Source organism: Streptomyces sp. NPDC050732 (genome assembly GCF_040654255.1).
Taxonomy (GTDB): domain Bacteria; phylum Actinomycetota; class Actinomycetes; order Streptomycetales; family Streptomycetaceae; genus Streptomyces.
The window spans coordinates 56136-113301 of record NZ_JBFAHP010000023.1; the positions used below are offsets into that span (position 1 = coordinate 56136).

The 57166-nt window shown below is 71.3% G+C and carries 49 protein-coding genes, 2 tRNA genes and 1 pseudogene (2 of these 52 only partly in view); 32 read left to right on the plus strand and 20 right to left on the minus strand.

The window, feature by feature from the left end; translation table 11 throughout:
• Positions 1–62, minus strand: partial view of a glycoside hydrolase family 64 protein gene (locus AB0H82_RS21675; RefSeq protein WP_362995049.1) — the start only. The gene continues 1177 nt to the left of window position 1, outside the view; 62 of the gene's 1239 nt are visible here — the first part of the coding sequence; it begins with the start codon at positions 60–62; its stop codon lies off the left edge, out of view.
• Between the two features lie 261 nt (positions 63–323).
• Here AB0H82_RS21675 and AB0H82_RS21680 point away from each other — a divergent pair, with 261 nt between their 5' ends.
• Together AB0H82_RS21680 and AB0H82_RS21685 are read left to right on the plus strand one after the other, a co-directional pair.
• Entirely contained in the window at positions 324–1121 is a 798-nt protein-coding gene (locus AB0H82_RS21680) for a VOC family protein (protein WP_362995051.1), read from the plus strand.
• A gap of 375 nt (positions 1122–1496) precedes the next feature.
• The gene (locus tag AB0H82_RS21685) at positions 1497–1745 is read left to right on the plus strand and encodes a WhiB family transcriptional regulator (RefSeq protein WP_362995053.1); all 249 of its coding nucleotides are present in this window, start codon (positions 1497–1499) and stop codon (positions 1743–1745) included.
• A gap of 11 nt (positions 1746–1756) precedes the next feature.
• On the opposite strand, the gene AB0H82_RS21690 is transcribed toward AB0H82_RS21685, so the two are convergent.
• Together AB0H82_RS21690 and AB0H82_RS21695 are read right to left on the minus strand one after the other, a co-directional pair.
• A complete protein-coding gene (locus tag AB0H82_RS21690; protein WP_362995055.1) occupies positions 1757–4228 on the minus strand; it encodes a hypothetical protein in 2472 nt (823 codons plus the stop codon).
• Positions 4229–4291: 63 nt separating this feature from the next.
• Positions 4292–4750: an Lrp/AsnC family transcriptional regulator gene (locus tag AB0H82_RS21695; protein ID WP_362995057.1), complete on the minus strand. Its 459-nt coding sequence runs from the start codon at positions 4748–4750 to the stop codon at positions 4292–4294.
• A 62-nt stretch (positions 4751–4812) separates the two neighbouring features.
• Here AB0H82_RS21695 and AB0H82_RS21700 point away from each other — a divergent pair, with 62 nt between their 5' ends.
• The 5 genes from AB0H82_RS21700 to AB0H82_RS21720 all read left to right on the plus strand — a co-directional run bounded on the left by AB0H82_RS21700 (position 4813) and on the right by AB0H82_RS21720 (position 7513).
• Complete coding sequence (locus AB0H82_RS21700; protein WP_362995059.1) at positions 4813–5562, plus strand: AzlC family ABC transporter permease; 750 nt, start codon at positions 4813–4815, stop codon at positions 5560–5562.
• Entirely contained in the window at positions 5555–5884 is a 330-nt protein-coding gene (locus tag AB0H82_RS21705; RefSeq protein ID WP_362995060.1) for an AzlD domain-containing protein, read from the plus strand. Before AB0H82_RS21700 ends, AB0H82_RS21705 begins: the two co-directional genes overlap by 8 nt.
• 37 nt (positions 5885–5921) lie before the next feature.
• Positions 5922–5988: transfer RNA gene (locus AB0H82_RS21710), tRNA-Ala, on the plus strand.
• A gap of 26 nt (positions 5989–6014) precedes the next feature.
• On the plus strand, positions 6015–7364 hold the full coding sequence (locus AB0H82_RS21715; protein WP_362995062.1) for an SDR family oxidoreductase: 1350 nt from the start codon (positions 6015–6017) through the stop codon (positions 7362–7364).
• Positions 7365–7437: 73 nt separating this feature from the next.
• Positions 7438–7513: transfer RNA gene (locus AB0H82_RS21720), tRNA-Trp, on the plus strand.
• Positions 7514–7572: 59 nt separating this feature from the next.
• On the opposite strand, the gene AB0H82_RS21725 is transcribed toward AB0H82_RS21720, so the two are convergent.
• The 5 genes from AB0H82_RS21725 to AB0H82_RS21745 form a co-directional block, all read right to left on the minus strand.
• The gene (locus AB0H82_RS21725; RefSeq protein WP_362995064.1) at positions 7573–8544 is read right to left on the minus strand and encodes an acyl-ACP desaturase; all 972 of its coding nucleotides are present in this window, start codon (positions 8542–8544) and stop codon (positions 7573–7575) included.
• 171 nt (positions 8545–8715) lie between these two features.
• Positions 8716–9492, minus strand: a complete 777-nt coding sequence (ddaH, locus tag AB0H82_RS21730; RefSeq protein ID WP_362995066.1) for a dimethylargininase — start codon at positions 9490–9492, stop codon at positions 8716–8718.
• Between the two features lie 38 nt (positions 9493–9530).
• Entirely contained in the window at positions 9531–11858 is a 2328-nt protein-coding gene (locus AB0H82_RS21735) for an excinuclease ABC subunit UvrA (RefSeq protein WP_362995068.1), read from the minus strand.
• Between the two features lie 10 nt (positions 11859–11868).
• Positions 11869–13512, minus strand: coding sequence for an ABC-F family ATP-binding cassette domain-containing protein (locus tag AB0H82_RS21740; RefSeq protein WP_362995070.1), 1644 nt, complete (start codon positions 13510–13512; stop codon positions 11869–11871).
• 312 nt (positions 13513–13824) lie between these two features.
• Positions 13825–14241 carry an SsgA family sporulation/cell division regulator gene (locus AB0H82_RS21745; protein ID WP_362995072.1) on the minus strand — a complete coding sequence of 139 codons (417 nt, stop codon included), beginning with the start codon at positions 14239–14241 and terminating at the stop codon, positions 13825–13827.
• A gap of 240 nt (positions 14242–14481) precedes the next feature.
• On the opposite strand from AB0H82_RS21745, the gene AB0H82_RS21750 reads away from it, so the two are divergent.
• Positions 14482–15597, plus strand: coding sequence for an oxidoreductase (locus tag AB0H82_RS21750; RefSeq protein WP_362995074.1), 1116 nt, complete (start codon positions 14482–14484; stop codon positions 15595–15597).
• Here the strand turns inward: AB0H82_RS21750 and AB0H82_RS21755 are convergent.
• From AB0H82_RS21755 to AB0H82_RS21770, 4 genes are all read right to left on the minus strand, one after another.
• A complete protein-coding gene (locus AB0H82_RS21755) occupies positions 15594–15893 on the minus strand; it encodes a YciI family protein (protein WP_362995076.1) in 300 nt (99 codons plus the stop codon). The genes AB0H82_RS21750 and AB0H82_RS21755 overlap by 4 nt on opposite strands.
• A 10-nt stretch (positions 15894–15903) precedes the next feature.
• Positions 15904–16380: a GNAT family N-acetyltransferase gene (locus AB0H82_RS21760; protein WP_362995180.1), complete on the minus strand. Its 477-nt coding sequence runs from the start codon at positions 16378–16380 to the stop codon at positions 15904–15906.
• A gap of 45 nt (positions 16381–16425) precedes the next feature.
• Positions 16426–16839, minus strand: coding sequence for an ATP-binding protein (locus AB0H82_RS21765; RefSeq protein ID WP_362995078.1), 414 nt, complete (start codon positions 16837–16839; stop codon positions 16426–16428).
• 107 nt (positions 16840–16946) lie between these two features.
• The gene (locus AB0H82_RS21770) at positions 16947–18113 is read right to left on the minus strand and encodes a PP2C family protein-serine/threonine phosphatase (protein WP_362995080.1); all 1167 of its coding nucleotides are present in this window, start codon (positions 18111–18113) and stop codon (positions 16947–16949) included.
• A gap of 142 nt (positions 18114–18255) precedes the next feature.
• Between AB0H82_RS21770 and AB0H82_RS21775 the strand changes: the two genes are divergently transcribed.
• From AB0H82_RS21775 to AB0H82_RS21800, 6 genes are all read left to right on the plus strand, one after another.
• Positions 18256–18756, plus strand: a complete 501-nt coding sequence (locus tag AB0H82_RS21775) for a MarR family transcriptional regulator (protein WP_362995082.1) — start codon at positions 18256–18258, stop codon at positions 18754–18756.
• A 218-nt stretch (positions 18757–18974) separates the two neighbouring features.
• On the plus strand, positions 18975–19856 hold the full coding sequence (locus AB0H82_RS21780; protein ID WP_362995084.1) for an STAS domain-containing protein: 882 nt from the start codon (positions 18975–18977) through the stop codon (positions 19854–19856).
• Positions 19853–20284, plus strand: coding sequence for an STAS domain-containing protein (locus AB0H82_RS21785; RefSeq protein WP_362995086.1), 432 nt, complete (start codon positions 19853–19855; stop codon positions 20282–20284). Before AB0H82_RS21780 ends, AB0H82_RS21785 begins: the two co-directional genes overlap by 4 nt.
• 70 nt (positions 20285–20354) lie before the next feature.
• Complete coding sequence (locus tag AB0H82_RS21790; protein WP_362995182.1) at positions 20355–20738, plus strand: anti-sigma regulatory factor; 384 nt, start codon at positions 20355–20357, stop codon at positions 20736–20738.
• On the plus strand, positions 20720–21739 hold the full coding sequence (locus AB0H82_RS21795) for a SpoIIE family protein phosphatase (protein WP_362995088.1): 1020 nt from the start codon (positions 20720–20722) through the stop codon (positions 21737–21739). The genes AB0H82_RS21790 and AB0H82_RS21795 overlap by 19 nt, the downstream gene beginning before the upstream one ends.
• Positions 21736–23022 (plus strand): PP2C family protein-serine/threonine phosphatase, encoded by a 1287-nt coding sequence (locus tag AB0H82_RS21800; RefSeq protein WP_362995090.1) that lies wholly within the window; start codon positions 21736–21738, stop codon positions 23020–23022. Before AB0H82_RS21795 ends, AB0H82_RS21800 begins: the two co-directional genes overlap by 4 nt.
• A 7-nt stretch (positions 23023–23029) precedes the next feature.
• Here AB0H82_RS21800 and AB0H82_RS21805 read toward each other — a convergent pair whose 3' ends face one another.
• Together AB0H82_RS21805 and AB0H82_RS21810 are read right to left on the minus strand one after the other, a co-directional pair.
• Positions 23030–24451 (minus strand): SPFH domain-containing protein, encoded by a 1422-nt coding sequence (locus AB0H82_RS21805; RefSeq protein WP_362995092.1) that lies wholly within the window; start codon positions 24449–24451, stop codon positions 23030–23032.
• Positions 24452–24534: 83 nt separating this feature from the next.
• Positions 24535–25050, minus strand: coding sequence for a hypothetical protein (locus AB0H82_RS21810; RefSeq protein ID WP_362995094.1), 516 nt, complete (start codon positions 25048–25050; stop codon positions 24535–24537).
• Positions 25051–25225: 175 nt separating this feature from the next.
• On the opposite strand from AB0H82_RS21810, the gene nfi reads away from it, so the two are divergent.
• Together nfi and AB0H82_RS21820 are read left to right on the plus strand one after the other, a co-directional pair.
• Entirely contained in the window at positions 25226–25918 is a 693-nt protein-coding gene (gene nfi / locus AB0H82_RS21815; RefSeq protein WP_362995096.1) for a deoxyribonuclease V, read from the plus strand.
• Between the two features lie 71 nt (positions 25919–25989).
• Positions 25990–27435 (plus strand): glyceraldehyde-3-phosphate dehydrogenase, encoded by a 1446-nt coding sequence (locus AB0H82_RS21820; protein ID WP_362995098.1) that lies wholly within the window; start codon positions 25990–25992, stop codon positions 27433–27435.
• A gap of 62 nt (positions 27436–27497) precedes the next feature.
• Here AB0H82_RS21820 and AB0H82_RS21825 read toward each other — a convergent pair whose 3' ends face one another.
• Positions 27498–28730 carry a saccharopine dehydrogenase NADP-binding domain-containing protein gene (locus AB0H82_RS21825; protein ID WP_362995100.1) on the minus strand — a complete coding sequence of 411 codons (1233 nt, stop codon included), beginning with the start codon at positions 28728–28730 and terminating at the stop codon, positions 27498–27500.
• Positions 28731–28892: 162 nt separating this feature from the next.
• Between AB0H82_RS21825 and AB0H82_RS21830 the strand changes: the two genes are divergently transcribed.
• From AB0H82_RS21830 to AB0H82_RS21850, 5 genes are all read left to right on the plus strand, one after another.
• Positions 28893–30044, plus strand: coding sequence for a CaiB/BaiF CoA-transferase family protein (locus AB0H82_RS21830; protein ID WP_362995102.1), 1152 nt, complete (start codon positions 28893–28895; stop codon positions 30042–30044).
• Positions 30044–31069 (plus strand): LLM class F420-dependent oxidoreductase, encoded by a 1026-nt coding sequence (locus AB0H82_RS21835; protein ID WP_362995104.1) that lies wholly within the window; start codon positions 30044–30046, stop codon positions 31067–31069. Before AB0H82_RS21830 ends, AB0H82_RS21835 begins: the two co-directional genes overlap by 1 nt.
• Positions 31070–31079: 10 nt before the next feature.
• Positions 31080–32222 carry an acyl-CoA dehydrogenase family protein gene (locus AB0H82_RS21840; protein WP_362995106.1) on the plus strand — a complete coding sequence of 381 codons (1143 nt, stop codon included), beginning with the start codon at positions 31080–31082 and terminating at the stop codon, positions 32220–32222.
• A 64-nt stretch (positions 32223–32286) separates the two neighbouring features.
• Complete coding sequence (locus AB0H82_RS21845; RefSeq protein ID WP_362995108.1) at positions 32287–33501, plus strand: acetyl-CoA C-acetyltransferase; 1215 nt, start codon at positions 32287–32289, stop codon at positions 33499–33501.
• A 324-nt stretch (positions 33502–33825) separates the two neighbouring features.
• The gene (locus AB0H82_RS21850; protein WP_362995110.1) at positions 33826–36009 is read left to right on the plus strand and encodes a 3-hydroxyacyl-CoA dehydrogenase NAD-binding domain-containing protein; all 2184 of its coding nucleotides are present in this window, start codon (positions 33826–33828) and stop codon (positions 36007–36009) included.
• Positions 36010–36043: 34 nt separating this feature from the next.
• Here AB0H82_RS21850 and AB0H82_RS21855 read toward each other — a convergent pair whose 3' ends face one another.
• Positions 36044–36784 carry a MerR family transcriptional regulator gene (locus tag AB0H82_RS21855; protein ID WP_362995112.1) on the minus strand — a complete coding sequence of 247 codons (741 nt, stop codon included), beginning with the start codon at positions 36782–36784 and terminating at the stop codon, positions 36044–36046.
• A gap of 214 nt (positions 36785–36998) precedes the next feature.
• Between AB0H82_RS21855 and AB0H82_RS21860 the strand changes: the two genes are divergently transcribed.
• The 5 genes from AB0H82_RS21860 (at position 36999) to AB0H82_RS21880 (ending at position 42947) form a co-directional block, all read left to right on the plus strand.
• Positions 36999–38813: an AMP-dependent synthetase/ligase gene (locus tag AB0H82_RS21860; protein ID WP_362995114.1), complete on the plus strand. Its 1815-nt coding sequence runs from the start codon at positions 36999–37001 to the stop codon at positions 38811–38813.
• A 159-nt stretch (positions 38814–38972) separates the two neighbouring features.
• Positions 38973–40442 (plus strand): amino acid permease, encoded by a 1470-nt coding sequence (locus tag AB0H82_RS21865; protein ID WP_362995116.1) that lies wholly within the window; start codon positions 38973–38975, stop codon positions 40440–40442.
• Between the two features lie 168 nt (positions 40443–40610).
• Positions 40611–41147 (plus strand): hypothetical protein, encoded by a 537-nt coding sequence (locus tag AB0H82_RS21870; protein ID WP_362995118.1) that lies wholly within the window; start codon positions 40611–40613, stop codon positions 41145–41147.
• Between the two features lie 71 nt (positions 41148–41218).
• Complete coding sequence (locus tag AB0H82_RS21875; RefSeq protein WP_362995120.1) at positions 41219–42013, plus strand: alpha/beta hydrolase; 795 nt, start codon at positions 41219–41221, stop codon at positions 42011–42013.
• Positions 42014–42080: 67 nt separating this feature from the next.
• Complete coding sequence (locus AB0H82_RS21880; protein WP_362995122.1) at positions 42081–42947, plus strand: oxygenase MpaB family protein; 867 nt, start codon at positions 42081–42083, stop codon at positions 42945–42947.
• 30 nt (positions 42948–42977) lie between these two features.
• Here the strand turns inward: AB0H82_RS21880 and AB0H82_RS21885 are convergent, their stop codons facing one another.
• Entirely contained in the window at positions 42978–44510 is a 1533-nt protein-coding gene (locus AB0H82_RS21885; RefSeq protein ID WP_362995124.1) for a M1 family metallopeptidase, read from the minus strand.
• Positions 44511–44712: 202 nt separating this feature from the next.
• On the opposite strand from AB0H82_RS21885, the gene AB0H82_RS21890 reads away from it, so the two are divergent.
• The 5 genes from AB0H82_RS21890 (at position 44713) to AB0H82_RS21910 (ending at position 52617) form a co-directional block, all read left to right on the plus strand.
• Positions 44713–46683, plus strand: a complete 1971-nt coding sequence (locus AB0H82_RS21890; protein ID WP_362995126.1) for a Xaa-Pro dipeptidyl-peptidase — start codon at positions 44713–44715, stop codon at positions 46681–46683.
• Positions 46680–47960: a M14 family metallocarboxypeptidase gene (locus AB0H82_RS21895; protein ID WP_362995128.1), complete on the plus strand. Its 1281-nt coding sequence runs from the start codon at positions 46680–46682 to the stop codon at positions 47958–47960. Before AB0H82_RS21890 ends, AB0H82_RS21895 begins: the two co-directional genes overlap by 4 nt.
• Before the next feature lie 134 nt (positions 47961–48094).
• Complete coding sequence (locus AB0H82_RS21900) at positions 48095–49786, plus strand: BCCT family transporter (protein ID WP_362995130.1); 1692 nt, start codon at positions 48095–48097, stop codon at positions 49784–49786.
• A 123-nt stretch (positions 49787–49909) separates the two neighbouring features.
• Positions 49910–50965: an oxidoreductase gene (locus AB0H82_RS21905; protein WP_362995132.1), complete on the plus strand. Its 1056-nt coding sequence runs from the start codon at positions 49910–49912 to the stop codon at positions 50963–50965.
• The gene (locus AB0H82_RS21910) at positions 50965–52617 is read left to right on the plus strand and encodes an ABC-F family ATP-binding cassette domain-containing protein (RefSeq protein WP_362995134.1); all 1653 of its coding nucleotides are present in this window, start codon (positions 50965–50967) and stop codon (positions 52615–52617) included. The genes AB0H82_RS21905 and AB0H82_RS21910 overlap by 1 nt, the downstream gene beginning before the upstream one ends.
• A gap of 46 nt (positions 52618–52663) precedes the next feature.
• Here AB0H82_RS21910 and AB0H82_RS21915 read toward each other — a convergent pair whose 3' ends face one another.
• The 3 genes and pseudogenes from AB0H82_RS21915 to AB0H82_RS21925 all read right to left on the minus strand — a co-directional run bounded on the left by AB0H82_RS21915 (position 52664) and on the right by AB0H82_RS21925 (position 56324).
• A complete protein-coding gene (locus tag AB0H82_RS21915; protein ID WP_362995136.1) occupies positions 52664–55066 on the minus strand; it encodes a Tex family protein in 2403 nt (800 codons plus the stop codon).
• A gap of 115 nt (positions 55067–55181) precedes the next feature.
• Positions 55182–55310, minus strand: a pseudogene (locus AB0H82_RS21920) (LPFR motif small protein); the annotation flags it as partial.
• Positions 55311–55433: 123 nt separating this feature from the next.
• Complete coding sequence (locus tag AB0H82_RS21925) at positions 55434–56324, minus strand: hypothetical protein (RefSeq protein ID WP_362995138.1); 891 nt, start codon at positions 56322–56324, stop codon at positions 55434–55436.
• A 118-nt stretch (positions 56325–56442) separates the two neighbouring features.
• Here AB0H82_RS21925 and AB0H82_RS21930 point away from each other — a divergent pair, with 118 nt between their 5' ends.
• Positions 56443–57166, plus strand: partial view of a GlxA family transcriptional regulator gene (locus tag AB0H82_RS21930; RefSeq protein ID WP_362995140.1) — the 5' portion only. Its footprint extends 302 nt past the window's final position; the window shows 724 of its 1026 coding nt (coding positions 1–724); the start codon lies at positions 56443–56445; its stop codon lies off the right edge, out of view.

Sequence of the window (57166 nt, forward strand, 5' to 3'; positions counted from 1 at the left end):
GGGTAGGTGAGGGCGCCCGCGGCGCCGGCTGCGGAGGTCAGGAACGTTCGACGCGATATCACGGAAGGTCTCCTGCGCGGTTGCGTGGGGGGAGGGGGAGGAGGGGTGGGGAGCAGGGGTGGTGGGGAGGTGGTGCACCACTGTCCCGACGCCGGAATGCGGCGTCAAGAGTTATGGCTGAGAGCGCTCTCAAAAATGTTGTCCCTTCACGAAATGGCGGCGTGAGAGCGCGGGGAGGCCGGCCGGTCCGGCGGGAGGCGGATTGTCAGTGGGGGGTGCCAGACTCAGGAGTGCGGAAGAGAGATGCGACAAAGGAGTCGATCATGCTCAATGACCGTTTTCTCACGGGAGCCCCCGTCTGGGTGGACTCGTGCGCGCCCGACCTCGCCAGTGTCAGCGCCTTCTATCGGGAGCTGTTCGGCTGGGAGCTGCAGCGGGGCCCGGCGGAAGTGGGCGGCTACAGCCAGTATCAGCTCGCCGGCCGGACCACCGCGGGCGCGATGGACATGCCGGCGGACGAAGCTGCGCCGTCCTGGACGCTCTATTTCCGGACGCCGGACGTGGACGCCACGGCGAAGTCGGCCGAGCAGGCCGGCGGCGGCACGCTGTTCGAGGCCGTGGACATCCTCGACCTCGGCCGCATGGCGGGCCTCACCGACTCGGCGGGCGTGCCGTTCTCCGTGTGGCAGCAGGGAGAGCTGAAGGGCCTTGATGTCCTGAACGAACCGGGCGGGCTGATCTGGACCGAGCTGTACACCCCGGACGTCTCCGCCGCCCTCCGGTTCTACGGCTCCGTGTTCGGCTGGCAGACCACCGAGGCCACCTTCCCCGGCGGGACGTACACGATGCTGCACCCCGCCGACGGCACGGCGGACGACATGTTCGGCGGCGTGGTGCCGCTGGCCGGTGACCCCGCCGAGGGCGACGGGGCGTATTGGCTGCCGTACTTCCAGGTGGACGACTGCGACAGCGCGGTCGCCAGGGCCCGGCAGGGCGGCGGCGAGGTGCGGATGGAGCCCCTCTCGATGGAGGGCGTCGGCCGCTTCGCAAAGCTGGCGGACCCGGCGGGCGCGCGGTTCGCGGTGCTACAGCCTTCGCCTCCCGGCGAGCAGGACGCGTAGAGCGCGACAGCGCGACAGTACTTGAACGGGGCGGGGCCCTGCCCAAGCGGACAGCACCCCGTCCACACCGCACGGCCCCTCCGGCCCTGCCGCCCACGGCGCCGCGCCGTACGCGGTACACCGCCCGCGGTCTGCGGTACGCCCGACGCCGCCCGCCCCATACCGCTCGCGACACAATGTCCCCCGCTGAGTGTGCGCCGGACCCGCCGGACCCGCCGGACCCGCCGGACCCGCCGGACCCGCCGGACTCACCGCCTTCGGCGGTTTCGGCGCCCCCGTCGATGGGCAGTCCCCAGCGGGAGCCGGGTCGTCGATCGGCCGTGCGTTGATCGTTCGTTGATTGGTTGTTTCGCGGGGTCGGGCAGCATCGGTGGCATGCAGATCGAGATGACAGCCGAGCCGGAGCTCGCCTGGCAGGAGCAGGCCCTGTGCGCCCAGACCGGCGCCGACTTCTTCTTCCCCGAGCCAGGGAGCTCGGTGCGTGAGGCGAAGGACATCTGCCAGATGTGCGAGATGCGCACGGCTTGCCTGGAGTACGCGTTGGCCAACGACGAGCGGTTCGGCGTCTGGGGCGGCCTCTCCGAGAAGGAGCGGTACGCCCTCAGACGCGAAACCCGTGCCTGACCCGGCGGTCCTCAGGCGTACGCGACGACGAACCGCCGGGTCCCCGCGGGGACCCGGACGTCGTCACCGGTGACGGGTAGTTCCCGGCCGTCCGCCGACACCGACCGCACCGTCCCGAACCGGCACGGGTAGACGTACCGCACCCGCTCCGGGGCCTCGGTCACCTCCACCGTCACCGTCCGCCTGCCCGCGTCGTGCGTGAGCCGGTATCCGAAGGGCTCGCCGAACAGGGTCGGAGCGGACTCGACGGCCACCGTGTCGCCGTCCGGCACCCAGTGGGGCCGTACGCCCGGCGCGATGTACATGTGCGGATCGTGGTCCTCGTCCGCCTCGAAGAGCAGGATGTCGCGGATCAGGAGCAGATACTCGGCGGCGGCCCAGCCGTGCGGGATGTCGCCCATGTACCAGGGGCGGGACGGCACCTCCCGGAAGTCCGACGCGACGGTGAAGGCGTGCTGCTCGTTCCACGCGCCGAGCGCCACCGCCCGCTCCTCCGTCCGCGGGAAGGCCGCCCCGACGATCCAGCCGAGCAGCTCGTCCATCCGCCCGGGGTCGCCCGCCAGCAGGTACGCGTGCGCCAACTGTGTCGTGAGATACGGGCCGTAGGCGTTCCACGCGGCCTCGTGCCGGTAGCCGCCCGACACGAAGTGGGCGTACATCGTGTCGAGGGTGGAGCGCGCCGCCGCGTCGATGTCCGTGCCCAGCTTGCTGCCCATGTGCAGCCGCAGCGGGTGGAAGAACGCCGCGGTGCCGATCATCGTCGAGTCGAGCCGCCCGACGTCACCGGGACCGGTCGGGATGTACGTCTCCCACGCACCCCGCCTGCGCTGCTCCGCGAGGACCCAGCGCACCGAGGCCGCCGTCGCGTGCTTGACGTCGTCGAAGGCGGCCCAGAGTTCGGGCACGTCGGGCGAGCCGATGCGCTCCGCGAGGCGCGCCGCCTCGTACAGGCCGGCAAGTGCCCACAGGTCGTCCCAGTAGTGCGGCTTGTCGCGCTCGCCCAGGTGCTCGGCGCTCCAGCCGCTGTGCAGCAGCCCGTACTGGTCGCGGTTGTCGCGCAGCCAGCGGGCGCCGTCGATGACGTACGGCGTGTAGAGCTTCGTGCCGAACGCGGCGGCGCGGCCCGTCGTGCGGTCGAAGCGGCCTATCGCCCAGAGCGCCTGGCCGTTGCTGTCCCACTCGCGGTCGTCCCGCTCGTGCGGGCCGCCGTAGAAGCCGTACTCCGCGCACGGCCCGACGCGGCCCGTGCCGCGGTTGAACTTCAGCGGGTAGTGCGTGCCCAGTTGGTGCTCGGCGAGCGCCGCGTCGCCCACCAGCGAGCAGGCGGTGGCCTCGACGGACGAGTCGCGGATCCAGAACGAGTCGTAGACCGTCGGGCCCGGATGGATCTCCCCGTGGTCGGAGAGGATGAGCAGCTGCGAGCGGGACTCGCGGAACAGGTCCGTCAAGTGGGCTACCGGGCGCGGCAGTTCGGGCTGCAGTCCCTGCTCGATGAGTTTCGACGTCCAGAACGCCCGGTTGGCCTCCTCCAGCTCGTCGGCCGGCGTGGCCCTGATCTCGGCCAGGTCGTCGGCCCCGCTGTACAGGTCGACGGGCAGCCGTACGTCCAGCTCGAACGTCTCGTCGTCGATGACCCGGAACGGCCAGGCGAACGCCGCGCTGCACAACCCCGCGACCTGGTCCTGCGCCTGCCCCGCGCCGTTCAGCTTGCCGCCCGTGACCAGGTCGTGGAACGGGTTGCGCGTCAGGTAGGAGACCGGGTCCTCGCTGAAGTCGGGGTTGCCGTACACGCCGTACTGCGCGGGCGGTGTGTCGAACACCGGGCCCCAGCCGCTGTTCGTCTCCACCCGGCTCTCCAGCGGCAGATGTCGCAGGAACGTCAGCCTCCGGTCGGTGATCTGCCGGCCGTTGCGGTCGTGCCGCTGGAAGCCGCTCGGGCCCGCGGGCATGACCGCAGCGCACAGCCAGCCCTCGCGCGGCTGCCCGGTCGCGGTGCCCACCGTCACCCGGGTGACCACGAGATCGCGCTGCCGCGCACCCACGGCCGTCGCGAAGGTGCGCTGCACGAACGCGACACCGTCCGGCGTCCGGAAGTCCGTGAGGACCACCGGCAGGTGCGGGGCCTCCATGCGCTGGGCCACCGTGCCGCCGTCGGGCAGCTGCGGCAGGTGCAGGGCGCCCGTCGCCGGGTCGTACAGGAAGAAGGACAGGCAGTACTTGTCGTAGACCGGCTCGATCTCACCGGCCTGCCCGATCAGGGACTCCTGACGGTGGTCCTTCACGCCCACCATGTGCCAGTAGCGGTACAGGGCGTTGGAGGCCAGGGCGGCCTCCTTCGATTCGTACGTCCCGGAGTCGAAGTCGTCGCTCCAGCGCCGGAAGGCCTGCTGCGCCCACCACGGCACGGGATAGGGCACCTGCCCCTTGCCCGCCCAGCTGCGCCACATGACCTCGTAGAACATCCGCTCATGGGTCTGCGCCATGGGTTCCACCCCCGGTGCCCACAGTTGCACCGCGCGGGGCTTTCGTAAATCGTGTGCCCCGGGTCAGGATCCCGGCTTGACCGTCTTCATCGTCAGGTGCGAGTCGACGCGCAGGACACAGGGGAGGCCGGTGAGCTTCCCGGTGAGGAAGGCCTCGTAGGCGGCGTGGTCGGCGACCGCGACGCGGATGAAGTAGTCGGGGCGGCCGAACATGCGCCGAACCTCTATGACCTCCTCGTAGGAGGCCACGACCTCTTCGAACTCAAGGTAGGTGTCGCGGTCGTTGGCGCTGACCTCGACGTCGATGAGGACTTCGAGGCCGCGCCCGAGCGCCGCGGTGTCGATGACGGCGTGGTAGCCGGCGATGACGCCCGCCTCCTCCAGGCGCTTGACCCGGCGCAGACAGGGAGGCGCGGTCAGGCCCACGCGCTTGGCCAGCTCGACGTTGGTGAGACGGCCGTCCTGACGCAGGTGAAACAAAATGTCGTGGTCGAGGGCATCCAGGCGAATTTCATTGCTCACGGGCCCATCCTAGAGCCACTATCGGCAATCAAATTAGGCGTGGATCTTCATAAAATGTCGGCATGCGAATAGCACCACCCGTCGCTGACGACCCTCCTGTGTCCACCTCCATCCCCTCTGCACGCCCCCTCGCGGGGCTGCGGACCGCGCTCGGGGACACCGCCTCCGTAGGACTCGCCTTCCTGCCGCTCGGTCTCGCCTTCGGGGCTCTCGTCACCCATTCCGGGCTCGACTGGTGGTGGGCGGGCCTGTCCGCCGCGCTCGTCTACGCGGGCTCGTTCGAATTCCTGCTCATCGGCATGGTCACCGCCGTCGCCCCGCTGGCCTCCATCGCCGTGGCCGCCTTCATGGTGAACGTCCGGCACGTGTTCTACGCGCTGTCCTACCCGCTGCACCGTGTCGAAGGGCGGGCAGGCAAGGTGTACGGGACCTTCGCGCTCAGCGACGAGGCGTTCGCCCTGACCTCGGGGGAGCAGGCCCGCTCCTGGCCGGGCCGGCGCATCCTCGGGCTGCAGCTCCTCCTGCATCTGTACTGGGTGGCCGGCTCGGTCGCCGGTGCGCTGCTCGGCTCACTCATCCCCGACAGCGTCCGGGGTCTGGACTTCGCGCTGACCGCCCTGTTCACCGTGCTCGCCGTCGACGCCGTGCGGGATCTGCGCGGTGATCTGCCCACGCCCGTACTCGCCCTGTTCAGTGCCCTGTTCGCCCGCCTCGTCTTTCCCGGCGAGCTGCTCCTGGCCGCCTTCGCCCTGTTCACCGTGGGGCTCCTGGCCCGCCACCTGGTCACCCGGAGGACCCCGGGCCATGCCTGACGCCGGGTACGCCATCGCCGCGGTCCTGGTCACCGCCGCCGTCACGTGGGCCCTGCGCGCCCTGCCCTTCGCCGCACTCGTCCCGCTGCGCGAGAGCGGGACCGTCCAGTACCTCGCCGCCCGCATGCCCGCGGGCGTCATGGTGATCCTCGTCCTCTACTGCCTGCGCGACCTCCCCCACGCGGGCGCCTCCGCCCTGGCCCCCACGGCGGCCGTCGCCGTCACCGTGGGCCTTCATCTCTGGCGCCGCAACGCGCTGCTGAGCATCCTCGGCGGCACCGCCGTCCACGTGATCCTGGCCAGTACCGTCTTCGCCCCCTGAGGCGCCTGAGACGGTGGCGCAGGACGGGAAACCCATGCGAGCAAAGGCAGACTCACCGCCATGGCATGGCGGATGCGCCGGTTCGAATCCGGTCGGGACCACCAGCACGGACCACGCGGGGCGGGCACACATGGGTGAGAGCGGCGGAATCGGCGAGGCGGACCTCGCGGCCTTTCACGACTTGGTCGGCAGACTGCGGGAGCTGCCCGTCGACGACCCGGCGCGGTTGCGCGCCGAGCAGGTCGCGGCCTCCTTCGCCCGCGACGGACGGCTGCGCAGACGCAAGGCGCGCGGCGCCGAGCTGTCCGCCGCCGACGCGGCCGTCATGGCCGCCACCGCGACCGGCGCGGGCGACCGCCGCGAGGACGCGCCCCTGGCCGCCACCGGAACGGGCGGCGTCTTCCGGCGTCCGCGCCCCTGCTACGTCTGCAAGACGTCGTATCGACAGGTCGACTCCTTCTACCACCGGCTCTGTCCGGCCTGCGCTGCCGACAACCGCTCCCGGCGGGCGCTCACCACGGATCTTCGCGGGCGGCGGGTCCTGCTCACGGGCGGCCGGGTGAAGATCGGCTTCCAGCTGGCCCTGATGATGCTGAGGGACGGCGCCGAACTCCTCATCACCAGCCGCTTCCCGCACGACACCGTGCGGCGCTTCCGTGCGGCGCCGGGCAGTGCGGCCTGGCTCGACCGCCTCACCGTGCTCGCCGTCGATCTGCGCGACCCACGCCAAGTACTCGGCCTGTGCGAGGAGTTGCGGCAGGCGGGCGGCCCCCTCGACATCCTCGTCAACAACGCGGCGCAGACGGTCCGGCGGCCCCCCGAGTCGTACGCGGCGCTTGCGGCGGGGGAGACGGCCGAACTGCCCGCGCTCGCCCGGAGCGCGCCGGGATTCCGGCCGGTGCAGACGGAGCGGACCGCGCCGGGCGCCGCCGGACAGGGCGCCCTCGCGCTCGTCCTGCGCGACGCCGACGAGGCCGGGCTGCTCCCCGACGCCGCGCCGGAGAACTCCTGGTCCGCCCGGCTCGGCGGCCTCGACCCCGCCGAGGTGCTGGAGACCCAGCTGGTCAACGCGCTCGCCCCGGCCCTGCTCTGCGACCGGCTGCTGCCCCTGCTGCTCGCGTCGCCGCGCCCCCGTACGTACATCGTGAACGTGACGGCGGTCGAGGGCCGCTTCGCCGTGCGCAACAAGACGGCCGGGCACCCCCACACGAACATGGCGAAGGCCGCCCTGAACATGCTCACCCGCACCAGCGCCGCCGAACTCGCCGAGCAGGGCGTGCACATGTGTGCCGTCGACACCGGCTGGATCACCGACGAGAACCCCGCGCCGAAGAAGGACCGCATCGCGGGCGCGGGCTTCCGCACGCCGCTCGACGTCGTGGACGGCGCCGCCCGGATCTACGACCCGATCGTGCGCGGCGAGGCGGGCGCGCCCGTATCGGGCGTGTTCCTCAAGGACTACCGCGAGGCGCAGTGGTGATCCCGGCGCAGCGGTGACCGAGAAAACCGGGAGGCGGCCCGGAGGGGGGCAGGGCGTGCGATCTCGCGCAAGGGCGGGGTCGTCGCGCAGAGGCAGTCGCGCCGGTCTCCAAAACCGGAACACGCTGGTTCGAATCCAGCCGCCCCGCCCCCTGCAGCCGCCCGCCCCCTCCGGCCACCACGGCCCTCGGGCCTTCGGCCGTGCGGGGTCAGGCTCCCCGCGCCGCCAACCGGGCCTTGCGCGCGGCCAGCTTCTCGTCGAACTTCGACGCCTCGGCGTCGAGGCCGTTCATGTAGAAACCGAGCTCCTCCTGCGCCTGCAGCCCCTCGGGGCCGAGGCCGTCGATCTCCAGGACCTTCAGGAAGCGCAGCACGGGCTGCAGCACGTCGTCGTGGTGGATGCGCAGGTTGTAGACCTCGCCGATGGCCATCTGCGCGGCGGCCCGCTCGAAGCCGGGCATGCCGTGACCGGGCATCCGGAAGTTGACGACGACGTCCCGCACGGCCTGCATGGTGAGGTCGGGGGCGAGCTCGAAGGCGGCCTTCAGGAGGTTGCGGTAGAAGACCATGTGGAGGTTCTCGTCGGTGGCGATGCGCGCCAGCATGCGGTCGCAGACCGGGTTGCCCGACTGGTGGCCGGTGTTCCGGTGCGAGATGCGGGTGGCCAGCTCCTGGAACGCGACGTACGCGACGGAGTGCAGCATCGAGTGGCGGTTGTCCGACTCGAAGCCCTCGCTCATGTGCACCATCCGGAACTGCTCCAGCTGGTCCGGGTCGACGGCGCGCGAGGCGAGGAGGTAGTCGCGCATCACGATGCCGTGCCGGCCCTCCTCTGCCGTCCAGCGGTGCACCCAGGTGCCCCAGGCGCCGTCGCGGCCGAAGAGGGAGGCGATCTCGTGGTGGTAGCTGGGGAGGTTGTCCTCGGTGAGCAGGTTGACCACCAGGGCGATGCGCCCGATGTCGGTGACCGGGGACTGGCCCTTCTCCCACGCCTCGCCGTCCTCGAAGAAGCCGGGGAAGTTGCGGGCGTCGGAGAACGGGACGTACTCGTGGGGCATCCAGTCCTTGGCCACCTTGAGGTGGCGATTCAGTTCCTGCTCGACCACTTCCTCCAGCGCGTAGAGCAGACGGGCATCGGTCCAGCTGTCCGTGCTGCCGAGGTGGGGAGAGGTGATCGTCACGGGGGCTCCAGAGGGGGGACGGGGGCTACTTACAAGTGGTGCGGGCAGGCAGTGCGAGCGGTGCCCTACCTACGGTCTCGTAGGTTACGTTGCCGTAGGTTAAACCCTCCGTAAAGAGGCCGTGAGCCACGGCACCATCCGTCCCTGCCGCAACAAAGGCCTCAGTACTGGTCAGGCGTACAGATCGCGAAGGCGAACTGAGAGACACGTCACACACCCTTCGAGCTTCTCGAACTCCCGGATGTCCACGAGAACCGGATCGAATCCCAGATCGGCGAAGAGCTCCGCGCTCTTCGGCGCACTCGCCGACATGAGCAGCTTCGAGCCGCCGAGGAGCACCACGTGCGCGCCCGCCTCCTCCGGCACGGGCAGGAAGCGCGGGAAGAGCGCGGCGGTGTCGACCAGCGGCTCGTACCCGATGACCGTTCCGTCGGGCAGCGCCGTCACCGCGGACTTCAGATGCAGGACCTTGGTCACGGGGACGGCGACGACCCGCGCCCCGAGCGGTTCGAAGACGGCCCGCAGCTGCCGCACCCCGTCCGCGTTCGTGCGCCCGCCCCTGCCCACGTAGATAGTGTCGTCGATCTTGAGGACGTCACCGCCGTCGAGCGTGCCCGGCTCCCACACCCGGTGCACCGAGCAGCCGAGCCTGCCCACCGCCTCCTCGACGCCCGGTGTCTCGCCCCGCCGGGACTCGGCGCCCGACCGGGCGATGAGGGCCACGTTCCGGAAGACCACCACCGCGTCCTCCACGAACACCGCGTCCGGGCAGTCGTCGGCCGGCGGAGCCTCGAAGGTCTCCCAGCCGTGCCCGGCCAGCGCCGCCGCGTACGCCTCCCACTGCCGCGCCGCGAGCCGCGCGTCGACCGGTGTGCGCTCCAGGTGGGTGACCAGGCCCTCGGCGAGGCGCGGTCCCGGGCGGCGGATCAGGGCCTTCTTGCTGGACACGGCTTGCTCTCCTCACGCGGGCGGGACAGTGCCGCACATCATGCAGCGCGGGGCCCGCCCTCGCCCAGAGCGCGTCGCAGGTGCTCCGCCGTGAACGATCCCTCGGCCCGCAGGAGCTGCGCGGGCGTCCCCTCGAAGACGATCCGCCCGCCGTGCTTGCCGCCGTCGGGGCCGAGGTCGATCACCCAGTCCGCGTGCTTGACGACGTCGAGGTTGTGCTCGACGACGAGGACGGTGTTCCCCGCGTCGACCAGCCGGTCGAGCAGCGCGAGCAGCCCGTCGACGTCCGCCATGTGCAGGCCGGTGGTCGGCTCGTCCAGGACGTATGTGGTGCCCGTGCGGTGCAACTGCGTCGCCAGCTTGATGCGTTGGCGCTCGCCGCCGGAGAGCGTGCTCAGCGGCTGCCCGAGCGTGAGGTAGGTGAGGCCCACGTCCCGCAGCGCCCGCAGGCGGCGGCGTACCGACGTGTCGTCGAAGCGCGCGAAGAACTCCAGCGCCTGATCGGCCGTCATGTCCAGTACGTCCACCACGGAACGTCCGCCCACGGTCAGCCGCAGCACCTCGTCCTTGAAGCGCCGCCCCTCGCACGCCTCGCACGTCGTGGTCACCGGGTCCATGAACGCCAGATCGCTGTAGATGATCCCGCGCCCCTGGCAACGCTCGCACGCACCGTGGGAGTTGAAGCTGAACAGGCTCGCCTTCGCGCCGGTCCCGCGCGCGAACAGCTTGCGCACCGTGTCCATGATCCCGAGGTACGTCGCCGGGGTCGAGCGGCCCGAGATGCCGATGGACGACTGGTCCACGACCACCGCGTCCGGATGCGCCTCGACGAACGCCTTCGACACCAGCGTGCTCTTGCCGGAACCCGCGACGCCGGTGACCGCCGTGAGCACCCCGGTCGGCACCCGCACGCTCACGTTCCGCAGGTTGTGCAGATCGGCGCCCTTGACCCAGCGGCCGCCGATCGCCTCGCGCGGGTGCTCCTTGACGCCGGTGGCGCGCCGCAGGTGGCGGCCGGTGAGGGTGTCGGCCCCGCGCAGCCCGTCCGGCGTGCCCTCGAAGACGACCAGGCCACCGCCGGTACCGGCCGCCGGACCCATGTCGACGACGTGGTCGGCGACCGCGATCACGTCCGGGTCGTGCTCGACGACCAGGACGGTGTTGCCCTTGTCGCGCAGCCGGTGGAGGAGGTCGTTGAGGCGCCCCACGTCGCGCGGGTGCAGACCGACGCTCGGCTCGTCGAAGATGTACGTCATGCCGGTGAGGCTGGAACCGAGGTGGCGCACCATCTTCAGGCGCTGCCCCTCGCCGCCGGAGAGCGTGGACGTCTCCCGGTCCAGGCTGAGATAGCCGAGGCCGATCGCCTCGATCCGCTCCAGGGCCGCCACGGCGGCGCGGGCGATCGGTCCCGCCACCGCGTCGTCGATGCGGGCCAACTCCCCGATCAGGTCGGTGACTTCCATGCGGGTGCAGTCGGCGATGCCCAGGCCGTTGACGCGGGTGGCGAGCGCCGCAGGGTTGAGCCGGGCCCCGCGGCAGGCCGGACAGGCGCCCTCGATCAGGAAGCCCTGCACCATGTCGCGGGTCTTCTGGGCGAGCGCGGACAGGTCGCGGTTGAGGTAGAGGCGCTCGAAGCGGTCGGCGAGCCCTTCGTAGTCGATGTCCCGCGCGCCGCCCGTGTTGTCGACGCTGACCTTCTTCCTTCCCCGGCCGCCGCGCAGCAGGAACTGCCGCTCGGCGTCGGTGAATTCACCGACCGGCTTGTGCGTGTCCAGGTCGGGGGTGTTCGTGTATGTCTGGCCCTGCCAGGTCCCTGCGGCGAACGGCGGGAAGAGGATCGCGCCGTCCGCCAGGGACCTGGTGGGGTCCAGGATGCGGTCGTAGTCGGGCCGCACGGTGCGGCCGAGCCCGTCGCACGCGGGGCACATGCCCGACGGGTCGTTGAACGAGTACGCCGTGGCCGGGCCCGCGCTCGGGGTGCCGTGCCGGGAGAACAGCACCCGGATCACGGAGTAGATGTCCGTCATCGTGCCCACGGTGGAGCGGGAGTGGCCGCCGATCGGCTTCTGGTCGACGACGATCGCGGGGGAGAGCTCCTCGATGGCGTCCGCGTGCGGCCGCTCGTACTTCGGCAGCCGGTTGCGGACGAACCAGGTGAACGTCTCGTTCAGCTGGCGCTGCGACTCCACCGCGATCGTGTCGAAGACGACCGACGACTTCCCGGAGCCCGACACCCCGGTGAAGACCGTGAGCCGGCCCTTCGGGATGCGCAGGCTCACTTCCTTCAGGTTGTTCTCACGGGCTCCGTCGATGGTGATGTACTGCTGGCCGTCACGGTGCGTTTCCCGTCCTGTGTCCTGGTGCATGCACCCGACGCTACGAGTAATACCCGACAGCTTCTGTCTTCTTTTCCTGGGTGATCTCCTTGAGCTCGCCGTCCAGGAGCAGCCACCGCGTGATGCCGATGGACTCCAGGAACGGCAGGTCGTGACTGGCGACGATCAGCGCGCCCTCGTACGACTCCAAGGCCGTCGAGAGCTGCTTCACACTCGCCATGTCGAGGTTGTTCGTCGGCTCGTCGAGCATGAGGAGCTGCGGTGCGGGCTCCGCGAGCAGCAGCGCCGCGAGCGCCGCACGGAACCGCTCGCCGCCCGACAGGGTCGCCGCCCGCTGGTCGGCCTTGGCGCCCTTGAACAGGAACCGGGCCAGGCGTGCCCTGACGCGGTTGTTGGTCGCGTCGGGAGCGTACGCAGCCACGTTCTCCGCGACGGTCAGGTCGCCGTCGAGCACGTCGAGGCGCTGCGGCAGGAACCGCGTCGGGACGTGCGTCCGCGCCTCTCCGGAGACCGCGTCGAGCTCCCCGGCGACGGTGCGCAGGAACGTGGTCTTGCCGGCGCCGTTGCGGCCGATCAGCGCGATCCGCTCGGGCCCGCGCAGCTCGAACTCGCCCTCCACGCGCGCCCCGTAGCGCAGTTCGAGACCGCTGAGGGTGAGCACGGTGCGCCCGGGGTGCACCAGGGTGTGCGGCAGGTCGACGCGGATCTCGTCGTCCTCGCGCACCGCCTCGACGGCGTCGTCCAGGCGCTCCTTGGCCTCGGCGAGCTTCTCCTCGTGCATGATGCGGTGCTTGCCGGCCGACTCCTGGGCGGCCCGCTTGCGCGCGCCCATCAGGATCTTCGGCTGGCTCCTGCTGTCCTGGATCTTCTGGCCGTACCGCTTGCGGCGGGCCAACTTGACCTGGGCGTCGGCAAGATCGCGCTTCTGCTTGCGCAGATCGGTCTCGGCGACGCGCACCATGCGCTCCGCCGCCTCCTGCTCCATGGCGAGCGCCTCCTCGTACGCGGTGAAGTTCCCGCCGTACCAACTGACCTCCCCGTCCCGCAGATCGGCGATCTGGTCGACCAGATCCAGGAGTTGACGGTCGTGGCTGACCACGACCAGGACGCCGGACCACGCCTCGACGGCCGCGTACAGGCGCCGACGGGCGTACAGATCAAGGTTGTTGGTCGGCTCGTCGAGCAGCAGCACGTCGGGACGGCGCAGGAGGAGTGCCGCCAGGCGCAGCAGCACCGACTCGCCGCCCGACACTTCGCCCGTGGTGCGGTCCAGGCCGATGTGGCCGAGCCCGAGCTCGGCGAGGGTGGCGACGGCGCGCTCCTCGACATCCCAGTCGTCGCCGACCGCGGTGAAGTGTTCCTCGCGCACGTCACCCGCCTCGATGGCGTGCAGCGCGGCGCGGGTCGCGGCGATGCCGAGCACCTCGTCGACGCGCAGGGCGGTGTCGAGGGTGATGTTCTGCGGCAGATGGCCGACCTCGCCCGTGACGCGCACGGTGCCCTCGGCGGGCGCCATTTCACCGGCGATCAGCTTCAACAGGGTGGACTTGCCCGAGCCGTTGACGCCGATGAGTCCGGTTCTGCCGGGTCCGAAGGTCACCTGGAGGTCGTCGAAGACATCGGTTCCGTCGGCCCAGGCGAAGGAGAGCGACGTACAGGTGATGGAGGTGGGGGCTGTAGACATACGGGCCTCGCGGTTGCGTGGTGTGGAGCGCGGTCAGGGGCAACGCGTTCGAGACACCGCGGCGCAGAGGAGGCCGGAGAAAGAGAAAGGCCTGTGCCGGGGGACGGGACGGCTCGTGATGCCGAGGTCGCACACGGCGTGCACGGCAGCGAAAGCTGCGTGACGCGGTGTCTCATGACCTCAGACGAGCAACGTCCTACTCCTATCGACGGCAACAGAACCGTTGTACACCGTAGGAAGCTCCGTGGAGCGTGTCAACGGTTTATCGGGCTACCGGGCGGGCCGGGCGGGGCCCACCCCATGCGGGCCGCCTCAGAGGGCGTCCCGCATCAGCTCGGCCAGGTCCTGGTCCAGGTCGACGTGGCGGTGCTCCTGGCCGACCGGCACCAGCGCCGTCGTGCGGCGCAGGAAGCCGCGGAGCTCCCCGGTGCGGACGTGGACGATCGCGGTGCCCTCGGGGGCGTGGAACTCCACGACGGTGCGGTCGCAGCCGTACGGCCGCACGCGCACGTCACCGTCGCCGACCGCGCGCTCGACGCCCTGGAGGAGCAGCTCACGGGCGAAGGTCCAGTACACCTCGACGCCCTCCAGGGTCGCCGGGGCGGGGAAGCTCATCCGTACGGCGAAGGGATCCCGCCGGTCGTAGTGGAGCGTTGCGGGAATGCTCGGCATCCGCGGCGCGGCGGCGACGAGGCGGGCCTCTACGGCTTGCTCGATGACGGTGGACAACGCCTGCTCCCTCACTGACTGCTGGACGACTGGGGTCGGCACTTGACTAGACGACGGAATGACGAGATCCGTGCACACCGAGGGCGGGTCGGACCGAGTGACCTCTGTCACCGCGACACCGTGGCGGCGCCCGCGGTTCCCGGCGATCACCTCATGGGGGAGGCCTTCCGGCCATCTGGACGAGCCCCGGCGCGTCGGCTAGCTTCGCCCGCCATGAGGGGCATGGGGAAGTCGAAGTCGATGAGCCGGACGGTACTCGCGGGACTGTGCGGGGCGGTGCTCGCAGGAAGCGTCCTCGCGGCGCCCGGCGCCGCCGCGGCGGACACGCGCACGCACCGCCCGGACCGCGATCCGCGCTGGCAGCTCACGGACAGCGGCACCGAAGCCCGCTTCCGCGGCCTCGCCGCCGTCAGCCGCGACACGGCCTGGGCGGCCGGCACAGGGGGAACCGTGCTGCGTACATCCGACGGCGGAGAGAGCTGGCGCGAAGTCTCCCCGCCCGGCGCCGCCGCTCTGGAGTTCCGTGACATCGAGGCCTTCGACGGCCGCCGCGCGGTGGTGCTCGCCATCGGCGAGGGCGAGGCGTCCCGGGTGCTGCGCACCGAGGACGGCGGAGCCACCTGGACGGAGTCCTTCCGCAACACCGACGCCAGAGCCTTCTACGACTGCATGACCTTCTTCGACCGCCGCCACGGACTGGCGATGAGCGACCCGGTCGACGGGAGATTCCGCATCCTGTCCACCGCCGACGGCGGCCGCTCCTGGCGGGTCCTGCCCAGCGCCGGCATGCCCGCCGCGCAGGAGGGCGAGGCGGGGTTCGCGGCGAGCGGCCAGTGTCTGGTGAGCTCCGGGCCGCGTGACGTGTGGCTGGCCACCGGGGGAGCGGCACGCGCGCGTGTCCTGCACTCCGCCGACCGCGGACTGACCTGGAGGGCCACCGACGCGCCGCTCCCCGCGGGCGATCCGGCCCGCGGCGTCTTCGGCCTCGCCTTCCGCGACCGCACGCACGGCATCGCGGTCGGCGGCGACTACCGGGCGGGCCAGGCCTCGCCGAGGGCGGCCGCGGTCACCGGGGACGGCGGCCGCCACTGGGACCCGGCGGACCGCCCGCCGCCCGCCTACCGCTCGGGCGTGACCTGGTTCCCGCACAGCCGCTCCACGGCCCTCGCCGTCGGCCCTACGGGCACCGACGTCACGACGGACGGCGGCCGGAGCTGGCGGACGGTCGACACGGGCTCGTACGACACCGTCGACTGCGCCCGGGACCGGGGGTGCTGGGCCGCCGGGGAGAAGGGCCGCATCGCCCGCCTGGAGCGAAGCGGAGCGGCACGCCAGGCAGGCAGTGGCGGTGCTTAGGCGGGCAGCTGCTCGCGGTACGGGGCGAGCGCCGGGGCCGTCTTCGTCGCGTAGAACTCGGTGATCCGGTACGCGCACACCCCGGCCTTCGTGAACGGGTCCGTCGCGACGAGCTCCTCGATCCGCGCGCGGTCGTCGGCGACGGCGATGATCACGCCGCCGTCGCGCGGGTTCTTGCGGCCGGAGGCGATGAAGATCCCGGCCTCATACTGCTGGTCGAGCCATTCGACGTGGGCGGCCAGCTGCTCGTCGACGGCGGCGACCGGCGCGGTGTAGGTCAATTCGAGAATGAACATGATCGCGAGGCTACCGGGCGCCCCAGGCGTCGGCCGAGGCCCGCAGCCCCCCTGGCGGCCGCACCATGAACACGTCAATGGGGTCCTCGTCCTCGACGGTGAATCCGTGCCGCTCGTACAGCCGCCGCGCGGCGCTGCCCCGCAGCACGTCGAGGCGGACCGTCGTGCCCTCGGCGTCGGTCAGCTCCAGGAGATGGCCGAGGACGGCCGAGCCGATGCCTCTTCCCTGGCACCGCGGCGCCAGGTAGAAGTGCTCCAGCCATCGCCCGTCCGCGGCGGGCCTCAGCGCGACGCAGCCAGCGAAGGCGCCCGCCGTCTCGATCACCGATGTGTGCGCGGCGGAGAACGAGTCCCGCAGCCGCTGCCGCGCCCGGTGCGGATCGAAGCGTCCGAGCCGCTCCAGATCCGGTCGCAGCACCGTGGCCCGCAGGTCGGCGATGGCCTCGATGTCCGCCGTCCGTGCGGAGCGCAGCGCCCAATCCATGATCGAAGTATCACCGCGCTGGGTGCGCGGCCGGACGCCGGGGTGCTCCTACCGCGCCAGCTCCGCCCGGACCGTCTTCCCGTCCGGGCCGCGCGTGACGCCGACGGCTCTGGCCAGCTGCTGGACCATGGGCCAGCCGAAGCCGCCGGTGCCGCCCTCGAAGTCGGGGGCCCGCTCCCGCGGCGGCCGGGGATCGGCGTCGGAGACGGCGACCGTGAGGACACCGGGCCGCGCGTGCAGCCGCAGTGAGCACAGCGTGCCGCGGGCATGGCGCACCACATTGGTGATGAGCTCGGAGACGACGAGTTCGATGCTCGCGGCGTTCTCGTCGTCCACGGCAGGAGTGAGCCCCGCGAGGTAGCCGCGGGTGAGATCCCTCGCGTCCGAGACCGCTTCGGGCCTCTTTTCGAAGGTGGCGGTTGCCGGCGGTCCGGTGTCGAGCGGTATGTGCTGTGTCCGCATGAGCCTCCTCCTTCATCGGGTCGGCCATCCCGAATCGTGGCCGTACGAAGGGAACTCTTGCCCGAAAAGTGGCGGGTTCAACGCCCTTGTTCGCCGGCGCGGCGGGCTCAGTCGCGACCCCGCCAGTCGAGGCACACGATCATCGCGTCGTCGTCGGTGTCGATCGGCCCGCGATATCCCGAGAGCTCCTTGAGCACCGCGCGCGGGACCTGCGAGGGCGGCAGGAGGCGGGTGCTCGTCATCGCCCGGGTGAGCGCGCGCTCGCTGTACCGCTCGCCCGTCGGCGACGCCGTGTTGTAGACGCCGTCACTGACGAACAGGAGCCGGTCGCCGGGACGGACCCGGAAGTGCTCCGTGCTGTAGGGGGTGTCCTCGGACATGCCGAGCGGCAGCTGTGCGTCCAGTTCGATGGGCTCGGGCCTGCCGTCGCGCATCCGCCACATCCTCGGCGAGCCCGCGTCGATGATCTCCACGTCTCCCGTGCCGAGATCGAAGCGCAGGAGCAGCACGGACAGGTGGCAGGCGCCCTGGAAGTGGCCGTAGACGGCCTGGTCCGCTAGGCAGGCCTGGTCGGCAAGGGAGAGCCCGGCGCGCCTGGCGTTGCGCAGCGCGTTGACCGCGAGGTTGGTGAGCAGGGCGGCCTGGATGCCTTCGCCCATGCCGTTGGTGACGGTGAGGGTGAGCTGGTCGGCCGAGGCCGACCAGTCGAAGTTGTCGCCGTGGATCGCGTACGCCGGTTCGAGCTGGGCCCCGATGTCGTACTCCGGACGGGAGCTGGCACAGCCGGGCAGCAGCTGCCACTGCATCTCGGCGGCGAGGGTGAGCCGGTCGGCCCGCCGGGCCTGGAGGTAGAGGTCGGTGTCGCGTCCCGCCACCACGATCTCGTGGGCGAGCACCTCGGCCGCCTCGGCGAGTTCGCACACGGTGGCGGGGCCGCAGGCGTCGGCGGGCAGCCGCACGCTGAGGACGCCGATGCGGTCGCCGCGCACGGTCACGGGGAGATGGGCGGTGCTCCGGTGGTTCTGGGCGTCCGTCTCGACAAAGGGTTCCTGCGAGCCGAACGCGCGGCCGAGCGCACCGGTGTGGGCCGGCACGGGTGTCGTGGTCTCCGGGAGGGCGTTGACCGGTTGGAGTATGGTCATCGCGTAGTCGGCCATGAGCAGTTCCACGGAGTCGGCTGCGTAGTGATCGGCGAGCGCGTCCCGCACTGCTTCGATGAGAGCGTGCGGTGCGGATCTGCGCAGCGCACGTTCCACGGCCGTGAGTCTGTCCACTTGTCGGATACCACCTGTTCCTGTGCGGTCGTTCCTGATACGGAAAGAGCCTGCGAAGTACGGGAAGAGCTTGCGAAGGAGCTGTCGGCCTGCCATGTCTCAGCGACTGACAGGATCATTGCGAAGTGTCACAGTTGAGGGCATGGATTCCGAAACTTCCGCCGGAGGCAGCCAGGATGCGGCCGCGCATGCTGCCCGGGAAGTCATCGAGCTGCTTGAAGTGCTGTGGAGCAGGGGCAGGGACATCACCACGACGGCACCGGTGTCGTCCTCTCAACTGCGTGTGCTCTACGCCCTGGACGGTGCGCAGGGGATCAACCTCCGCACCCTCGGCGAGTACCTGGGGGCGGCACCGTCCTCGGTGAGTCGTATGTGTGACCGCCTTCACGCCCTGGGCTTCATCGAGCGGTCCCTCAGTTCAGCCAGTCGCCGCGAGCTCGAACTCCGCTTGTCGAGCCGGGGAGAAAATTACCTCAACGAACTGCGGTCCCGCCGGGAGAGTGCGCTGCTCGAAGCCATCTCGGAGATGCGGCCCGCGGAACGCTCCGCCCTGGTCGAGGGTCTGAGCGGGTTCCACAGATCGGTGGAGTGCACGGCGCCCCGGCCCGGCACGGCGGGCGACCGCGCGGCGGAGTCCGCCTGACCGTGGCAGGGGCCGGAGCGCCGAACGACCGGGGCCGTTCGCCTGATTGCGTGGGTTTACTTCCGGCGTATCCAGGTACTCGCAGACGGTCATGGCCCGATTACGGTGACAACGGTGCTGCTGGTGCGCGTAGTTGACGCGTCGTAGCCTCTGCCTGGGGAAGATCGTCGACCTCGGTTAACATTTGCCGTGCGACAACAATTGCTAAGGTGGATGGAATGAACACCAGTGAGCCCGAGGCCCGGTTGCGTGTCATTGCCGCCCTGCGTGAGCAGGGGGAGAAGGTGGCCGATCGCTGGGTGCAGCTTCAGTCGGAACAGTCGGTCCTGGAGACAGGCATCACCGAGGACGAGCTGAACGAGGAAGCCGACTCCTTGGTCGAGACCCTGCTCGCCGGCCTGGAGACGGACCGCCCCGTTCAGGACGTGGTGGCCTCGCACCCCAGCCTGCGACAGGCCATCACGGACCTCTCGCTGCGCCGCGCCAGAGGAGGCGCGACGCCCACGTCCATCTACATGGCCGTGCTGGCGCTGAAGGAAGCGCTCCTCGAAGCGGTGCAGCAGGACACGCGGGACGTCACCGCCCTCTACCAAGCCGCCCTGTTCATCAACCGCCTGCTCGATACCGCGGGCGCCATCTCCTTCGAGACCTTCGTCGAGGGCCGCGAGGAGATCATCCGGCGACAGAGCCGCCAGCTCCTGGAAGTGTCCACGCCCGTGGTGCGCATCTGGGACCGGGTCCTCGCCGTCCCGCTGATCGGCACGCTCGACACGACCCGCACCCAGGTCGTGATGGAGAACCTGCTTGAGGCCATCGAGCGGGACGAGGCGCAGGTCGCCATCATCGACATCACCGGTGTTCCCACGGTGGACACCGCGGTGGCGCACCACCTCATGCAGACCGTCAACGCCGTACGGCTGATGGGCGCCGACTGTGTGATCAGCGGCATCCGCCCGCCGATCGCCCAGATCATCGCGCAGCTCGGCATCGACCTGTCGCCCATCCTGACCCGCGCGACGCTGGCCGACGCACTCGCCGCCGCCATCCCGCTGCTCACGGACCAGCCGGAGCAGCGGGCCTCCTTCGCGGATGCGCGGTGAGCGGCGGCTTGAGCGGCGTACCGATCCTGCGACTCGGTGACGTGCTGGTCACCGGTCTGCTCAACGAACTCGACGACAGAGCGGCGCTCGCCTTCACCGAGGAACTGACACAGCGCATCGTCGCCGACCGTGCGCGCGCGATCCTCATCGACATCTCCCGGCTGGAGATCATCGACTCCTTCGTGGCCCGTACGCTGATGGAGCTGACGACCACGGCGCGACTGCTCGGAGCCCGGGTGATCGTGGCCGGCATGCGGCCCGCGGTCGCGATCACCCTGGTGGAACTGGGGCTGGAGCTGTCCGGTGTGGAGACCACCCTCAACGCGGAGCAGGGGATGATCGCACTGGGCTGGCAGCCGTCGTCCCGGTCGTCCAAGGGAAGCTCGGACCGATCACCCAAGGGGAGCCGTGGTGTCCCTCTACGGTGACCTCGAAGAAACGCGCACTGTCCCCGCCCAGACCCGTGCCGACGCCGAGCCCCTCCGCAGCGAGCACGCCATCCGGGCGGAGGAGGACCTGCTCGCGGTGCGGCACGCGGTGCGCGAAGCGACCCTGCGGGCCGGCTTCGGGCTCGTGGACCAGACGCGCATCGTCACGGCCGCCAGTGAACTGGCCCGCAACGCCTACGTCCACGGCGGCGGAGGCTCCGTCACCCTGGAGATCATCGGACAGGGCGGCCGACGCGGCCTTCGGCTCTCGGTGACCGACCAGGGTCCTGGCATCGCCGACCTCGACCAGGCGTTCGTCGACGGGTACACCACCGGTGCCGGTCTCGGTCACGGGCTTGGCGGCGCGCGCCGCCTCATGGACGAGTTCAAGGTGCAGACCGCGCCGGGCCAGGGCACGACCATCACCGCCGTGCGGTGGAACGGACGACGGTGAACACCGACGCGGCGGCACGCACCCTGCACATCGCCATAGACCATCCCAGCGCGGTGCAGAGTGCGGCCGATCAGGCCAGGTCGGTCGCGCACGGCATGCCCGGGGCGCTGCCCGACCAGGCGGCCGTGCTCGCGAGCGAACTGGCGAGCAACATCGTCAAGCACGCCAGGAACGGCGCCCTGTTCGTCCAGCGCTCGCCGCTCCGCGGCGGCATGGACATCGTCGCCGTCGACAGCGGCCCCGGCATGCCCGACGTCGCGCGGAGCCTCGTGGACGGCTACAGCACCACCAAGACGATAGGAGCGGGGCTCGGCGCCGCGCGCCGCATCGCCACCGACTTCGCCATCCGCTCGGAAGCCGGACTCGGCACGCTCGCCCATGCCCGCCTCGCCGACCCGGACACGCCCCGAGCCCCGGGCGCCCCGGGCGCGCTGTGCCTGCCCGCCGACGGGGAGCGGGAGAGCGGCGACGGATACGCGGTCGCCGAACACGACGATGCCCGGACCGCACTGATGATCGACGGGCTCGGGCACGGCCCCGAGGCCGCCACGGCCGCCCAGCGCGCCGAACGCACCTTCCTGGCGAACCCCACCGCCCCGCTGGTGGACATCATCGCCGCACTGCACAGGGCGCTGCGGCACACCCGCGGCGCCGCCGTCGCCGCACTGCGCATATCCGGCGGCCGGGCCGAGTTCTGCGGCATCGGCAACGTCCGCGCCACGACCCTGTCCCCCCAAGGCATCCACCACCAGTTCACCGGGCACGCCGGCATCGTCGGCTACAACCTCCCCAAGCCCAGGAGCCGGTTCGTGGACGTCTCCCAGCACACCACCGTGGTCCTGTACACCGACGGCATCGACCACCGGTGGACCCACGCCCCCACCGACGCGCGCCTCACGCTGCCCCCGGTGCTGCTTGCGGCCTCCCTGGCCCACACCCACCGCCGCCGTCGTGACGACGCCACCATCCTGGCCCTCGGCCCCCACCTGGGAATGAGATGACCCGCGAAACCTTCCGTACGCTCAAGGCCCTCCGGCGCACCGTACGAAGCATCGCCCTGGGACACCGGCTGCCCGCCGACGACCGGGCGCGCCTCGTCCTGTCGCTGAGCGAGGTGGCCGCCGCGTCCCTCGGCCGCGGCCGCCCGGTCACCCTGCTGAGCGGACGCGAGACGGGCGAGGACGGCGGGCACCGGCTGACCCTCGCCCTGCGCCTGCCGCCCCAGAGCACCGGCGCCCAGGTGCCGACGGACCGCCTGCCGCTGCGCGCGATGACCGAGCCGGACGGCACGTTCGTCTGGAACCTGCCCCTGCCGTCCACCGGTTCGCACGGCCCCGGGACGCCCTACGCCGGCGGGTGGCAGCCGAGCCGCCCCCCGGCCACCTCCCCCTCCGCGGCGCAGCACGGCGAGACCGACGTCGCCCTGCTGGAGGAGGAGCTCCGGGCGGCGCTGGCGCGCGCGGACGCCCTCGCCGACGAACACCAGCGGCTCAAGCACGAGCTGGCCGAGACGAACAGCGGGGTCCTCGCCCTCTACGTACAGCTCGAAGAGCGCGACGAGCAGCTGCGCACGGCGCACGGCCGCACCCTGCGCGCCCTGGAGGACGCGCTGCGTCCCAGACCGCTGCACGTCGAAGGCCTGGAACTGGCCGTGCACTACGCCCCGGCCAGCGACGACGCCCCCACCGGCGGCGACCTGTACGACTGGTTCACCCTTCCGGACGGCACCGTCCACATCACCGTCGTCGACGCGATCGGGCACGGGATCACCAGCACCCGCACCGCGCTGACCGTCACCCACGCGGTGCGCACCCTCGCCCTCGAAGGCCATCCGCTGGAGAGCATCGTGGCGCGGACCGACACCATCCTGGCGCCCTTCGACCAGAACGTCATGGCGACCCTGCTCCTGGCCCGCCTCGACCCGGTCGAAGGCAAGCTCTCCCTGGCCAACGGCAGCCACCCCCCGGCCCTGCTCGCCCACGGGGACGGCAGCGCGACCTACCTTGAGGTGCGCGGGCGCGGAATCGGTTTTCCTCTGCCCGGCAGCGACCGCGTCCTGACCACCACCATGGGCCCCGACGACGTGCTGCTCCTCTACACGGACGGTCTCACCGAGAGCCGCAGGGACCCCATCGCGGGCGAGGCCCGGCTCAAGGAGGCCCTGTGCCGGCACCGCGCACGACCGACCGAGCAGATCCCGGGCCTGCTGGCCGGGGACCTGCTCGGTGACGTGCTCCACCAGGACGACACGCTGGCGCTCGTGATGCGGCGTACGGGAGCGTGACGAGTGACTAGTCGGTCACTTCGATGCGGCCGTTGACGGACGCGGGTGCCGGTGCCGGCGGCTTGCCTCCGGTGAGGTTCTTCAGGAGCTCCGCGAGGTCGACCCCCGTGGTGGAGTTGAGCAGTTCGACACCCTGGGCGACGTTGTCGGCGACCGTGCGTGAGAGCTGGCTCGCCCCGTCCGTGGAGATCACCGTCATCTTGTCCACCGCGCTGAGCGGCTCCGACGCCTTGGCGACCACGCTCGGCAGGACCTCGACGAGCATCTGCAGGACGGCGGCGTCGCCGTACCGCGTGAACGCGTCGGCCTTCTTGTGCATCGCCTCCGCCTCGGCGGACCCCTTCGCGCCGATGGCGGCGGCCTCCGCCTCACCCTCCAGGCGCACGGCGTCGGCGAGCGCCGCGCGGTGTGCCTTCTCGCCCTCACCGGTGAGCCGGGCCCGCTCCGCGTCGGCCTCGGCCTGCTTGACCAGGCCGATCCTGCGGGCCTCCGCCTCCTGCTCGGCCTGGTAGCGCGCGGCGTCGGCGGGCTTGCGGACCTTGGTGTCCAGCTCGCGGTCGGTCAGGGCGGCCTGGCGCTGGGCCACCTTCTCCTGCTCGGACAGGACGTCCTGCCTGCGGGCCGCCTCGGCGAGCGGACCCGCGGCGGCGGCGCGGGCCGCGGCCTCGTCCGTCTCGGCCTTGATCTCGGCCTGCTTGAGCGCGAACGTCCGCTGGGCGATCGCGATCTCCTCCTCGGCCTTCAGCCGCGCCTGCTCGGCGGCGCGGCGCGCCACCGCCTCGGCGATGTCCGCCTCCTGCTTGGCGCGGGCCGCCTCGGGCCGCCCCAGGTCCTCCAGGTAGGAGCCCTCGGTGGTGATGTCCTGGATCTGGAAGGCGTCCAGGACCAGGCCCTGCCCGGACAGGCTGGCCTCCGCCTCCTCGGCGACCTGCCCGGCGAACGCGGCACGGTCCCGGATGATGTCCTCGACCGACATCCGTCCCACGATGGAGCGCAGCGCGCCGGACAGCACCTCCTGGGTGAAGCCGACGATGCCGTCCTGCTGCACCAGGAACCGCTGGGCCGCGGCCCGTATCGAGTCCTCGGTGCCGCCGACCTTCACGATGGCGACGCCTTCGAGGTTCGCCTTCACGCCGCGCAGCGTGACTGCGCCGCGCACGGCGATCGGAATGTGCCGCGAGGACAGGTCGAGGGTGAACTTCTGCTGCACGAACGGCACGACGAAGACGCCGCCGCCGACCACGACCTTCTGGCCGCTGTTGTCGGTCATGACCCGTCCGGTGTCCGGGTCGGTGGACTTCTTGCCGCGCCGGCCGGTCACGATGAAGGCCTCGCTGGGCCCGGCGACCTTGTAGCGCGTGATGACGACGAGCGCCAACAGGACGAGGAGTACGACGACTCCGACGACGGAGATCAGGACTGGGCTCATGGTGCGTTCCCCTCTGCCGCCCGGGGACGGCAGATCGGTTTCGTGATGGGTGGTGTGGGGGCGGGTGGTGGGCGTGCGCCGGGTCAGCGCTCCACGGGCCGCACGGTCACCGAGGTCGGTGAGAGCGTCGCGTCGACCCAGATCTCGGTGCCCCGCGCCACGGCCACGGAGCTGCGGGCCGCGAACTTCACACGCTGGCCCGCGAGGTGCAGCAGCACTTCGCCGTAGCCGTCGGCCGGGATCGCGGTGACCACGGACCCCGGGGTGCCCACGAGGTCGTCGCCGCGCGGGGTGCGGGCGGTCTGGTCACGCATCAGGGCGCGGGTGAACTTCCACGTCACCCAGGCCGCGCCGGTCCCGGCACAGGCTCCCGCGAAGGTGGCGGGGCCCGCGCCGAGGCCGGTGGTGCCGAGCACGAGCGCCCCGCCGAAGCCGAGCAGGGACACGAACCCCGCGACGACCGGCAGCGAGAGCAGCCCGTCGAAGAGCCCGTCCAGCGCGCCCGCCCCGCCGAAGACGCTGTCGAGCACCCCGTCGAGGACGAGCGCGAGCGCCAGCAGCACGATCCCCGTGATGCCGAGAACCAGAAACACCGTCATCGGATCACTTCCCTCGTCATGCCGTTCACCTCGGTACGGACCGATCCTGGCATGGCGGTGAAAGGTCTGACATTGCCTGTTTCCGGCAATCTTTACGCGTCTTTAATGCCGGGCATCCGGGCCGCCTCCGACGGTCGTCGTCCCTCGTCGGCGCCCAACTAGGCTGACCTGCACCATGATCAGCCACACACCGCCTCCCGACTGGCCCACCGACGAGCGGACGGCCCGCGCCGTCCAGGACGAACTGCGCACCCGCGTCGTCCTCGACGAAGAGGGCCCACCGCCCGGCACGGGACACGTGACCGGGGTGGACGTCGCCTACGACGACGAGCGGGACATCGTCGCCGCGGCCGTCGTCGTCCTGGACGCCGCGACGCTCGACGTGGTCGAGGAGTCGACGGCGGTCGGCACGGTGGCGTTCCCGTACGTGCCCGGCCTGCTGGCGTTCCGCGAGATCCCGGCGGTCCTCGCCGCGCTCGCCGGGCTGCGGGCCGACCCCGGGCTCGTCGTCTGCGACGGCTACGGCATCGCCCACCCGCGCCGCTTCGGCCTCGCGAGCCACCTCGGCGTCCTGACCGGGCTGCCGACGCTGGGCGTCGCCAAGAACCCCTTCACCTTCTCGTACGAGGCCCCGGCCGCCGCGCGCGGAAGCGGGGCGCCGCTGCTCGACGGCGCCGAAGAGGTGGGCCGCGCGCTGCGCACCCGCGAGGGCGTGAAGCCGGTCTTCGTCTCGGCCGGCCACCGGGTGAGCCTGCCCAACGCCTGCGCGCACGTGCTGCGCCTGACGCCCCGCTACCGCCTCCCGGAGTCCACACGGCGCGCGGACGCCCTGTGCCGCGCGGCTTTGCGGGAGGCGACCGGGGCGTGAGCCACCGGGTTGAACGATCAAATGAGGGGCGGGTTAGCATATGAGCGCCGCCTAGCTCGAAAGATACTTCTGTGACTGTCAATGACGACTCGTTCACCAATTGGAAGCACCGCGAGGAGATCGCGGAGTCGATGATCCCGATCATCGGGAAGCTGCACCGCGAGCGGGACGTGACGGTCCTGCTGCACAGCCGCTCCTTGGTGAACAAGTCGGTGGTCAGCATCCTGAAGACCCACCGATTCGCCCGGCAGATCGCCGGCGCGGAGCTCTCGGTCACCGAGACGCTGCCGTTCCTGCGGGCTCTCACCACCCTCGACCTCGGCCCCTCGCAGATCGACATCGGCATGCTCGCCGCGACGTACCGGACCGACGACCGCGGTCTGAGCGTCGAGGAGTTCACCGCCGAGGCCGTCGCCGGCGCCACCGGCGACAACAAGATCGAGTGCCGCGAGGGCCGCGACGTCGTCCTCTACGGCTTCGGCCGCATCGGCCGCCTCGTCGCCCGCCTGCTCATCGAGAAGGCGGGCTCCGGCAACGGCCTGCGCCTGCGTGCCGTGGTCGTCCGCAAGGGCGGCGAGCAGGACATCGTGAAGCGCGCCTCGCTGCTGCGCCGCGACTCCATCCACGGCCAGTTCCAGGGCACGATCACCGTCGACGAGGCGAACAGCACGATCGTCGCCAACGGCAACGAGATCAAGGTGATCTACGCCAACGACCCCTCCGAGGTCGACTACACGGCGTACGGCATCAAGGACGCCATCCTCATCGACAACACCGGCAAGTGGCGGGACCGCGAGGGCCTCTCGCAGCACCTGCGCCCCGGCATCGACAAGGTCGTCCTGACCGCCCCGGGCAAGGGCGACGTCCCGAACATCGTGCACGGCGTCAACCACGACACGATCAAGCCGGACGAGCAGATCCTGTCCTGCGCCTCCTGCACCACCAACGCGATCGTGCCGCCGCTCAAGGCGATGGCGGACGAGTACGGCGTGGTGCGCGGCCATGTGGAGACCGTCCACTCGTTCACCAACGACCAGAACCTGCTGGACAATTACCACAAGGCCGACCGCCGCGGCCGCTCCGCGCCGCTCAACATGGTCATCACGGAGACCGGGGCCGCCTCCGCCGTCGCCAAGGCGCTGCCGGACCTCAAGGCGCCGATCACGGGCAGCTCGATCCGCGTGCCCGTGCCGGACGTCTCCATCGCCATCCTGAGCCTGCGGCTCGGCCGCGAGACGACCCGCGAGGAAGTCCTCGACTACCTCCGCAACGTGTCGCTGACCTCGCCGCTCAAGCGCCAGATCGACTTCACCAGCGCCCCCGACGCGGTCTCCAACGACTTCATCGGCTCGCGCCACGCCTCGATCGTCGACGCCGGCGCCACCAAGGTCGACGGCGACAACGCGATCCTCTACCTCTGGTACGACAACGAGTTCGGCTACTCGTGCCAGGTCATCCGGGTCGTCCAGTACGTCTCCGGGGTGGAGTACCCGACCTACCCGGTGCCGGTGGTCTGATCTCCGGTGGATGCCCCGCACGGAAACGTGCGGGGCATTCCCGTACGGTCGTACCCGCCGCCCTACCGCACCGAGGCGACCCGGAACGAGATCCCCGCCGCCCGCAGCCGCGCGAGCAGCGCGTCGCCCATCGCCACGGCCGTGGTCACCTGCCCCGCGGACGGCGGCAGGGTGTCCCGGGCGAGGCACAGCGCCGACTCGGCGAGGATCTTCGCCGTCTCGTCGTATCCGGGGTCGCCGCCCGAGACCTCGGTGAAGACCCGCTTGCCGCCGCCCTCGCCGACGAACCGCACCGAGAACCACGTCTTGGCCCGCCGCTCCCGGCTCGGCCCGTCGCCGGGCTTCAGCCGGCCCGACAGCCACCGTCGCGCGGGCGGCAGTTGCGCGGCCGCCAGCAGACCGCCGAGGGCCACCGGTGCGCCCAGCGCGACCGGCAGCGTCTGCACGGCCGCGTAGTGCCGGTAGCGGAAGTCGGGTCCGTACCGCTCAAGGGCCCGCGCCGAGCGCTGCACCACCTGCGGGTCGATCGTCGGCAAGGGCAGCGCCCACGCGCCCACTTCGCCCGCGTACCTGGGCGCGCTCGGCGGGGCGTACGCCTTGCGGTCCGTCGGGCGGGGCTCGTGGCGCCGCCGCTCCTTCGCGGCTGCCATCATCTGCGGGGCCCGCGCGAACTGGTTGAGCGCGGAGGCGAACGTGCCGCCGGAGAACTGCCCGTTGGTCCGCACGAACCCGTCGACGCGCAGCGGCACTCCCTCGGGCAGTTGTCGCACGGTGAAGTACGCCCCCAAGTCGTGCGGGACCGAGTCGAAGCCGCAGGCGTGCACGAGGCGGGCGCCGGTCTCCCGCGCGCGCGTGTCGTGCTTCACGTACATGAGGTCGACGAACTCGGGCTCGCCCGTCAGGTCCACGTAGTCCGTGCCGGCCTCCGCGCACGCGGCCACCAGGTCCTGCCCGTACGTGAGATAGGGGCCGACGGTCGTGGCGACCACGCGCGCGTGGGCGGCCATCTCCCGCAAGGAGTCCGGGTCCGCCACGTCGGCGCGCACCAAGGGCAGTTCGGCGCATGCCGGGTCGAGCGCGGCCAGGCGCTCGCGCAGCCGCTCCAGCTTCCCCGTGTCGCGCCCCGCGACGGCCCATCGCAGCCCTTCGGGGGCGTGCGAGGCGAGGTACTCGGCGGTGAGCACCCCCACGAAGCCGGTCGCTCCGAAGAGCACGATGTCGTAGGCGCGATCCGTCTTCGCGCCGGTCTCGTCGTTCGCGTCGTTCCCGTCGATCTCGCCGTGCTGACTGGTCATGACACCTCTCCGCTGTACGCCCCCGTGCGGTTGTGAGTGGCCGAGGCTAGCGTGCGCGCTAAGCGCTTGCTCGCCAGGGGCTTGTGCAGAGTGGAACACGTTCTTAGCATCACTGGTGTTACATCAGTTGTGTCATAGCTGTGTCATAGCGCTGGGGGCTCAATGGCAGTGCCGGGCAAGGGCGTTCACGGACCGCTCGCCGGAGTGCGTGTGGTGGAGCTGGCGGGCATCGGGCCCGGCCCGTTCGCCGCCATGCTGCTGGCCGATCTCGGCGCGGACGTCGTGCGCGTCGACCGCCCCCGAGGAGGCGGCCTCGCGATCGATCCCGACTACGACGTGACCAACCGCAACAAACGCTCCGTCGTCATCGACCTGAAGGCCGACGGCGGCGCGGCCCGCGTCCTCGACCTCGTCGAGCGCGCCGACGTCCTCATCGAGGGCTACCGGCCGGGCGTGGCCGAGCGCCTCGGCGTCGGCCCCGACGCCTGCCACGCCCGCAACCCCGCGCTCGTCTACGGCCGGATGACCGGCTGGGGCCAGGAGGGGCCGCTCGCGCCGCGTGCCGGGCACGACATCGCGTACATCGCCATCACCGGCACCCTCGGCATGATCGGCAACGCGGACGAGCCGCCCGCGATCCCCGCGAACCTCGTCGGCGACTACGCGGGCGGCTCGCTCTACCTCGTCGTCGGCATTCTCGCGGCGCTCAACCACGCGCGCGTGCACGGTGCCGGGCAGGTCGTGGACGCCGCGATCGTCGACGGCGCCGCCCACCTCTCCACGATGATCCACGGCATGCTCGCGGCGGGCGGCTGGCAGGACCGCCGCGGCGCCAACCTCCTCGACGGCGGCTGCCCGTTCTACGGCACCTACGCGACCGCGGACGGCGGCTACATGGCCGTCGGCTCCCTGGAGCAGCAGTTCTACGACGAGTTCATCACCCTCCTCGGCCTCGCCGACGTGGCACCCGCCCGCAAGGACCTGGCCCGCTGGGACGAGCTGCGCGAGGCGGTCGCCGCCCGCTTCAGGGAACGTACGCGCGACGAGTGGACGGCCGTCTTCGAGGACTCCGACGCGTGCGTGGCGCCCGTGCTGTCCCTGCGCGAGGCCCCCGCCCACCCGCACCTCGCCGCGCGCGGCACCTTCGTCGACCACGGCGGCATCACCCAGCCCGCCCCCGCGCCCCGTTTCTCCGCGACCCCGACACGGGTCCGCACCGGCCCCGCGCAGCCGGGCGCCGACACCGCCGAGGTGGCCCGCGACTGGGACGTACCGGCCCTCACGGCACCCTCCGAGGAACAGGAAGACCACTGATGGAGATCTCGGTCCCGCTCGCCTACGCGGGCGACCCGCGCGAGGGCGCCGACGGCGTCGCCGCCCTGGAGTCCGCGGGCCTCGACGCCGTGTGGGTCGCGGAGGCGTACGGCTTCGACTCGCCCACGATCATGGGCTACCTCGCGGCGCGCACGGAGCGCATGAAGATCGGCGCCGCCATCCTCAACGTCTACTCACGCACCCCCGCCCTCATCGCCCAGACCGCCGCGGGACTCGACGCCGTCTCCGGCGGCCGCGCGATCATCGGCCTCGGCGCCTCCGGCCCCCAGGTCGTCGAGGGCTGGCACGGCAAGCCGTACGACAAGCCGCTCGGCCGCACCCGCGAGACCATCGAGCTGACCCGCCGCATCCTGCGCCGCGAGGTCATCGACCACCACGGCATCACGGACATGCCGCTGCCTCCGGAGAAGGGCGGCAGGCTCGGCAAGCCTCTGAAGATCCTCACGAAGCCGGTGCGCCCCGAAGTGCCGCTGTACGTCGCCTCCCTGGGCCCCGCCAACGTCCGCATGACCGCCGAGGTCGCCGACGGCTGGCTGCCCACCCTCTTCCTCCCGGAGAAGGCGCACGAGGTGTGGGGCGCCGCGCTCGCCGCCGGCAAGGAGAAGCGCGATCCGGCTCTCGGGCCGCTCCACACCGTCGCCGGGGGACTGCTGGCCATCGGCGACGACGCGGCGGCCGTACGGGACCTCGCGCGCCCCCAGATCGCCCTCTACGTAGGCGGCATGGGCGCGAAGGGGAAGAACTTCTACAACGACCTCGCGGTCGCGTACGGCTATGAGAAAGAGGCCGCGCGCATCCAGGAGCTCTACCTCGCCGGGAAGAAGAAGGAGGCCGAGGCCGCCGTCCCGGACGAGTTCTGCGAGCTCATGTCGCTCTGCGGACCCGAGAGCTACGTCCGTGAACGCGTCGAGGCCTTCCGGGCGGCGGGCGTCACCATGCTCAACGTCATACCCGTCGGCCCCGAGCCGGCCGCACTGATCGAAACCGTCAAGGGCTGGCTCTAGGAGGCCGTACGTGAAGCGACAGATCTTCTCCGCGGTACACGAGGCGTTCCGCGAGACCGTCCGCACCTTCCTCGCCAAGGAGGTGCTGCCGCACTACGAGCAGTGGGAGAAGGACGGCATCGTCAGCCGTGACGCCTGGCTCGCCGCCGGCAAGCAGGGCCTGCTCGGCCTCGCCGTCCCCGAGGAGTACGGAGGCGGCGGGAACGACGACTTCCGCTACTCCGCGGTCCTCGCCGAGGAGTTCACGCGCGCGGGCGCCGCCGGACTCGCGATCGGCCTGCACAACGACATCATCGGCCCCTATCTGACCTCGCTCGCCACCGAGGAGCAGAAGCGGCGCTGGCTGCCCGGCTTCTGCACCGGCGAGACCATCACGGCCATCGCGATGACCGAGCCCGGCGCGGGCTCCGACCTCCAGGGCATCCGCACCGCCGCCGAGGACCACGGCGACCACTGGGTGCTCAACGGCTCCAAGACGTTCATCTCGAACGGCATCCTCGCCGACCTCGTCATCGTCGTCGCCAAGACGTCCCCGGAAGGCGGCGCCCACGGCCTGTCGCTCCTCGTCGTCGAGCGCGGCACGGACGGCTTCGAGCGGGGCCGCAACCTCGACAAGATCGGCCAGAAGTCCCAGGACACCGCCGAGCTCTTCTTCAACGACGTACGCGTCCCCAAGGAGAACCTGCTCGGCGAGCTCAACGGCGCCTTCGTCCACCTGATGACGAATCTCGCGCAGGAGCGCATGGGCATCGCCGTCGCCGGGATCGCCGCCGCCGAGCACCTCCTGGACATCACCACGACCTATGTGAAGGAGCGCGAGGCCTTCGGGCGCCCCCTGTCCCGGCTGCAGCACATCCGCTTCGAGATCGCGGAGATGGCCACCGAGTGCGCCGTCACCCGCACGTTCCTCGACCGGTGCATCGTCGATCACTCGAACGGGGAACTCGACGCCGTGCACGCGTCGATGGCGAAGTGGTGGGCCACCGAACTGCAGAAGCGGGTCGCCGACCGCTGTCTGCAACTGCACGGCGGATACGGCTACATGGCGGAGTACCGCGTCGCCAAGGCCTTCACCGACGGCCGCATCCAGACCATCTACGGCGGTACGACCGAGATCATGAAGGAGATCATCGGCCGCTCCCTCCTCGGCTGACCCGCACCCTCACCCTCCCGGACATTCCACGAAACCCTCCCGGACACCCCCGAAAGGCTCACGCGTGACCACCGAAGCGTACGTATACGACGCGATCCGCACCCCGCGCGGACGCGGCAAGGCCAACGGTGCCCTGCACGGCACCAAGCCGATCGACCTCGTCGTCGGCCTGATCCACGAGATCCAGGCACGGTTCCCGGACCTGGACCCGGCCGCCATCGACGACATCGTCCTCGGCGTGGTCGGCCCGGTCGGCGACCAGGGCTCCGACATCGCGCGGATCGCCGCCATCGCCGCGGGACTGCCCGACACGGTCGCCGGCGTCCAGGAGAACCGCTTCTGCGCCTCCGGCCTCGAAGCGGTCAACCTCGCCGCGATGAAGGTCCGCTCGGGCTGGGAGGACCTGGTGCTCGCGGGCGGCGTCGAGTCGATGTCGCGGGTGCCGATGGCCTCCGACGGCGGCGCCTGGTTCAACGACCCGATGACCAACTTCGAGACCGGCTTCGCGCCGCAGGGCATCGGCGCCGACCTCATCGCCACCGTCGAGGGCTTCTCGCGGCGCGACGTCGACGAGTACGCGGCCCTCTCGCAGGAGCGCGCCGCCGCGGCCTGGAAGGACGGCCGCTTCGACAGGTCCGTCGTACCGGTCAAGGACCGCAACGGCCTCGTCGTCCTCGACCACGACGAGCACATGCGGCCCGGCACCACCGCCGACTCCCTCGGCAAGCTGAAGCCGTCCTTCAAGGACATCGGCGACATGGGCGGCTTCGACGCGGTGGCGCTGCAGAAGTACCACTGGGTCGAGGAGATCGACCACGTCCACCACGCGGGCAACTCCTCCGGCATCGTCGACGGCGCCTCGCTGGTCGCCATCGGCACGAAGGAGGTCGGCGAGCGCTACGGCCTCGCGCCGCGCGCGCGGATCGTCTCCGCGGCGGTCTCCGGCTCCGAGCCGCTGATCATGCTGACCGGGCCCGCGCCCGCGACCCGCAAGGCGCTCGCCAAGGCCGGCCTCACCATTGACGACATCGACCTCGTCGAGATCAACGAGGCGTTCGCGGCGGTCGTGCTGCGGTTCGTGAAGGACATGGGGCTGTCCCTGGACAAGGTGAACGTCAACGGGGGCGCGATCGCGCTCGGTCACCCTCTCGGGGCGACCGGCGCGATGATCCTCGGGACGCTCGTCGACGAGCTGGAGCGCAGGGATCTGCGGTACGGGCTGGCGACGTTGTGCGTGGGCGGTGGGATGGGCATCGCCACGATTGTGGAACGGCTGTAGGGGTCGCGCCGTAGGGGCTGGGGTGCGTCGCCGACCGCGGGTGCGTCGTGGTCGCTCGCGCAGTTCCCCGCGCCCCTGAAGGCCCGCGGCTGCGCCGCGGCCTTCCCCGGTACGCGCCCCTGAAGGTTCGCGGCTGCGCCGCAGCCTTCTCCGATACGCGGCGCCGAAAGGCGCACTCCGTGCGCCCTCATGAGGCGCGGCGCAGCCGCTGCCTCAGGGGCGCGGGGAACTGCGCGACCAGCCCCCACCGGCGGTCAGCCGGCCACGAACCCCCGCCGCCCTCCCCGTATTCCGCTCCCTCTCAGACTTCACGGAGACAAAGACATGACCGACCCCAAGACCATCCGCTGGGAACAGGACGACACAGGTGTCGTCACCCTCGTCCTCGACGACCCCAACCAGTCCGCGAACACCATGAACCAGGCGTTCAAGGACTCCATCGCGGCGATCGCCGACCGCGCGGAGGCCGCCGTCGCGGCCGACAAGGACGCCATCCGCGGGTTCATCTACACCTCCGCGAAGAAGACCTTCTTCGCGGGCGGCGACCTCAAGGACATGATCAAGGTCGGCCCCGAGAACGCCCAGCAGGCGTTCGACACGGGCAACGCCATCAAGAACTCGCTGCGCCGCATCGAGACCCTGGGCAAGCCCGTCGTCGCCGCCATCAACGGCGCGGCTCTCGGCGGCGGCTACGAGATCGCCCTCGCCTCCCACCACCGCGTCGCCCTCGACGCCCCCGGTTCCAAGATCGGCCTGCCCGAGGTCACCCTCGGCCTGCTCCCGGCCGGCGGCGGCGTCACCCGCACCGTGCGTCTCATGGGCATCACGGACGCACTCCTCAAGGTGCTCCTCCAGGGCACCCAGTACAACCCGAAGCGCGCCCTGGAGAACGGCCTCGTCCACGAGCTGGCCGCCACTCCGGAGGAGATGATCGAGAAGGCCCGCGCCTTCATCGACGCCAACCCCGAGTCGCAGCAGCCCTGGGACAGGCCCGGCTACCGCATCCCGGGCGGCACCCCGGCCAACCCGAAGTTCGCGGCGAACCTGCCCGCCTTCCCCGCCAACCTGAAGAAGCAGACGGCGGGTGCCAACTACCCGGCACCGCGCAACATCCTCGCCGCGGCCGTCGAGGGCTCCCAGGTCGACTTCGAGACCGCGCTGACCATCGAGGCCCGGTACTTCACCGAGCTGGTCACGGGCCAGGTCGCGAAGAACATGATTCAGGCGTTCTTCTTCGACCTCCAGGCCGTCAACTCCGGCGCCAACCGCCCCAAGGACATCGAGCCGCGCCAGGTCCGCAAGGTCGCCGTGCTCGGCGCGGGCATGATGGGCGCGGGCATCGCGTACTCCTGCGCCCGCGCGGGCATCGAGGTCGTCCTCAAGGATGTCTCGGCGGAGGCCGCGCAGAAGGGCAAGGGCTATTCCGAGAAGCTCTGCGCCAAGGCCGTCCAGCGGGGTCGTACGACCCAGGAGAAGGCGGACGCGCTGCTCGCCCGCATCACGCCGACCGCGGACCCGCAGGCCCTCGCGGGCTGTGACGCCGTGATCGAGGCGGTCTTCGAGGACACCTCGCTCAAGCACAAGGTGTTCCAGGAGATCCAGGACATCGTCGAGCCGGACGCGCTCCTCTGCTCGAACACGTCCACCCTGCCGATCACCACCCTGGCGGAGGGGGTCACGCGTCCTGTCGACTTCATCGGGCTCCACTTCTTCTCGCCCGTCGACAAAATGCCGCTCGTCGAGATCATCAAGGGTGAGCGGACCGGCGACGAGGCGCTCGCCCGCGCCTTCGACCTGGTGCGCCAGATCAACAAGACACCGATCGTCGTCAACGACTCGCGCGGCTTCTTCACCTCGCGCGTCATCGGGCACTTCATCAACGAAGGCGTCGCGATGGTCGGCGAGGGCATCGAGCCCGCCTCGGTCGAGCAGGCGGCGGCCCAGGCGGGCTACCCGGCGAAGGTGCTGTCCCTGATGGACGAGCTGACCCTCACCCTGCCCCGCAAGATCCGCAACGAGACGAAGAAGGCCGTCGAGGAGGCCGGCGGCACGTGGGCGGGCCACCCCTCGGACACCGTGATCGACCGCATGGTCGACGAGTTCGAGCGCCCCGGCAGGAGCGGGGGAGCGGGCTTCTACGACTACGTGGACGGCAAGCGCGCCAAGCTCTGGCCGGGCCTGCGCGAGCACTTCACCAAGCCGGGCCACGAGATCCCGTTCGAGGACATGCAGGAGCGCATGCTCTTCTCCGAAGCGCTCGACACCGTACGTCTCCTGGAGGAGGGCGTCCTGACGTCGGTCGCCGACGCCAACATCGGCTCCATCCTCGGCATCGGCTTCCCGGGCTGGACGGGCGGCGTCCTGCAGTACATCAACGGCTACGAAGGCGGCCTGCCCGGATTCGTGGCACGCGCGCGTGAGCTCACCGAGCGCTACGGAGAGCGGTTCACGCCGCCCGCGCTGCTCGTCGAGAAGGCGGAGAACGGCGAGAAGTTCAGCGACGGCTGACCCTGCTCCCAAGTGGAACCCGCGCGGGAGTGGTTCAGCTCTCCTTGAGCCACTCCCGCAGCTCCTCCTTGAGGGAGCGCTGGAACGCGGTCACCAGCGCCTGCACCACCATCGGCTGCATATGGGCCGAGAGCGACCGCATCGCCGCCACGTGCTCGGGGTCCGACTCACGCTCGCGGTAGGGCCCCCAGACCTCGTCGCGGAAGAGCCGGGACAGCTCGTGCGCGGCCTCGCGGGTGTGCTCCATCAGGACCGTGCGCGCCGCCAGGATCGTCTCGTGCGCGATCGGTACGTCCAGGAGCTGCACGCCGAGACGCAGCAGGCCCACGTCGACGCGGTACGTGTCCGGGGCAGGGGTGCGGGCGATCACGCCCATCGCCGCGAGCCGGTCCAGATCCTCTCCGTCGAGCGCGCGGCCCGCCCTGCGCTCCAGCTCGGCGCGCGGGGTGTCCTCCGCCGATTCGGGCGCCCACGAGGCCACCACGGCACGGTGGATGGCCAGGTCGTGCGCGCTCAGGTCCGCGGGCAGCTGCTCCAGATACCGCTCGATCGCGGCGAGCGTCATGCCCTGGTGCTGCAGCTCCTCGATGAGCGCGAGCCGGGAGAGGTGCTCCTGGCCGTAGTGACCGACGCGGCGCGGCCCGATCACCGGCGGCGGGAGCAGCCCCTTCGTGCTGTAGAAGCGGATGGTGCGGACCGTGACGCCCGCGCGCGCGGCGAGTTCGTCGACGGTGAGCGTCGGCTCCTCGGTGTCCGTGCCCGTGTCCGTCGTCATGACGCGCTCCTCCCCGGCCGGTTCTCCGGACCTCTCCCCGTCTGTGCAGCGGTCCGGTGCGTGGCCGGGCGTGCATCAATCCGGTGCAACAGTATTGCTGGCACACCAGTGTTGTGAAACCCTCCGGGCCAGTCACATGCTCGTCCACCGCTCGGCCACTCGCTCCTCACGCACCCGTCCGCTCACGCACAGCCGATGGCGCCAGGAGGCGGTCATGACCACGATCCTGCGACTCCCCGGGGACCCCGCCGACATCACGCTCCCCGCCCTGCTGCTCCGCAACGCCGAGGACCACGGCGACCTGCCCGCGCTCTCCTGGCGTGCGGGGGAGGAGTGGTCGACGCTCACCTGGCGTGAGGCGCGGCGCAAGGTGGGCGTCCTCGCCGCCGGTTACGCCGCGCTCGGCGTCGAGCGCGGCGAGCACGTCCTGATGATGATGGGCAACCGCCCCGAGCACTGGCTGAGCGACCTCGCCCTGGTGCACCTCGGTGCCGTGCCCGTCACCGTGTACGGCACCTCGGCCCCCGAGCAGGTCGCGCACATCGTCCGGCACAGCCGGGCCCGCTTCGCGATCGTCGAGGGCGCCCGCGAACTGCCGCGCTGGGAACCCCTCCTGTCGGACGTCACGGCCCCGCTGGAGCGCCTCGTCGTCGTGGAGGCGGCCGAGGCGGGCGAACACCGCACGTACGGCTCGCTGCACGCCACCGGAAGCCGCCTCTACAACCCCGACGCCTTCGAGAAGGCCTGGCGCGAGAACCGCCCGGCCGACCCGCTCACCGTCGTCTACACCTCGGGCACCACCGGCGACCCCAAGGGCGTCCGCCTCACCCACCGCAACGTGATCCTCAACGGCATCGCCCTGGACGGCGTCGTCGAGTTCCCCGAACACGTCGGGCACATCTGCTACCTGCCCTTCGCGCACATCGCCGAGCGCCTCCTCGGCATCTACCTGCCGGTGCTCCGCGCCGCCCACGTCTATCTGTGCGCCGACCCCGCGCACGTGGCCGCCACCGCGCGCGAGCTGCGCCCCTTCCAGTTCTTCGGTGTCCCGCGCGTGTGGGAGAAGCTCGCCGCGTCCGTGCGGGCCGCGCTCGCCGGGCTGCCGGAGGAGCGGTGCCGCGCCATCGAGGCGGCGAACGAGACGGCACGCGCGTACGTCGCCTGCCGGGAGCGCGGGGAGGAGCCGCCCGCCGAGCTCCGGGCGGCGTACGCGGAGGCCAAGGAGAAGGTGCTCGATCCGCTGCTCGCCCTGGCCGGGTTCGACCGCCTCGTGTGGACCGCGAGCGCGTCGGCGCCGATGCCGGTGGACGTGGCCAGGTTCTGGGCCGGCTTCGGGCTCGTGATCATGGACGCGTGGGGGCTCACCGAGACCTCCGGTGTCGTCACGACGAACGGGCCCGACGGATTCAGGCTCGGCTCCGTGGGCCGCCCCCTCGAAGGCCTGGAGGTACGCGTCGCCGACGACGGCGAGATCCTGGTGCGCGGCGCGACGGTCTTCGACGGATATCTGCGCCCCGACGGCGGCGTCGACGACGCGCGGGACGCGGACGGCTGGTTCGCCACCGGGGACGTCGGGCGGCTCGACGAGGACGGCTACCTCTGGCTCACCGACCGCAAGAAGGAAATGATCGTGACGTCGACGGGCAAGAACGTCGCGCCCGCCCTCGTCGAGAGCGCGCTCAAGGAGCACCCGCTGATCGGGCAGGCCCTCGTCCACGGGGACGGCCGCTCCTACCTGGTGGCGCTCCTCGTCCTCGACCCGGAGATGGCGCCCGCCTGGGCGGCCGCGCGCGGCATCGAGGGGAATCCGGCCACGCTGGTCACCCACGAGGCCGTGCTCGCGGAGGTGGCCCGCGCCGTGGAGACCGCCAACGCGCGCCTGAACCGCACCGAGCAGATCAAGCGCTACCGGCTGCTCGCCGAGGAGTGGGGGCCGGAGACCGGCGAGCTGACGCCGTCCCTGAAGCTGCGCCGCCGGGTGATCCGTGACAAGTACATGCAGGTCATCGACGCCTTGTACACCCCCTGACCAGCATGTGAGAAGTCCCGCTATGTGACGTGTGCCACCGCGTGGGGGGCGATCTCTGAGGGAAGGTGTCCCGTCGGTCCGCGCGCGTCAGGGGTGTCGCGGGCCGGAGCACATCCGGACCCCGGAGCTCTTCCGGGCACCAGAGAGTAGATCCCCCACGTGAGCAAGGAAGCCGTAGATTCGGCCGTCCTGGACGCATCCCGCACCGATGCGCGCCAGGCCCCCGCGGACGCGGGCGACGCCGGTTACAGCAAGGACCTCAAGGCCCGTCACGTCAACATGATCGCGATCGGTGGCGCGATCGGCACCGGCCTCTTCCTCGGGGCGGGCGGCCGCCTCCACTCGGCGGGCCCCGCGCTCGCCCTCGCGTACCTCGTGTGCGGCATCTTCGCGTTCTTCGTCGTCAGGGCGCTCGGCGAGATGGTCCTGTACCGGCCCTCGTCCGGTTCGTTCGTCTCGTACGCGCGTGAGTTCCTCGGCGAGAAGGGCGCGTTCTTCGCCGGTTGGATGTACTTCCTCAACTGGTCGACCACCTGCATCGCCGACATCACGGCGATCGCGCTCTACACGCACTACTGGAGCTTCTTCACCGACATCCCCCAGTGGGTGCTCGCGCTGATCGCCCTCGCGGTCGTGCTGTCGGTGAACCTGGTCTCGGTGAAGTACTTCGGCGAGATGGAGTTCTGGTTCTCGATCATCAAGGTGGCCGCACTGAGCGCCTTCATGATCATCGGCATCTGGCTCCTTGCCAGCCAGCACAAGGTCGGCGGCGAGACGCCCGGCCTCAACATGATCACCGACCACGGCGGCCTGATGCCGAACGGTCTGATGCCGGTCGTGATCGTGATGCAGGGCGTCGTCTTCGCGTACGCCTCGCTGGAGCTGGTCGGCGTCGCGGCGGGCGAGACCGCCGAGCCGCAGAAGATCGTCCCGCGCGCGGTGAACTCGATCATGTGGCGCGTCGGCCTCTTCTACGTCGGCTCCGTCGTCCTGCTCGCGCTGCTGCTGCCGGGCACGGTGTACTCGGCCGACCAGAGCCCGTTCGTAACGGTCCTCTCCAAGATCGGCGTACCGGCCGCCGGCGACGTGATGAACTTCGTGGTCCTCACCGCCGCCATGTCCTCGCTGAACTCCGGCCTCTACTCCACGGGCCGCATCCTGCGCTCGATGGCGATGGCGGGCTCCGCCCCGAGGTTCACCGCCAGGATGAACCGCAACCAGGTCCCCTACGGCGGCATCCTGCTCACCGCCTCCCTCGGTGTCGTCGGCGTCGGCCTCAACAAGGTGGTTCCGGGCAAGGCCTTCGAGATCGTCCTGAACGTGGCCTCGCTCGGCATCATCGGCACCTGGATCACGATCATGGTCTGCCACCTCGCCTTCGTGCGCAGCGCCAAGCGCGGCGAGATCACCCGGCCGAAGTTCCAGCTCCCCTTCAGCGGCATCACCGAGTACGTGACGATCGCGTTCCTGCTCGCCGTCCTCGGCCTGATGTGGAAGGACGCCGACGTCGGCCGCAAGACGCTGTTCCTCATCCCGATCGTGGGCGCGGCCCTGGTCGTGGGCTGGTTCGGCGTCCGCCGCCGGGTGGAGCGCGAGGCCCAGGGCCTCACGGTGCCGAAGGACAGCTGACAGCACACCACTGCTTGTCAGTGGCGGCCCGTACGGTGGCGTCATGCCGGAGATCACGTATGTCCGGGGTGACGCCACCGCGCTGTTCGTGTGGTCCCGTGTTCCCGGTCGGACAACTGGACCGCATGTGTGCGTTGTTGTGCACGGATGAGCGGGTAGAGCCCCGTCATGCAGTTCATCTCCGCGCAGGGCGTCCCCGCGCAGCTCGTCCCCGGCCGGCTCGTGCCCACGTGGCTCGGCCCCATGGAATTCGGGCCGGTCGGACCGCAAGGTCAGGAACCGGCGGTCGTCGCGGCCCTGCTCTGTGCCCTCTGCCTCCTCGCCGCGCGCTTCTTCGCCTCGCGTCTTCTCGCCGTAGGCCTCCCGCCCGGTGCCGGCCGAGCCCCGGTGCTCGCCGTGCTGCCGGTGGACGGCGGTCGGCCGGAGACGCGCGGGAGGCTGCTCCGCGCGGCGCCTGCGGACGGCCCGTGGGAGGACGACGGGGACGACGGGGACGACGAGGGCGACGGGGCCCTCGCCACCGGCCAGGCCCGCGAGGAGGCGGAGCGCGCCGAGGCGGAGGCCGAGCTGCGCCGCCAGATCTCCGAGTGGGCGTCCGAGGTGGCGGGCCGCATCGCCGAAGCCCCGCGCACCGCCCCACGCCCCGCCCCGTGCGCCGACGCATGGTCCGAGGCGGGGACCGAGCCGACGGGTTCCGGTCGCTAGGCGTACGCATTCACGCCCTCGTCCGCCGACACCACTGGTGGCCCGGCCCACGCGGCCGGAGACTCGGATACATGGACGTCATGGTCTCGGTCAAGGACGGCGAACTGTGGTCGCACGACTCGGGTGAACCGAGCGGCACGGACGGCGAAAGCCTCCCCCTCGTCCTGCTGCATCCCGGAGTCGGCGACTCCCGGATCTGGGACGGCCTCCTGCCGCGCCTCACGGAGCGGCACCGGGTGATCCACTACGACGCTCGCGGCTACGGCAGGTCGCCGGCCCCGACCTCCCCGTACTCACTGGTCGAGGACCTGATCGCCGTCCTCGACCACTACGGCGTGGCCCGCGCGGTCCTGGCCGGGTCCAGCATGGGCGGCGCGACGGCCCTCAGCCTCGCGCTCCGCGACCCCGCGCGGGTGGCGAGCCTCGCCCTGGTGGTCCCGAGCGTCACCGGCGCCGAAGATCCCCTCTCGCCCGAGTTCATGGCCGAGGTCGGCAGGCGCGCCCAAGCGGGCGACGTGGACGGCATCGTGACCATGATGCGCGGCGTCTCCGCCACGCAGGGCACTGGGGACGACCCCGAGGTGACGGCACACCTGAAGGCGGTGGTCCCGGCGTGGTTCGCCGTGCACCCGCACCACGTGCCGGACCCGCCCGTCTACGACCGGCTCGGCGAACTCGACGTGCCGTGCGTCCTCGCCCTGGCCGAGCACGACCAGCCCGAGGTGCGCCGCGTGAACGAGACGATGGCGCGGCGCATCCCCGGCTGCCGCCTGGTCCGCCTCGAACACAGCGACCACTTCCCGACGGTGCGCGAACCCGACGCGGTCCTGGACGTCATCCTGGACGCGTACGCCCTGGCGCGCTGACGGCCCCCACGCCCGCGGTCGCATACTGGAACACGCACGCACCGCGTACGGCCGAGGAGCACGTCACATGAACCACCACGCCGACGGCCGCGATCCGGAACCGCCCCCACCCGGCGGCATCCTCTGGAGCATCGCGGGCGACATCCGCATGTTCCTGATGCTGCCGCCCGCGCTCACCATGCAGGTGGCGCACCCGGCGGTCGGTGCGGGCGTCGACGAGCACTCGGTGTTCCGCACCGACCCGTGGGGGAGGGGCGAGCGCTCGGTGCGCTCGGTCCTGCTGTGGGTGTACGGCGGGGACGAGGCCGCCGCGGAGGGCCGCAGGCTGCGCGCACTGCACCGCACCATCCAGGGCACGGACACCCGCGGCCGCCGCTACCACGCGCTGACCCCCGCGAACTACGCGTGGGTCCACGCCACCGGCTTCCCCGTCTACCGGCACGCGCAGAAATACCTGGGCCGCCCCTTCACCGAGGCGCAGGAACGGCAGCTGTACGCGGAGTGGCTGCGGGTCGGGCGCGTCCTCGGCCTCCACGACCGGGACATGCCGCAGACGCTGGAGGAGTTCTGGCCGTACTACCGCAAGGTCCTCGCCGACGAGCTCGAACTCACGCGGGTGGCCGCCGAACTGACCGCCACCGACCAGCCCGTCCCGCCACCGGACCGCGGCCCGCTCCCCGTACGCCTGCTGCTGCGCGCCCTGTGGCCCGTACTGCTGCCCCCACTGGCCCGCTTCCGCCGCTTCGTCACGATCGGCCTGATGCCGCCGGACGCCCGCGAGGCGATAGGCCTGCCGTGGACCGCCGCGCAGGAGCGCGGGCTGCGCCGCTTCGGCCGGGTGGTCCGCACCGTGGTGCCCCTCCTCCCGGAGCGGCTGCGCTACCTGCCCGCGGCCCGAAAGGCGAGGGCACGGCACCGCGCCGCCGGGCGCTAGCCCTGGACGGCGCGGCGCACACCCGCCTCGTCAGTGGCCGTGCTTGTCGTGCTTCTCGTGCTTGTCGGCGTGGCCGTGGTCGTGCACCCCGTTCGTCGCGGCGATCTGCTTCCACGACTTCGGCTTCGCCGGGGCGGCCGACGACCGGGCGATCCCGGCGTCCCGCGCGGCGGGAGCCGCCGGGCGCGACGGCTGGTAGAGCCACGTGTCGAACAGCTTCGCGAGCGGCTTGCCCGAGATCTTCTCGGCGTACTTCACGAAGTCGCCGACCTTGGCGTTGCCGTACGCGTGCTTCTTCGGCCACCCCTTCAGGATCGCGAAGAACGCGTCGTCGCCGATCTCGTTGCGCAGCGCCTGCAGCGCGAGCGCGCCCCGGTCGTAGACCGCGCCGTGGAACTGGTTGTCCGGGCCCGGGTCGCCCGGCTTGACCTTCCAGAACGGGTCGTCCGCGGGGCGCAGGGCGTACACGTAGTCCGCCAGCTCCTGCGCCGTGCCCTCGCCCTCCTTCTCCGACCACAGCCACTGGCTGTAGCGCGCGAAGCCCTCGTTGACCCAGATGTCCTTCCAGCCGTCCACGGAGACGCTGTCGCCGTACCACTGGTGGGCGATCTCGTGGACGACGATCGACGCGTTGGAGCCGTTCGCGAACGCGGCGGGGCTGTAGAAGGGCCTGGTCTGGGTCTCCAGGGCGTAGCTGCTCTTCACGTTCGGCACATAGCCGCCGAGCGCGTTGAACGGGTACTTCCCGAAGACCGTCTCCAGCCACTCGGTGATCTCGGTGGTCCGCTCGATGCTGGCCCGCGCCGCACCGGCGTTGTCCCCCAGGTCCTTGCTGTACGCGTTCAGAACGGGCAGGCCGCTCTCCGTCTTGTCGGTGGTGATGTCGAACTTGCCGACCGCGAGCGTCGCGAGGTAACTGGCCTGCGGCTTGTTCGACCGCCAGCTGTAGCGGGTCCAGCCGAGGCGCGAACTCTGCGCCTGCAGCACGCCGTTGGAGATCGCCTGGGTGCCGTCGGGCACGGAGACGGACACGTCGTACGTGGCCTTGTCCAGCGGGTGGTCGTTGGAGGGGAACCACCACACGGCGGCCTCCGGCTCCTGCGCCGCCACACCGCCGTCCGGCGTCCGGTGCCAGGCCGTGTATCCGTTGATCTTCAGCTCGGACGGCTTGCCCGCGTACCGCACGACGACCGTGATCGGCGTGCCCTTGGGCAGCCCGGCCGCCGGCGTGATCTCCAGCTCCTGGTCGCCGGTCTTCGCGAACTTCGCCTTCTTGCCGTTGACCCGCACCTCGGAGACCTTGAGCCCGAAGTCGAGGTTGAAGCGCGAGAGGTCCTGCGTGGTGCGGGCGTTCAGCGTCGCCGTGCCTTCGAGAAGGTCCGTCTTGGGCTGGTACTTCAGCCGCAGGTCGTAGTGCGAGACGTCGTATCCGCCGTTGCCGCTCGCCGGGTAGTAGGGGTCGCCGATGCCCGGCGCCCCGGGGGAGAAGTCCGCGGCCGATGCCGGGATCGCCAGCAGGAGAGAGGCCGCGAGAGCGCCCGGGGCGATGAGTCTGCGGTGCACAAGAACTCCAAGTCGTAGGGGCACAACATCTGTTCGTCTTGATCCTGGAGCCTATTCAGCCCCGCCCGTACGCGTCATGTCCATGGCCTCGGACGTCACACGATCGCCATTCGGCCGACATGTGCCTGGTTGTCCCATGCACCTGTCGCGGCCGCGTGCGGCCCTCTGTCGCACGGGGGTTCACCGGTGTACCTTCCGCGCCATGCCGATACGTGCGCGACGCACCCGACTCCTGTGGAGAACGCTGCTTACGGCGGCCCTGGCCGCCCTGATGGCCACCCTCATGTCCCCGGGCGCGGCGCAGGGAGCCGACCCGGCCCCGCGCAAGCCGGGTGAGAGCAGACCCGTGTACTCGTACGAGGACGCGATACGCGAATCCGTATGGGTCGACACCAGGATCGACGGCGACGCGGACGGCAGGACCGACCGCGTCGCCGTCGACATCGTCAGACCCCGCGAACTCGACCGCACGGGCCGCCGGATACCCGTGATCATGGACGCGAGCCCGTACTACGCCTGCTGCGGACGCGGCAACGAGAGCCAGAAGAAGACGTACGACGAGAACGGGAACCCGGTCCGCTTCCCGCTCTACTACGACAACTACTTCGTGCCCCGCGGCTACGGCTACGTCGCCGTCGACCTCGCGGGCACGAACCGCTCCGACGGCTGCGTCGACGTCGGCGGACGCTCCGACGTCCAGTCCGCCAAGGCCGTCGTCGACTGGCTCAACGGCCGCGCCCGCGGCTACACGAGCCGCACCGGGAACGAACGTACGAAGGCGTCGTGGACCAACGGCGCCACCGGAATGATCGGCAAGAGCTACGACGGAACCGTCGCGCAGGGCGTCGCCGCCACCGGCGTGCCGGGCCTCAGGACCATCGTGCCCATCGGCGCCATCTCCTCCTGGTACGACTACTACTTCGCCAAGGGCGCCCCGCTCTACGACAGCGGCCCCGAGTGGCTGTCGGACTACGTGGAGAGCCCCGAGGCCCGCGCCCGCTGCGGCGCCGTGCAGCAGCGGCTGATCGACGGCGCACCCCGCACCGGCGACTGGACCCGCCTGTGGAGCGAGCGCAACCACGTGCCGGACGCCGACGAGGTGCGCGCCAGCGTCTTCGCCGTCCACGGCATGCAGGACCTCAACGTCCGCACCAAGCACTTCGGCCAGTGGTGGGACGCGCTCGCCGCGAACGGCGTCGACCGCAAGATCTGGCTCAGCCAGGCCGGCCACGTCGACCCCTTCGACTTCCGCCGCGCCGACTGGGTGCGCACACTGCACCGCTGGTTCGACCACGAACTCCTCGGCTACGACAACGGCGTCGACCGTGAACCGATGGCCGACATCGAGCGCGCCCCGGACCGCTGGAGCACCGACCGCGTCTGGCCGCCGCGCGGCACGCGGGCCGTCGAGCTGCGCCCCGCCAAGGGCGCCGCACCCGGCGTGGGCACCCTCGGCACCCGGCCGGGCAAGGGCTCCGAGACCTTCACCGACGACCCGGGCCTCGACGAGACCGACTGGGCCGAGCGCATCGACACGTCGACTCCGGCCAAGGCGGGCTTCGTCAGCAAGCCCCTCGCCCGCGACCTGCGCCTGTCCGGCTCCTCGAAGGTGACCGTCACCGCGACCCCGACGACCCGCACCGCCCACCTCTCCGCGGTCCTCGTCGACCTCGGGCCCGACACCATCCGCGACTACGCCGCCGCGGGCGAGGGCATCACCACCCTCCCCGAACGCACCTGCTGGGGCGCGAGCACGGCGGGTGACAGCGCCTGCTTCAAGGAGACGCGCGCCAGGACCGCCGACGTCGACTACACCATCTTCAGCCGTGGCTGGGCCGACCTCGGCAACTGGGCCGACGCCCGACGCGGCCGCCCGCTCACCCCGGGCAAGCCGCACACCATCACCCTCGACCTCGCCGCGACCGACCACGTCGTACCGAAGGGCCACCGGCTCGCGCTGATCGTCGCGGGCACCGACAGGAACCTGATCGAGCCGCCCGCCGACACCCCGACGCTCACGATCGACCTGGCCCGCACGGCGGCGAAACTCCCGCTGGTCGGTGGCCTCGGCGCATTCACCACCTCCGCACCCGTCCCGCCCGCCGAGTCCCGTCTCGACGGCGTGGCCCCGCCGCGTCCGCTCGACCCCATCCCCGGAGGCACCACTTCATGACACCGCGCATCCGCACCCTGGCGCTCGCCTGCGCCGCCACCGCGCTCGCCGCACCGCTCCTGACGGCGCCCGCGCAGGCGGCGCCGACCCCGCCCCGTACCGGATTCGAGGAGACGAACGGCGCGCGCTGGACCAGTCAGCCCGAGGAACAGGACCTCCTCGCCACCGTGGACAGGGCCGCGAAGAGAGTCTCGGTCGCCCGCATAGGCACCACCAAGCAGAACCGGCCCGTCCAACTCGTCCGCATCGGCGAACGGCCGACGAAGAACACCGTGCTGCTGATCTGCAGCCAGCACGGCGACGAGCCCTCGGGCCGCGAGGCGTGTCTGTCCACGATCCGCGACCTCGCCTACGCGAAGGACAAGAAGACCAAACGTTTCCTCTCCCGCACCACGCTCCTCGTCGTGCCCACCGCCAACCCGGACGGCCGCGCCGCCGACACCCGAGGCAACTCCGACGGCCTCGACATCAACCGCGACCACCTCTCCCTGCAGACCGCGGAGGCCCGCGCCATGGCCGCCGTGATCCGCGACCACAAGCCGGACGTCATCTACGACCTGCACGAGTACGGCGCCACTCCCAAGTACTACGACAAGGACCTGTTCGACCTCTGGCCGCGCAACCTCAACACCCACGACGCCGTGCACGGCGAGGCGCGGACCCTGTCGAAGGCGTACGTGCGGCCCGCCGCCGAGCACGACGGCCACACCACCGGCACGTACGGCATCTGGACCGACCCCGTCACCGGTGAGCCGGTCAAGCAGGTCGCGGGCGACGGCCAGGAGCGCATCCTGCGCAACATGTCCGGCATCAAGCACGCCGCGGGCCTGCTGATAGAGAGCCGCGTCGACGCCCTCACCGAAGCCGAGAAGAAGGACGAGGCGCTGAACAACCGGCGCCGCGTCGCCTCCCAGCGCTCGGCGCTCGGCGGCCTGTTCGACTACACGGACGAACGCCGCAGGCAGCTGGAGGCGGCCACCGGCGCGGCCCGCGCCGAGGGCTACCGCGACCGCGGCCCGGTCTACGTCGGCGGCGCCGACAACGACCCCGCCGAGCCGTCGGAGACCATCCAGGACCCGCCCTGCGGCTACCGCCTGACCGCCGCCCAGTACGGCGACATCAAGGACGAACTGGCCCTGCACGGCGTCACCGTGAAGCACCTCAAGTCCGGCGCGTACGTCCCGCTGCGGCAGTCGGCCCGGGCCCTGGTGCCGCTGCTGCTCGACGAGCGTGCGCCGTATCACATGGTCACAGGTCGGCCCGACATGGTCTGTTGAGAAGGTGAGAGGTGCGTCACATGTGGTAGGGGGTAGCGGAGAACAAAGTCTCGACCCAATCGACCCCTTGAAAGGTGTCACTTGTGACGCAGGATCAACATAAAGCGGACGACGGGGGAGGGTCGCCGGACATCATGGCGCCCGCCCCCGGTGGTCGGTCCCCACAGACGGACCGGGTGGTCTTCGGCGTGACCGCCGTGCTCACCCTCGCGTTCGTGGTCTGGGGCGCGGTGTCGACGGACTCGCTGGAGAATGTCTCCACGGACATGCTCAACGGTCTGATGCACAACGGCGGTTGGTTCTTCATGCTGACCGCCACCGGATTCGTCGTCTTCGCGCTCTGGCTGGCGGTCAGCCGGTACGGGAAGATCACGCTCGGCCGGGAGGGCGAGGACCCGGAGTTCCGCACCGTCTCCTGGGTCGCCATGATGTTCAGTGCCGGCATGGGCATCGGCCTGATGTTCTACGGGGTGAGCGAACCCCTGGCCCACTTCACCACGCCACCGCCGGGCACCGACCCGGCGGACGCGCCCGCGGCCATGGAGACCGCGATGGCCACCACCCTCTTCCACTGGACGCTCCACCCGTGGGCGATCTACGCGGTCGTGGGCCTCGCCATCGCGTACAGCACCTTCCGCCGCAACCGCCGGCAGACCATCAGCGCCGTCTTCGAGCCGCTCATCGGCAAGAAGCACGCACGCGGCGCCTGGGGGCGGGTCATCGACATCCTCGCCATCTTCGCCACGCTCTTCGGCTCGGCCGCCTCGCTGGGCCTCGGCGCCCTGCAGATCGGCAGCGGCATCGAGGAGCTCGACTGGATGGAGACGGCGGGCACCGGCCTGCTCGTCGTGATCATCGCCGTGCTGTCCCTGGCGTTCGTGGCGTCCGCCGTCTCCGGTGTGGAGAAGGGCGTGCAGTGGCTCTCCAACATCAACATGGTGCTCGCCGGGCTGCTCGTCCTCTTCGTCTTCGTCGCGGGCCCGACGGTCATCATCCTCGACATGGTGCCGACGTCGATCGGCGCCTACCTCAACGACCTGCCGCAGCTCATCGGCCGCACCGAGGCGTCCAGCGGCAAGGGCGTCGCGGACTGGCTGAGCAGCTGGACGGTCTTCTACTGGGCCTGGTGGATCTCCTGGACGCCCTTCGTCGGCATGTTCATCGCCCGCATCAGCCGGGGCCGTACGGTCCGGCAGTTCGTCGGCGGCGTCATCCTGGTGCCCAGCACCGTCAGCCTCATCTGGTTCGCGGTGTTCGGCGGCAGCGCCATGACCGTCTCCGAGCGCGGCGGGCTCAAGGGCGACATGTCCCAGGAGGCGCAGCTCTTCGGGCTCCTCAACGAGTACCCGATCGCCACGGTGACCAGCCTCCTCGTGATGATCCTCGTCGGCATCTTCTTCGTCTCCGGCGCGGACGCCGCGTCCATCGTGATGGGCACGCTCTCCCAGAGGGGCGCCCTCGAACCCGGCCGGTTCGTCGTGGTCTTCTGGGGCATCGTGACCGGCGCCGTCGCCGCCGTCATGCTGCTGATCGGCGACGGCTCGGACGACGCGCTCACGGGCCTGCGGAACCTCACGATCCTGGTCGCCGCGCCGTTCACCCTCGTCATGATCGGCATGTGCGTGTCCCTCATGCGGGACCTGCGCCACGACCCGCTGATCGTCCGCGGCGAGCACGGCACAGAGGTCCTGGAGAAGGCCGTCATCGCCGGACACGAGCACCACGACGGTGACTTCGAGCTCCGCATCGGCCCCGCCCGCGACGACATCGGCGAAAGCGACGGCGAAGGCCCGGAACGGGACAACGACCCGGTCGATCCCCGCTGACCGACCGTCCCAGGAGGCGGCGCCCACCGGCCGACGGTGACACCGGCGCCGCCTCGCCCCGGGAACGCGACGGAATCCGCGATGCCGTGCTCACATCGCACGTCGGGTGGGGATACTCACAGCATGTCTGCCGAGTACGCGACCTTCGGTCTGGCACCGGCCATGCGCGCCGGTGGGGTTCTCGCCAACGGTGACTACCAAGTGCACCGGGACTTCGTCGACTTCATCGTGAACGGGCGCCCCCTCCTCTTCCAGCTCTCCGACCTCGACGCGGTGTCGCCGCTGGCCGCCGACATCCCCCCGGCGATCTTCACCGCGCACGTCCGCAGGCTGCTCCTTGAGGCCCGGGCACCGCTGCGCGACGGGCGGTACGTCATCTACGGCTGCCCCGAGTGCGAGGGCCTTGAGTGCGGCGCCGTCACGGCGGTGATCGAGCGGAGCAGCGACGGCGGCGAGGGCGGCGAGGACTTCGTATGGCGCGACTTCGCCTGGCAGACGGCCGAACCCGTCGACCTGGAGCTCAACGGCTACCACGGCATAGGGCCCTTCCGCTTCCGGGGCGCCGAATACCGCGCCGCGCTCGGCCAGTTGCTCTCCGAGAGCGAGCGGCAGACCCGCCGCCGGGTCCTGCTGATCGGCGCGCGCGTGGCGGTGCTCGCCAAGCTGGCGGCGGCGCTCCGCACCATCGGCATCGGCGCGGAGATCGCGGCGGACGCGGCGGGCGTCCCGGCGGACGAACTCCGCACGTACGGCGCGGTCGCCTTCGGCCCCACCATCCCCGAAGCCACCCGCCGGTCCGTACGGTCGGCCTTCGAAGCGGCCGGCGTCGACGTCGCCCACGTCGACGGCCTCGCGCCCGTCATCCCGCTCCTCGTCGCCCAGATCGAGTACGCGCTGGACCGCAGCCCACAGGAACAGCGCCGCCTCACCGGCCTCGCGGCGAGCCCGGCCTCCGCCGAGCTGACCGTCACCTCGACGTGCCGAGTCCAGCTGACGACGTACCGCGTGGACCGCCTCTCCCGCACCCACGTCCACGAGGTCTTCGACGAGGTCCTCGCACCGGGCCACCACCGCGTCCCCCTCACCCCCAAGAGCACCAAGGGCAACGCCTACGCAGTGGCCCGCACCTCCACCAGCGTCCTGGTCGCCCCCGTCCGCCCCTCTACAATCACCCCCTGATGACCGCAACCCTCGTCGCCAAAGATCTCGCCGCCGGCCACGGCGACCGCACCCTGTTCTCCGGACTGGACCTCGTCGTCGCCCCCGGCGACGTCATCGGTCTCGTCGGGGCCAACGGAGCGGGCAAGTCCACCCTGCTGAGGCTGCTCGCCGGGGTGGACACCCCCGAGGGGGGCGAGCTGAGGCTCTCGCCGCCCGGCGCCTCCGTGGGACACCTCCCGCAGGAGCCCGACCGCCGCCCCGGCGAGAGCATCCGCGCCTTCCTGGCCCGCCGCACCGGCGTGGCCGAGGCCCAGCGCGTCATGGACGACGCCACCCAGGCCCTCGTCGACGGTGCCCCCGGCGCGGACGACGCGTACGCCACCAGCCTGGAGCGCTGGCTGGCCCTCGGCGGCGCGGACCTCGACGACCGCGCCGGGGAAGTCGCCGACTCGCTCGGCCTCACCGTCGGCCTCGACCGGCCGATGACGTCGCTCTCGGGAGGCCAGGCGGCCCGAGCCGGCCTCGCCTCGCTCCTCCTCTCCCGCTACGACGTGTTCCTCCTGGACGAGCCGACCAACGACCTCGACCTGGCGGGCCTGGAGCGCCTGGAGAGCTTCGTACGAGGGCTGCGGGCCGGCACCGTCGTCGTGTCGCACGATCGCGAGTTCCTCACCCGCACCGTCACCAAGGTCCTCGAACTGGACCTGGCGCAGCAGCAGATCAACCTCTACGGCGGCGGCTACGACGCGTATCTGGAGGAGCGGGAGACGGCCCGCCGGCACGCCCGCGACGACTACGAGGAGTACGCCGACAAGAAGGCCGCCCTCCAGGGCCGCGCCCAGATGCAGCGCTCCTGGGCCGACAAGGGCGTCAAGAACGCCCGCCGCAAGGCCGCCAAGGGCGGCGACAACGACAAGATCGGCCGGAACTTCCGCAGCGACACCAGCGAGAAGCAGGCGGCGAAGGCCCGCCAGACACAGCGGATGATCGAGCGCCTCGACGTCGTCGAGGAGCCGCGCAAGGAGTGGGAGCTCCAGATGGAGATCGCGGCGGCACCACGCTCCGGCGCGGTCGTCGCGAGCCTGCGCGACGCGGAGGTGCACCGGGGCGCGTTCACGCTCGGCCCGGTGACGCTGCAGATCGACTGGGCGGACCGCGTGGCCATCACCGGTGCGAACGGCTCGGGCAAGTCGACACTGCTCGCCGCCCTCCTGGAACGCGTCCCGCTGGACGCGGGCCACGCGGCCCTCGGCTCGGGCGTCCTCGTCGGCGAGGTCGACCAGGCCCGCGCCCTGTTCCACGGCGAGGAGTCCCTGCTGGACGCGTTCTGCGCGGCCGTCCCCGACACCGAACCGGCCGAGGTGCGCACGCTGCTCGCCAAGTTCGGCCTGAAGGCGGCCCACGTGCTGCGCTCGGCGGCCACGCTCTCTCCCGGCGAACGGACCCGCGCGGCCCTCGCCCTGCTCCAGGGCCGGGGCGTCAACCTCCTCGTCCTGGACGAGCCGACGAACCACCTGGACCTGCCCGCGATCGAGCAGCTGGAGTCGGCCCTGGAGGCGTACGAGGGCACGCTTCTGCTGGTCACGCACGACCGCAGGATGCTGGACGCGGTCCGGGTGACGCGCCGCCTTGAGGTGGCGGAGGGCAAAGTGACGGAACCGCCACTCTGACCTCCGCGCCCAGCCGGTGCGGTCGGCCCGCGCCCGGCACTACACGTCAGCCCCGCTTCGGATCCACGAGCCCGGCCCGCCGCAGCGCCTCGGCCATCGCGTCGTTGGCGGGCGGCGGGCCCTGCCGCTGCGGCTTCTGCCCGCGCTGCCCTCCGCCGCGCTGCCGCTGCTGAGGCGGCCGCCCGCCGCCCCGCTTCGGTCGCCCCTCGCCCGAGGCAGAGGCGGAACCCTCACCCGGAGCGGCGGCACTCGTCTCGTCGTCCAGGCGCAGCGTCAGCGAGATCCGCTTGCGCGGAATGTCGACGTCCATGACCTTCACCTTGACGATGTCGCCGGGCTTCACGACGTCCCGCGGGTCCTTGACGAACGTCTTCGACATGGCGGAGACGTGCACGAGGCCGTCCTGGTGCACGCCGACGTCCACGAAGGCCCCGAACGCGGCCACGTTCGTGACGACGCCTTCGAGGACCATCCCGGCGGCCAGATCGGAGATCTTCTCCACGCCGTCCTTGAACGTCGCCGTCTTGAAGGCGGGACGCGGGTCGCGGCCGGGCTTCTCCAACTCCTTCAAGATGTCGGTGACCGTGGGCAGACCGAAGACGTCGTCCACGAACTGCTCCGGCCTCAGCGAGCGCAGCGTGGCCGTGTTACCGATCAGCGAAGCGACCTCGCCACCCGCCGACTTCACCATCTTGCGCACCACGGGATACGCCTCCGGGTGCACGCTGGAGGCGTCCAGCGGGTCGTCGCCGCCGCGGATGCGGAGGAAGCCCGCGCACTGCTCGTACGCCTTCGGGCCGAGCCTGGCCACGTCCTTGAGGCTCTTGCGGCTCTTGAACGGGCCGTTCGCGTCGCGGTGCGCGACGATGTTCTCGGCGAGGCCCGAGCCGATGCCCGAGACGCGCGCGAGGAGCGGGGCGGAGGCCGTGTTGACGTCCACGCCGACGCCGTTCACACAGTCCTCGACGACCGCGTCCAGCGAACGCGAGAGCTTCACTTCCGACAGGTCGTGCTGGTACTGCCCGACGCCGATCGACTTGGGGTCGATCTTCACCAGCTCGGCGAGCGGGTCCTGGAGGCGCCGCGCGATGGAGACCGCGCCGCGGATCGAGACGTCGAGGTCCGGCAGCTCCTGCGAGGCGAAGGCCGAAGCCGAGTACACGGAGGCGCCCGCCTCGGAGACCATCACCTTCGTCAGGTTCAACTCCGGGTGCTTGGCGATGAGTTCACCGGCGAGCTTGTCGGTCTCGCGGGACGCCGTGCCGTTCCCGATGGCGATCAGGTCGACCGAGTGCTCCTTCGCGAGCCGCGCGAGCGTCGCCAGGGACTGGTCCCACTTGTTCGCCGGGACGTGCGGGTGGATCGTGTCGGTCGCGACGACCTTGCCGGTGGCGTCGACGACGGCCACCTTCACCCCCGTACGGAAACCGGGGTCGAGGCCCAGCGTCGCGCGCGTGCCCGCGGGCGCCGCGAGCAGCAGGTCGCGCAGGTTCGACGCGAAGACCCGCACCGCCTCGTCCTCGGCGGCCGTCCGCAGGCGCAGCCGCAGGTCGATGCCGAGGTGCACGAGGATCCGGGTCCGCCAGGACCAGCGCACGGTGTCCTGGAGCCACTTGTCGGCCGGGCGGCCCCGGTCGGCGACGCCGAAGCGGTGGGCGACGATCCCCTCGTACGAGGAGGGGGTGCCCGGCGTGGCGTCGGGCTCCTCCGGCTCCAGGACGAGGTCGAGGACGTCCTCCTTCTCGCCGCGCAGCATGGCGAGGACGCGGTGCGAGGGCAGCTCGGTGAAGGGCTCGGCGAAGTCGAAGTAGTCGGCGAACTTGGCGCCCGCCTCCTCCTTGCCGTCCCGGACCTTCGCCACGAGGCGGCCGCGCACCCACATGCGCTCGCGCAGCTCACCGATCAGGTCGGCGTCCTCCGAGAACCGCTCGGCGAGGATCGCCCGGGCCCCGTCCAGCGCGGCCTGCGAGTCCGCGACGCCCTTGTCGTCGGCGACGAACGCGGCCGCTGCGGCGTGCGGTTCCACGGACGGGTCGGCGAGCAGCCCGTCCGCCAGCGGTTCGAGGCCCGCCTCCCGGGCGATCTGCGCCTTCGTGCGCCGCTTCGGCTTGAAGGGCAGATAGATGTCCTCCAGCCGCGCCTTGGTGTCCGCCTCGCGGATCCGCGCCTCAAGATCGTCCGTGAGCTTGCCCTGCTCACGGACGGATTCGAGGATCGCGGCGCGCCGGTCCTCCAGCTCCCGCAAATACCGCAGCCGCTCTTCGAGCGTGCGCAGCTGCGCGTCGTCGAGCATCTCGGTCGCTTCCTTGCGGTAGCGCGCGATGAAGGGCACCGTGGAGCCGCCGTCGAGCAGGTCGACGGCGGCCTTCACCTGCCGCTCCCGTACGCCGAGCTCCTCGGCGATCCTGCTCTCGATGGACGCTGGGGTGGACGTCTTCAAAGCTGCCACGTTCCGGTACCGCCTTCTCGCTCAGGTTGCCGGGCAATTGTGGCAGGTGGCGCCGACAGAAGAGGGATCAGACCCGGCGGGCCCGGCCCGTGCGCCCGGATCGGCGGCCGCCGCCGCGCCCGCCCCGGCTCGCGGTACTGGAAGCTCCGCCGAACAGCCGGGCGAGGGCCCGGAACGGCAGGGTGACGACGGTGGCGATGGCGCCACCTATCTGGCGCAGGACGTCCGCGATGGCACGGAACATGAGAACTCCCCTTTTCTCCCCCGACACCGCCTGGTTGGCGGCACCGACGGACGACCGGGTACCTCGGACGGCCGAAGCCATGCGCGGCCGGGCGCGCCGGGCCTCACAGGGCGAAACGCTCGGTCAGCGCTTGCCGAGCAGATCCGCGGGGAACGCGCCGGCCTGCAGCGCCGTGCCGATGAACAGGGTGCCGAGTTCGGTGAGACGCTCGACGCCCGCCGCGCCCAGGTGCTCGTACGGGGCCCGGTCCAGGTGGTCCGTCCGTGCCTCGATGTCCCGGCGCAGCGCCGCGCCGTCCTCCGTCAACTCGCCCTCGCCGTCGAGCACTCCGCGCTCCCGCAGCCGCTCGACGGCGGCGTCCCACTCCTCCTGGTTCCAGCCGCGGGTGGAGAAGACCCACTTCGGCGTGGTGCCCTTGCCGGTCGCGGTGTGGCTCACCAGGGCTTCGAGACCGTCGAGTCCCGCGTCGAGCAGCACGGTCAGGTGCCCGTCGCCGCGGTGCTCGCGCAGCAGCGTCGCCGCGTGCCAGTACGCGAGGTGCGGCTCCTCGGGGACGGGCAGGTCGGCGTGGGCGGCGTACAGCGGGCGGGCGCCGCGGGTGCAGGCCTCGGTGGCGCGCAGGGCGAGGCCCGCGGCCTCCGCCATCTCCGGCGAGCCGACGAGCTCGTCGCCGAGGAGGCGCCGCAGCGTCGTGTCGACGGCCCGCAGCCGCGCCGCGAGGACGTCTTCGGGAGAGGCCGTCCGCCAGATCTGCGGGACGTGCGCGGCGACGAGCTCGTACTTGTAGTTGTAGAAGGTGGCGGCCACGGTCCCGGGGCCGACGGCGCCCAGGGCCGCCGCGCGCACGGCGAAGTTGACGGCGTGCCGGTGGGTTATCCCGAGAGCGCCCAGCTCCCGCCCGACGTCGGGGGAGAAGTAGTGCGTCGAGTGGATCGGGTTGAGCACGTTGTGGCAGCGGCGGCCGGCGCGCGGCTCCAGGGCGGCGGGCGCGGACGAGGTCGTCGAAGAGGTCATGTGCGCACGATACCTACTGGTTGGTATGGGCAGCCGGGCCTGTCGGCGCGACCGGATGGCAGGAAAGGTGGGTTATTTGTCATTGCGGACATCGGTCGGCGGGCCAAGAATCGAGGACATGGCCCAGCGAACCGTCCTGGTCGTCCTCTTCGACGACGTCCAGAGCCTCGATGTCACCGGACCCGTGGAGGTCTTCGCGGGCGCGAGCTCCTGTCTGGCCGACCCCGCGGGCGGCTACCTCCTCCGCACCGCTTCCCTCGGCGGCGGCCCCGTCCGCGCGTCCAGCGGCCTCACCCTGGTCCCGGACTCCACGCTCGCGGACGCCCCCGCGCCGCACACCCTGCTGGTCCCTGGCGGTCTCGGAACCCGCGAGGAGGCCCGCGCGCTGACCGACTGGCTGCGCGAGAACGCTCCGCGCGCGGAGCGCCTGGTGTCGGTCTGCACCGGAGCGCTCCGGCTCGCCGAGGCGGGTCTCCTGGAGGGGCGCAGGGCGACGACGCACTGGGCGTTCTGCGACCGCCTCGCCAGGGAGTACCCGGGCGTCGAGGTCGACCCGGACCCCATCTACGTACGCGACGGTCACATCGCGACGTCCGCCGGGGTCACCGCCGGCATCGATCTCGCCCTGGCGCTCGTCGAGGAGGATCTGGGCCGCGAGGTGGCGCTCACGGTCGCCCGCCATCTCGTGGTCTTCCTGCGGCGGCCGGGAAACCAGGCGCAGTTCAGCGCGCAGCTCGCCGCGCAGACCGCACGGCGCGAACCGCTGCGCGAGGTCCAGCAGTGGATCACCGAGCACCCCGCCGACGACCTCTCGGTCGACGCGCTGGCCGCGCGCGCCCGGC

Bases quoted from the DNA above. Each gene is read 5' to 3' on its own strand.
- AB0H82_RS21680 (WP_362995051.1), top strand. From the start codon at position 324: ATGCTCAATGACCGTTTTCTCACGGGAGCCCCCGTCTGGGTGGACTCG.
- AB0H82_RS21685 (WP_362995053.1), top strand. From the start codon at position 1,497: ATGCAGATCGAGATGACAGCCGAGCCGGAGCTCGCCTGGCAGGAGCAG.
- AB0H82_RS21690 (WP_362995055.1), bottom strand. From the start codon at position 4,228: ATGGCGCAGACCCATGAGCGGATGTTCTACGAGGTCATGTGGCGCAGC.
- AB0H82_RS21700 (WP_362995059.1), top strand. From the start codon at position 4,813: ATGCGAATAGCACCACCCGTCGCTGACGACCCTCCTGTGTCCACCTCC.
- AB0H82_RS21705 (WP_362995060.1), top strand. From the start codon at position 5,555: ATGCCTGACGCCGGGTACGCCATCGCCGCGGTCCTGGTCACCGCCGCC.
- AB0H82_RS21715 (WP_362995062.1), top strand. From the start codon at position 6,015: ATGGGTGAGAGCGGCGGAATCGGCGAGGCGGACCTCGCGGCCTTTCAC.
- AB0H82_RS21735 (WP_362995068.1), bottom strand. From the start codon at position 11,858: ATGCACCAGGACACAGGACGGGAAACGCACCGTGACGGCCAGCAGTAC.
- AB0H82_RS21740 (WP_362995070.1), bottom strand. From the start codon at position 13,512: ATGTCTACAGCCCCCACCTCCATCACCTGTACGTCGCTCTCCTTCGCC.
- AB0H82_RS21750 (WP_362995074.1), top strand. From the start codon at position 14,482: ATGAGCCGGACGGTACTCGCGGGACTGTGCGGGGCGGTGCTCGCAGGA.
- AB0H82_RS21755 (WP_362995076.1), bottom strand. From the start codon at position 15,893: ATGTTCATTCTCGAATTGACCTACACCGCGCCGGTCGCCGCCGTCGAC.
- AB0H82_RS21765 (WP_362995078.1), bottom strand. From the start codon at position 16,839: ATGCGGACACAGCACATACCGCTCGACACCGGACCGCCGGCAACCGCC.
- AB0H82_RS21775 (WP_362995082.1), top strand. From the start codon at position 18,256: ATGGATTCCGAAACTTCCGCCGGAGGCAGCCAGGATGCGGCCGCGCAT.
- AB0H82_RS21780 (WP_362995084.1), top strand. From the start codon at position 18,975: ATGAACACCAGTGAGCCCGAGGCCCGGTTGCGTGTCATTGCCGCCCTG.
- AB0H82_RS21800 (WP_362995090.1), top strand. From the start codon at position 21,736: ATGACCCGCGAAACCTTCCGTACGCTCAAGGCCCTCCGGCGCACCGTA.
- AB0H82_RS21805 (WP_362995092.1), bottom strand. From the start codon at position 24,451: ATGAGCCCAGTCCTGATCTCCGTCGTCGGAGTCGTCGTACTCCTCGTC.
- AB0H82_RS21810 (WP_362995094.1), bottom strand. From the start codon at position 25,050: ATGACGGTGTTTCTGGTTCTCGGCATCACGGGGATCGTGCTGCTGGCG.
- nfi (WP_362995096.1), top strand. From the start codon at position 25,226: ATGATCAGCCACACACCGCCTCCCGACTGGCCCACCGACGAGCGGACG.
- AB0H82_RS21825 (WP_362995100.1), bottom strand. From the start codon at position 28,730: ATGACCAGTCAGCACGGCGAGATCGACGGGAACGACGCGAACGACGAG.
- AB0H82_RS21830 (WP_362995102.1), top strand. From the start codon at position 28,893: ATGGCAGTGCCGGGCAAGGGCGTTCACGGACCGCTCGCCGGAGTGCGT.
- AB0H82_RS21835 (WP_362995104.1), top strand. From the start codon at position 30,044: ATGGAGATCTCGGTCCCGCTCGCCTACGCGGGCGACCCGCGCGAGGGC.
- AB0H82_RS21850 (WP_362995110.1), top strand. From the start codon at position 33,826: ATGACCGACCCCAAGACCATCCGCTGGGAACAGGACGACACAGGTGTC.
- AB0H82_RS21855 (WP_362995112.1), bottom strand. From the start codon at position 36,784: ATGACGACGGACACGGGCACGGACACCGAGGAGCCGACGCTCACCGTC.
- AB0H82_RS21860 (WP_362995114.1), top strand. From the start codon at position 36,999: ATGACCACGATCCTGCGACTCCCCGGGGACCCCGCCGACATCACGCTC.
- AB0H82_RS21870 (WP_362995118.1), top strand. From the start codon at position 40,611: ATGCAGTTCATCTCCGCGCAGGGCGTCCCCGCGCAGCTCGTCCCCGGC.
- AB0H82_RS21875 (WP_362995120.1), top strand. From the start codon at position 41,219: ATGGACGTCATGGTCTCGGTCAAGGACGGCGAACTGTGGTCGCACGAC.
- AB0H82_RS21880 (WP_362995122.1), top strand. From the start codon at position 42,081: ATGAACCACCACGCCGACGGCCGCGATCCGGAACCGCCCCCACCCGGC.
- AB0H82_RS21890 (WP_362995126.1), top strand. From the start codon at position 44,713: ATGCCGATACGTGCGCGACGCACCCGACTCCTGTGGAGAACGCTGCTT.
- AB0H82_RS21895 (WP_362995128.1), top strand. From the start codon at position 46,680: ATGACACCGCGCATCCGCACCCTGGCGCTCGCCTGCGCCGCCACCGCG.
- AB0H82_RS21900 (WP_362995130.1), top strand. From the start codon at position 48,095: ATGGCGCCCGCCCCCGGTGGTCGGTCCCCACAGACGGACCGGGTGGTC.
- AB0H82_RS21905 (WP_362995132.1), top strand. From the start codon at position 49,910: ATGTCTGCCGAGTACGCGACCTTCGGTCTGGCACCGGCCATGCGCGCC.
- AB0H82_RS21910 (WP_362995134.1), top strand. From the start codon at position 50,965: ATGACCGCAACCCTCGTCGCCAAAGATCTCGCCGCCGGCCACGGCGAC.
- AB0H82_RS21925 (WP_362995138.1), bottom strand. From the start codon at position 56,324: ATGACCTCTTCGACGACCTCGTCCGCGCCCGCCGCCCTGGAGCCGCGC.